We start from the raw sequence: 57,671 nt of genomic DNA, 5'->3' as shown, positions 1-57,671 counted from the left end.
GATTCCCATGGGGCAGACATTCACACATGCCATACAATCAATGCAGTCGCCCTGTCCCGGATCAAGCTGGCCCTTCTTCAGTTTCCCACGCGGTTCGCCGCGCCAGTCACGATACCCGATTGTCAGCGTGTCCTCGTCCATCATCGCGGCCTGAATGCGCGGCCATGGGCACGCATAAATGCAAATCTGTTCCCGGAAAAAACCGCCAAACAGAAAGGTCGTCATCGTCAGGATAAGAACTGTCAGATAGGCAATCATGCTGGCCTGTCCGGTGAACAGATCAACGAACAAGGTGGGCGCATCCGCGAAATAGAACACCCACGCGCCGCCGGTTGCCATGCCGATCAGGAACCACAACACCCATTTCAGGCCATATTTGCGAAGCTTCTCAAAATCCCAGCCCTTGCGGTGCAAGCGCAGGCGGGCGTTGCGGTCCCCTTCTACCCAGCGTTCGACCAGTATGAACAGGTCCGTCCACACAGTTTGCGGGCAGGCATACCCACACCAGACCCGCCCCAAGGCAGACGTAAACAGGAACAACCCGATCCCCGCCATGATCAGCAGGCCCGCCACGAAGTAGAATTCATGCGGCCAGATTTCGATCATGAAGAAAAAGAAGCGCCGGTTGGCAAGGTCCAGCAACACGGCCTGATTGGGCATTTCCGCGCCGCGGTCCCAGCGAATCCACGGAACCAGATAGTAGATTCCCAGCATGACCGCCAGAAGCCACCACTTCATCGTGCGGAAGCTGCCGCTTACGCGGCGCGGGAAAATGGGTTCGCGTTTGGCATACAGGGGCGGCGGGGTCTGGTCTGGGGCACTCATATCCTGCTCCGGCTAATGGCTGATATGGTGATCACATGCGCCACCAGAACAAACCTTGACTTGAATCAAAAAACACTTCCGCAATGCATCTTTTGACAATTTGACGCAGCACCACATTGTTTTTGCGGGGGAATGAGGTAGCGTCGGCCTTCAGTAACACGCGCGAACAGGAACGAAGGCCGACGCAGCCCTGCAGACCAGGGCTTGGGTGAGCTTTGCCATAAATCCGGCGCGCAGCATTGATGCAGATCAAATACTTCCTGGCCCCGAGCAACAGGCGACAGGATGTCGCAAGGTCAGGATTGCCCCTGAAAACGGAACAGGCCCCTGCTTGCGCAAGGGCCTGTTCATTTCCAACCATGCCAGCGTTACTGTCCGCCGCCCAGTTGGTGGACATAAGCCGCAACTGCGCGGATTTCAGCTTCGCGCAGGCGGTTTTCAAACCCGGGCATCACACCGAAGCGCGAATAATAGACCGTTTCGCGAATGGCATCAAACGACCCACCATACAGCCAGACCTGATTGTTCAGCGCGGGCGCACCAAGGAAATAATCCCCCTCGCCGCCATCCCCGTGGCAGGATGCACAGTTTATTTCAAACAACTCTGCGCCCGCTGACGCAAGTTGCGCGTCATGGTCGGACCCCGACAAGGACAGAACGTGATTCACGATCTGGTCAATCTCGGGATCATCCAGCAGACCGTCACGACCAAAAGCGGGCATTTCCGACCAACGCGCATCAGCATGGTCTTCGTTGCGGATACCCCATGTCACCGTTGTCAAGATATCATCATAGGTGCCGCCCCACAGCCAGTCATCATCCAGCAGGTTCGGGTAACCGGCGGCCTGAACACCTGCACCACCACTGCCGTGGCATTGCGAACATTGCGCACGAAACACCGCCGCACCGGCATTCACTGCAAATCGGTGCAAATCGTCATTGTCGCGCAGGTCTTCCAGATCGGTATCAACAAGCTGAACGAAGAACTGCTCGTTGCGGGCCTCGAACTCATCAATCTCGGCGACAACATTGGCGCGGGAGGAATAGCCCAACAAACCCGCCGTCGAGGATTTGATACCCGGCCATGCCGGATAGGCAAGCCAATAGCCGACCGACCAGATAATGGTAATGATGAATATCCAGACCCACCAACGCGGCATGGGGTTGTCGTATTCTTCAATCCCGTCCCAGCTGTGACCCGTGGTCGCAACATCGTCTTTCAGCTTTCTGCCCGGATCAGGATATTGCCGAGAGGCAGGTGTGACCTTGTTTTCGGAATTGTCAGCCATCAGCGGGCCTCTTTCGGTTCGACGTGACGCGCTGCGCGGGGGGCGCTGTCGTCCCCTGCCGGCTTGTCATCATTTCGGAAAATCATGTTCGCGGTTTCATCATGAACCTTCCTTGAACCGGGGCGCAGGATGAACAAAAACACCCCGATGAAGAAGCAAAACATGAACAGCAAATGCCAGCTATCGGCAAACGCACGCAGAAAAGTATATGTTTCCATGTCCCTTCCCCCTTAGCGATTGGCTACTGGAACAAATGTGTCGAAATCGACCAAGGTTCCCAGCATCTGCATGTAGGCAATGATGGCGTCCATTTCGGTGACTTGCGCCTGCCCGTCGAAATTGCGCTGTTGTGCGCCCGGATAGCGGTCCAGAACAGCTGCATCCCCGAAATCTTCGGCTTGCGCGAAGAAGTCACCGACCGCGTTTTCCATCATGTCTTCGGTGTAGGGGTGCCCCAGCGTGCGATAGACCGCCATGATATCGCGCACATGTTCGGCATCCGACCGGTCCAGTGTGCGATCCAGCATGTAGCCATAGGACGGCATGATGGATTCGGGCACGACGTCGCGCGGGTTGATCATGTGCTGAACATGCCAGTCATCCGAATAGCGCCCGCCCAGACGGGCCAGGTCCGGCCCTGTCCGTTTGGACCCCCATTGGAACGGATGGTCATACATCGATTCCGCCGCAAGGCTGTAATGACCGTAACGTTCCACCTCGTCACGCATGGGGCGGATCATCTGGCTGTGGCACACATAGCACCCTTCGCGCAAATAAATCTCGCGGCCCGCGATTTCCAGCGGCGCATAGGGGCGCATGCCTTCAACCTTTTCGATGGTGTTGTCCAGATAGAACAGTGGCACAATCTGAACAATGCCCCCGATGGTCACGACCAGAAACGACAGCACCAGCAAAAGTGTTGCATGCGTTTCGATTTTCTTATGGTGATCAAGAAGTCCCATTCTAGCGCCCTCGGTTATTCAGCGGGCACTGCAGCGGCACGGGCGGGCTGTCTTGCCGCCGTGCTCGTCACAGTTTTCCACAGGTTGTAGCACATGATGATCGCGCCCAGCAGGAACAGCGTTCCGCCCAGACCCCGCACCACATACATCGGGAACTTGGCCGCAACTGTGTCCGCGAAGGAATTGACAAGGAAACCTTGCGCATCGACTTCACGCCACATCAGACCTTCCATGATGCCGGTCACCCACATGGACGCCGCATAAAGAACGATCCCGATGGTCGCCAACCAGAAGTGCCAGCTGACCAGCCGCAGGCTATACAGCCCCTCGCGCTGCCACAGTTTCGGCACCAGATAATACAGCGCGCCGAAGGTGATCATACCGTTCCAGCCCAGCGCGCCGGAATGCACATGGCCAATGGTCCAGTCGGTATAATGCGACAGGCTGTTCACGGCCTTGATGGACATCATCGGCCCCTCAAACGTGGCCATCCCGTAGAAACCCACGGCCACCACCATCATGCGGATAATTGGATCCGTGCGCAGCTTGTCCCACGCGCCCGAAAGCGTCATCAGACCATTGATCATGCCGCCCCAGCTTGGCATCCACAGCATGATCGAAAAGGTCATGCCCAATGTCTGCGCCCAGTCAGGCAGCGCAGTGTAATGTAGATGGTGCGGGCCGGCCCAGATATACAGGAAGATCAGCGCCCAGAAATGCATGATCGATAGTTTGTAGCTGTAAACCGGACGTTCCGCCTGCTTGGGAATGAAGTAATACATCATACCCAGAAAGCCCGCTGTCAGGAAAAATCCCACAGCGTTATGGCCATACCACCACTGGATCATGGCGGACTGAACGCCAGACCACACAGGAACAGATTTCGACCCGAATGCCGAAACGGGAATCGCAGCGTTGTTGACAAGGTGCAGCATTGCAACGGTCACAATGAACGCAATGTAGAACCAGTTGGCGACATAGATATGCGGTTCACGCCGGTTGATGACCGTGCCCATGTAAACCGCAAGGAACGCCACCCAAACAATGGTCAGCCACAAGTCTGTCAACCATTCGGGTTCGGCATATTCATTGCCCTGGCTGGACCCCAGCACATAGCCTGTTGCAGCCATGACGATGAAGATCTGATAGCCCCAGAACACGAACCACGCCAGACCGCCGCCCCACAGCCGCGAGGCCGAGGTGCGCTGAACAACATAGAACGCAGTCGCAATAAGCGCATTGCCCCCGAAGGCAAAAATCACCGCCGAGGTGTGCAGCGGACGCAGACGCCCAAAATTCAAATACCCTTGTGCCCATTGGAAGTTCAGGTCTGGCCATGCCAACTGAAATGCGATGACAACACCGACCAAAAAGCCCACAACGCCCCAAAACGCCGTTGCGACTACGCCAAAACGAACAGGCCCATCCATATATTCGTTAGGATTCGCAACAATGGCCGGTTCCCCGACACGGCGAATTAACCACATGAAGGTGATTGCTGCGGCAAGCATGATCACCAGCATATGGACCAAATAAGGCAAATCGCGTGCCATACTGGCAGCAATCGCAGCGACAACCACGACCACCCCCAATACAACAAGCTTCAAGTAATCCCACATGATCTGCGTCCCTTATTATCATCCTGCTATCTTATTACATATAACACGGACAGTTTTGCATGGTGCGTTTTGTCACGGGCCGGTGGCAAGGACTTTGATTCAGGTCAAATTTCGCAATTGAATTATTTGCGTCAGATCAATGTTTAAGTGCACATCCTCAGGCATGGTGCAACTGGAACGCCCGGATGCTTGGGGGTTCAGACGATGTGCGGCGCGGCACTGCAGCGTCAGGAGTGTGATTTTACGCCTGTATGCGCGAAACATCAAACTGACCTTCACGGCACAGTTCAAGAAAGGAGCTCATGATGTCCTACAAGTCCTTGGTCACGTTCATTGCTGGCGAAACGGGCCTTGCGGCGCTGTTACACTCTGCCGCCGAGCTTGCGCAGCGCTTTGACGCCCATCTGGAAGTGTGCTGCCTTGGCGTTGACACCACGCAAAGCATGGGATTCTACGCTGGTGCGCCTGCAATCATCTATCAGGATTCCATAGATGCCGCCAAGGCAACCGCCGATACGCTGCAAGACAAGGCGCGCGATGTCCTGCGCAGCTGCGACATACGCTGGAGCACTGACAGCGCCGTGTTGTCCTTGGGCGGCATTGCTTCCTATGTCGGGCTGAAGGCGCGGTTCTCTGATCTGGTGGTCCTGCCGCTGCCTTATGGCGCGGGCCGCGGCCCACAAGACGAAGTGATCGTGGAATCCGCATTGTTCGAAGGGGATGCCCCCGTGCTGGTGCTGCCGAAACCGGGGGCCAAGCTGCCGGATTTCAACAAGGTGGTTCTGGCCTGGAACCAAAGTGACGAGGCCCTGCATGCCGCGCGCGCAGCCCTGCCAATCATGACACAGGCCGATCTTGTCAATATGGTTATCATTGACCCGCCGTCCCACGGTGCCGAACGGTCCGATCCGGGCGGCCTGCTGGCCCAGATGTTGGTGCGCCACGGGGTTCAGGCCGATGTGTCGGTTCTGGCACGTGCCCTGCCGCGCACCAGCGATATTCTGCGCAGACACCTGCAGGACCAGTCAGCGGATTTGCTGGTAATGGGGGCATATGGGCGCTCACGCCTGCGCGAAGCTATCCTTGGCGGTGCGACGCGCGACATGCTGGAGGACACACCTTGCGCCGTGTTTTTGGCACATTAAAGCGTGTTGCGCAAAAGTGGGAACCAGTTTTGCGCTTCTCGAATCTGCGAAATCAATAAGTTAGAGTGTGTGGTGTGAATGCGAATGAACGCGACACACTCTAGAATGCGGGGCTTGGATGCGCGGCCATTCCCCGCCGGGCCATTTCGAATTCAATCATGATCATCGCGTCCTGAAAGAACCCTGCAGTGCGTGTGCCTGCGGCATGATCAAGGTCTTGGGCCGTAATACTGGCATAGGCCCGCAAGTCAGCGTTTCCAAGCGCCGCAATACCATTCAGGAAGGTTTGCGTTTCCACGACCGTGTAGGTTTGCAAACCTTCCGGCAGGGGCATGTCATTCCTGTGGGTGCCGGGCGCCGCGAAACTTACCACCTGACCAGACGCGGTTTCTGTATGACTGGGATAGAAGCTGATCACTGCAAGGCAGAAAATGGCGCATAACCGCGCGAAACGGCCCAACCATGCATTATCCTGCGCCAGAACACCATCAGTCGTTGCCGCGACCTGCCCGCCAATGACGACCAGATCATCATAATCCTTATCCCAGTCGAACATTGATCCCCCCGAAACTGCAACACATATACGGGGTTAGAAAACGCTTTGGTGGCTATACAGCGCAAGAAATGTGTTTATTCCATGACCGTCACGACAAGACGGCACCCTGCCCGTCAAACCAGAAAGCCACCATCGGAATCGTCACCTGTTTCTTCCAGAAGACGGTCAAAATCCGGAATGATGATATGGCGCTTGCCTTCGGTCAGAATCAACCCTTCGCGGCGCAGGCTGGACATTTGACGGCTGACGGTTTCCAGCGTCAGACCCAGATATTCTGACATCGCCTCGCGCGTCAGGGGCAGGTCAAAACGCAGCTCCCCTTGTGTCTGGCTAAGTTGCAGCGATGCATCCCGCCGGGCAATGATACACAGCAGGCTGGCAATTTTTTCGCGGGCAGTCTTGCGCCCAAGCAGCAGCATCCATTCGCGCGCTGCGTCCAGTTCGTCCAGCGTCATTTCCAGCAGGCGCTGCCCGATATGCGGCGTGCTGAGCATCAGGCTTTCAAACGGTTTACGGCGAAAACAGCACATCACCAGATCGGTGGCTGCCGTCACATCATAGGCGGACGTTGCCCGTCCGGGCCGACCGGCAAAATCCGATGGCAACAAAAGCCCGACCATCTGGCGGCGCCCGTCTTCCATGGTCTGACTAAGCGTGGCAATGCCGGTCACGACAGACGCGACAAAATCCATTGTATCCCCCGCCCAGACAACGGTTTGACCGGCCTCAAAGCTGCGATAATACTTGATTTGCTCAAGAACCTGCAGTTCGTCAGCCTCGCACCGTGCACAAACGGCGCGGTGTCGAATGGGGCACGCCGCGCAATCATGCCCGGCAGCCTGAATTTTTGGTGTAACGCGCGTCATGCTGGTTGATCTACATCAAAGAGTTTTGCCATGTGCCAAGTATACCTTACACACATGTCTTATATTTCGCAACTTAGTAAGCTTGGCCTGTTTGACGCGCGCGTGCCGCGGTATACAAGCTATCCGACGGCGCCGCAGTTCTCATCTGATCTGCGCGGCAGCACAATAGCCAGCTGGATTCAGCAAATCCCCGCAGGAAGCGAGATTTCGCTTTATCTGCATGTGCCGTTCTGTCGCAGGTTGTGCTGGTTCTGCGCATGCCGCACCCAAGGGACCAGCAGCGATGCACCTGTTCTGGCCTATATTGATTCGTTGCGCTTAGAACTGGAACTGCTGCGCGCAATATTGCCCGACGGGGTGCGCCTGTCACGGTTGCATTGGGGCGGGGGCACACCAACACTTATGCCCGCAGCGCAAATGCGTGACCTTGCCGCACTGGTGTTCGATATTGCGCCAATGGCCGAAGGTGGCGAATTCTCGGTTGAGATTGACCCGAATGAAATCGATGATGCCCGCCTTGACGCCTTGGCCGAAGCAGGGATGAACCGCGCGTCCATCGGGGTGCAGGATTTCGACCCCGAAATCCAGAAAATCATTGGCCGCGACCAAAGCTTCGAGATTACGAAAGCCGCTGTCGACGGGTTGCGCGCGCGCGGCATTGTCAGCCTGAACGCGGATATCCTGTATGGTCTGCCGCACCAAACACCAACGCGGATTGCAGATTCGGTGCAAAAACTTCTGTCGCTGAACCCCGACCGCGTGGCGCTGTATGGCTATGCGCATGTGCCATGGATGGCGCGGCGTCAGCAGATGATCCCGTCAGAAACCCTGCCCCGCCCCGAAGAGCGTCTGGACCTGTTCGACACCGCACGCCGCCTGTTTATGTGGGACGGGTATGATGAAATTGGCATCGACCATTTTGCGCGCCCCCATGACAGCATGGCCAAGGCCGCCGCAGCCGGAACCCTGCGCCGGAATTTCCAAGGCTATACTGATGACACCTCCCCGGTGTTGATCGGGCTGGGCGCATCGTCGATTTCGCGCTTTCCGCAAGGGTTTGCGCAGAATGCCCCTGCAACGGCAGATTGGAAAAAATCCGTGCATGCAGGCCAGTTCGCCACCGCGCGCGGGCATGTCTTCACGCCTGCCGACATATGGCGCGGGCGCGCAATCGAAGCGCTGATGTGCGATTTCGCCATCAACCGCGACGAATTGGTCAAGGGGCTGGGCGCGGACCCTGCAGAACTGAACCAGATTTTTGATCTGGCCGTTCTGAAATACGGCGCATTCGTCAAACGCACGGCAGCGGGGCTGGAAATTCCGACAGAAGGACGCCCCCTGACCCGGATGATTGCCACCATTTTTGACGAATACGCCATGGCAAAGACAGGCCACAGCTCGGCCGTATGATGGCCCTGGAAGGGTGGCTGCGTTTGTGGTCAGTCCCCTTCCACAAACCTGACAAGGCGCGGCAGGCAAACGCGCTTCAGGTCGTAATTTTCAACAATCGTGCGGCGCGCCGCCTCGCGCATGCGGTCATAGCGGTGGGGTGCTTCCAGCGCATCCACCAGCATTTCCGACCAGCGGTCTACATCAAAAAAATCGACCAGACGGCCATTAACGGCATCAGTGATCACTTCCTCAACGGGGCCGGTGCGGGATGCAACAATACAGGCACCCATGCTCATGGCTTCCAGCAGCGACCATGACAGCACGAAGGGCACTGTCAGATAGGCATGCACACGACTTATGCGCATGATCGACATGAAATCGCCATAGGGCACGCGCCCGGTGAAATGCACGCGCGACATGTCCAGCCGGCCTTGCACTTCGCGCAGGAACTGGTCCTTCCAGCTGCCATGCCGGGGGGGTGCCCCGTAACTGGCCCCGTCCCCGCCCACAATCACCACATGCACGCCGGGTCGCGCGGCCATAACATCAGGCAAGCAGCGCAAGAAAATATGCGCGCCCCGATAGGGTTCCAGATTGCGCGCAACGAAGGTCAGAACCTCATCGCCAGCATATAGCAACGGACCGCCAGGCACCTGATAGCGCGCCAAGGGGTCCGGCCTAAGGTAATCTGTGTCGATACCATCATGGGTGATGGTGATCTTGTCCCGAAAGGGGGGCGGAAAACTGTCAGCCTGCCATTCGGTGGGGGACAATGCCGCGTCAGCCTGCACCATGGACAGCGCCAGATGGGCCTGCCGGGCAACAACGGCAAACTGGCCGTTGATGTCATTGCGGCTGAATTCAGGGTCAAACCCCACATCCAGCCCCTTGGGGGCATAGTAGAATTCCGCATAGGTCAAATGGCGGGCGTCAGGCCAGATTTCACGCAGGAACAGCGTTTCCCCCCAACCACCATGCCCGAACACCACATCAGGGCTGAAGCCTATATTGTCGCGCAACTGTACCGCCGCACGCGCGGCGCGGTGCGCACGGTCCGTCATGGCCGTATAGGTGGTGCCCATGCGCGACTGGCGCGGGTCTGGCGCAGGGTCCGGCATGGGGTAGCGATAGGTCCGCAACGGGGTCTGGCGGCTGTTCTGTTCTGCCGTCAGGGCAATGACACTATGCCCGCGCTGCGCAAGGGCCGGGGCAAGATGCCTGAACTGACCGGGGAAGTTCTGATGCACGAAAAGGATTTTCATCAGCGCCCCACCTGTTGCCGCTATCAGGCCGCACCAATGGCCGTAATGTCAAACGCGGCCGCCAGCAATTGGCGCGTATAGTCATGGCGTGGCGCGTCAAACACCTGATCAATCTGACCTGCTTCGACCACATCGCCTTGTTTCATGACCATCACCTTATGGGATAGGGCGCGCACAACGCGCAAATCATGGCTGATGAACAAATAGGCCAACCCATACTTGCGTTGCAGGGCGCGCAGCAAGTCGACAATCTGCACTTGCACGGTCATGTCCAGCGCAGATGTGGGTTCGTCCAGAACCACCAGTTTGGGGCGCAGGATCATGGCGCGCGCAATCGCAATACGCTGGCGCTGGCCGCCCGAAAATTCATGCGGGTAGCGTTCCATTGTGGCGGGATTCAGGCCCACTTCTTCCATGATTTCGGCGACCAGTTCGCGCGATGACCGCCCCGTGGGCACACCATGCACGCCCAACCCTTCGGAAATGATCTGTTCAATGGTCATGCGCGGCGACAGGCTGCCGAACGGGTCCTGAAACACGATCTGCAAATCCCGCCGCAGCGCGCGCAAATCCTTGAACTTGCGCCCCTGAATGTCGGTGCCATTGAACACAATCGGCCCTTCGCTGGAAATCAACCGCAAGATGGCCAGCGCCAGCGTTGTCTTGCCGGACCCGGATTCGCCCACCACGCCAAGGGTTTCGCCCGCGCGCAGCGTCAGACTGGCTTCGTTGACGGCCTTTACATGCCCAATTGTGCGCCGCAAAAAACCGCGCTGGATGGGAAACCAGATGCGCAAACCGTCCGTTCGCAGGATTTCCGGCGCGTTTTCCGGCACGGGGGCAGGCATGCCGGTGGATTCTGCCGCCAACAGCTTGCGCGTATAGGGGTGCTGGGGGTCCGCAAAAAGCTGCGCAGTGGGGCCTTGTTCGACGATCTCGCCACCCTGCATGACGCAGACGCGGTCCGCAAAACGCCGCACGATGTTCAGATCATGGGTGATGAACAACAGACTCATGCCTTCGGCGCGCTTCAGATCCACCAGCAATTCAAGGATCTGGGCCTGAATGGTGACATCCAGCGCGGTGGTGGGTTCATCGGCCACCAGCAATTCCGGCCCATTGGCCAGCGCCATGGCAATCATTACGCGCTGGCGCTGCCCGCCCGACAACTGGTGCGGATAGGCCGACATGCGGCTTTCAGCGTCACGAATGCCCACCTTGTCCAGCAGTTCCAGCACGCGCGCCCGTGCCGCCGCACCTGACAGACCCTGATGCAGTGACAGGCTTTCGGTAATTTGCTTTTCTATGCTGTGCAGCGGGTTCAGCGATGTCATCGGTTCCTGAAAGATGAAGCTGATATCATTACCGCGCACCTGACGCAGCACCTTGTCATCTGCGCCCACCAATTCGCGCCCCTTGAAGGTGACGGACCCCGCGACCTGCGCGGAATCCGGCAACAACCCCACAGTGGACAAGGCAGTAACGGATTTTCCCGAACCGGATTCGCCCACAATGGCAACGGTTTCGCCCTTGTCGACATTAAACGACACCCCACGCACTGCAGGGACGGCGTGGCCCGCCTGCATGAAGGTCACGGACAGGTTTTCAACAACCAGACTTCGCGTCATGAAAAGGTCTTTCGCGGGTCAAAGGCATCGCGCACACCTTCAAATATGAACACCAGCAGCGACAGCATTATGGCGAAGGTAAAGAAGGCACTGAACCCCAGCCACGGCGCTTGCAGGTTGTTTTTCGCCTGAAGCGTCATTTCCCCAAGGCTGGGCGCGGAAGACGGCAGACCAAAACCCAGAAAATCCAGCGCGGCCAGCGACCCGATAACCCCTGTCACGATGAACGGCAGGAATGTCAGCGTGGCCACCATGGCATTGGGCAGGACGTGGCGGAACATGATTGTTGCGTTCGACACACCCAGCGCACGCGCGGCGCGGACATATTCAAAATTCCGCGCGCGCAGGAATTCCGCGCGCACCACGCCCACAAGGCCGGTCCAGCCAAACAGCGTCATCAAGAACACCAATAGCCAGAAATTCATCATGAACATCGAAGATACAATGATGATGATGTAAAGTGATGGCACCGATGTCCACAACTCGATCACGCGCTGGAACAGCAAATCCAGCAAGCCGCCGAAAAACCCCTGCACCGCCCCCGCAGCAATACCAATAACCGATGTCAGCGCCGTGACCACCAACGCAAAGGTAATGGACAGCCGGAACCCGTAGATAATGCGCGCCAGCACATCGCGCGCGGTCCCGTCCGTGCCTAGCCAGTGGCGGCTTTCGGGCGGGGACGGGGCGGCGCGGCCAATGTCATTGACCGTGTTATAGGAATAGGGAATCGGCGGCCACACCATCCAGCCCGCGACAATTTCCTGCCCATCCACAATGCCGGTGGTTTCGGCCTGCTCCATCGCGTCGCGCGGGTCATCAAGGCACAATTCGGCACCGCCTGTGCGGATCAGGCATTGCACTTCGGTGTCGCGGTAGACGGCTTCGGTCCTGAAATCGCCACCAAAGGCGGTTTCAGGATAGAAATTATGGATGGGAAAATAATAACCGCCCCGATAGTTGATGATGATAGGCCGGTCATTGGCAATAAATTCGGCAAATAACGACAGGCCATACAGCACCAGCAAAATCATCAGGGACCAGAACGCGCGGCGGTTGGCCTTGAAATTGGCCCAACGGCGTTGGTTCAGCGGCGACAAAGTAACGCCAAAGCGGCGCCTGCGCTTTGGCAAGGCTTCACCAACCGCGCCCTCATGCGGGGCGGGTGGCGTATGAACCAAACTGTCTGTGCGTTGATCCATTATCTATGTCTCTCGAGACTCGAAATCGATGCGCGGGTCGATCCAGACATACATCAGGTCTGAAATCAGCCCCACAACCAGCCCGATCAGGCTGAAGACAAAAAGCGTGCCGAACATGACAGGATAATCCCGCGCAACCACCGCTTCAAAACCCAGCCGCCCCAGACCATCCAGCGAGAAGATGGTTTCAATTATCAGCGACCCGCCAAAGAACACCCCCACAAACACCGCCGGAAACCCCGCGATGACAATCAGCATCGCATTGCGGAACACATGCCCATACAGGACACGGCTTTCCATCAGCCCCTTGGCGCGGGCGGTTATGACATATTGCTTGCGGATTTCTTCCAGAAAACTGTTCTTGGTCAGCAGCGTCAGCGTGGCAAAGGCCGAGATGGTCGAGGCCAGCACCGGCAGCGTGATGTGCCAGAAATAATCCAGCACCTTGCCCAGCGGGGTTAACTGGTCCCACACTTCCTGCGGCGAGGTCAGCCCGCGTGCGGGAAATATCTGCCAGTATGACCCGCCCGCAAACAACACCAACAACAAGATGGCAAACAGGAACCCCGGTATCGCATAGGCCACGATGATCAGTCCCGATGTGAAACTGTCAAACTGCGACCCGTCGCGCACCGCCTTGCTGATGCCCAGCGGGATGGACACCAGATAGGCAATCAGCGTGGACCATAGCCCAAGGCTGATGGATACAGGTAGCTTTTCAACAACCAGATCCACCACCGAAATGGACCTGAAATAACTTTGTCCAAAATCAAACCGCATATAATTCCACATCATATGCATGAACCGTTCCAGCGGCGGCTTGTCGAACCCGAATTCACGTTCCAGCTGGGCAATGAATTCCGGCGGCAGCCCCCGCGCGCCGGTATAGCGTTCGTTGTCGACTGCGCCGACATTCACATCGGACCCACCGCCGTCAAACGCCCCGAAAACATTACCCTGCCCTTCCATCTGGGCAATCACCTGTTCTATCGGGCCGCCGGGCACGAATTGCACCAGAAAGAAGTTAATGACCATCACCCCGAACAATGTCGGGATGATCAGGGCCAGACGTCGCGCGATATAGGCGCCCATGATTACCTCAGCGCGCCAGCGGCGCGCAATTCGGCGGCGCGGTCGGCGTTAAACCACCAGAAATCCAGCTCTCCGGTGGAAAAGGGCGGTGTTTCGGCATTGGGGCGGGCGAAAATATCCCAATGGGCCACCCATGCCGTGTCATTATACCACGCGGGAATAATAAACAGTTCATGGCGCAAAACACGGTCCAGCGCCATTAACGCCGCATCGCGGTCTTCCGGTGTGGGGGCCATCAAGGAAGCATCGATCACGGCATCCACCAACGGACTGGCCAGACCGGCGGGGTTGAACAGGCTGAATTCAGCCGTTTCAGACCCATAGCGCTGGTGCAGCCCGGTTCCCGTGTCCATAAACGCGCCATACTGATCAAAGATCATGTCATAGTCACGGTTGCGGCGCCGGTCGGTATGCTGTGCCGCATCAATACGCTGGAACCGCGCATCAACGCCCAGTTGCTGCAAATTCTGCGTAAAGGTTTCGATAATCGCGTCCATTGTGGCCGATCCCGCACTGGACACGGGAATTTCGATCACCATACGTTCGCCCGCGTCATTGCGCAGCACGCCGCTGGCGTCAATGTTCCAGCCTGCATCATTCAACAGCCGCGTTGCGCGCCGAATATTGCCACGATCCACCAGCCGTTCCATGCTGGATGTATGCGGCATACGCGCAGGCTGGGTCAGCACGTCTTCGGGCACCAGATCACCCAGCGATTGCAGCAATTCCAGTTCCAGCCCTTCGGGTGGTCCGTCGGCCTGCAGACGGGTTCCTTGGGTAAACGATACGCGTTGCTGGAACAGCCCGAATTGCAGCGTCTGGTTTGTCCATTCGAAATTGAACGCCAGCGAAAGCGCTTCGCGCACGCGCATATCCTGCAGGAATTCACGTCCCAGATTGAACACAAACCCGGTGGGCACGGGCGGCGAGCCGACGGGCAATTCATCACGCACCACATGGCCGCGTGTCAGGGCAGGAAAATCGTAGCCAGTGGCCCATTGGCGCGAGTTATTCTCGGCGCGGAAGGTGTATTCAGCGGTTTTGAACCCCTCGAACGCGGCGGCACCATCAGCAAAATACTCAACGCGGATCAGGTCAAAATTATGCCGCCCGCGGTTTTGCGGCAGGTCACGCCCCCAATAGTCTGGGTTACGCCTGTAGGTGATTCGGCGGTTCACCTCATAGCTGTCCAGCATATAAGGGCCGGACCCCGGCGAAATGGTCATGCGCGATTCATCCAGCCGTGCGCCGGTGTCTTCATACCATTTTTGGGAAAATACCGGCGTGCTGCCCACCTGATCAATCAACGAACGGCGCGAAATTCCTTCGGCAAAGGTGAATTTTACTGTGTGGTCATCCAGCACCTCGGCACCGATGACACGCGCGCCCACCCCTTGGGCATAGGAGGGCAGGCCCTGTTCCAGAAACAGGTTATGCGAAAACACCACGTCATGCGCCGTTACCGGCGTGCCGTCGGAAAACCGCGCTTCGGGGCGCATATGAAAAATGACCCAATCCTTGGTTTCGGGGTATTCGACAGTATGCGCCAGCAACCCGTAGCTTTCGCCATAAACATCAGCAGGCACGGCCCCACCGCCCATAGGTTCGGACGTCTCCAACAGGCTTTCATACATCGACGAAGACAGATAGCCCGCGCGCCCGACACGGGTGAACGGATTCATCGAATCAAACGTCCCTTGCCACGAGATGGAGATTTCGCCCCCTTTGGGCGCGTCGGGGTTAACGTAGTTGAAATGCTCAAAATCTGGCGGGTAGCTTAGGTCGCCATAGAACGAATACCCGTGCGCAGAAATTATCTGCGGTTCGGCAGCATCTGTTTGTGGGCGCACAGGGCTGGCCCACAGCGCCGCCAGCAACAAACCCGCTGCGGAAACTTGCATAATGTGACGGATGGACAGCCCTTGCGCCACCTTGACCGCCTGACCCGTGTTGCCCTTGTGCTGCATCAAAACCCTCCGTGCTGTGCTGGCCGGTTATTGCTTTCTGTCCGCGCCTTGTTGGCATTATTCAGCTTTTCTGCGTCCCTGTCGATAAGCGCAGACGAAATTAGCCCATACCACAAGGTAATTTGATTTTGCTTTAAACAAGGCAAACAGGCCGCCCTTATTCAAGGCGGCCTGCAACACATTCATAGGGAAGGATAAAAATCAGCTTTCGCTTTCGATATAGGCAATCAGGTTTGCGCGGTCCGTCACGCTTGCGATTCCACGAAAGTTCATGGTCGTTCCTGGGGCAACGCCGCCGGGATTCTGGATGAAAGTTGAAAGCACTTCAGGGGTCCAGACATCGCCAACCTGCGCCAGCGCGCCGGAATAGTTGAAGCCATCCACCTCACCTATGTTCCGGTTGACAATACCGTGCAGATAGGGGCCAACACCGTTGCGCCCCTGCTCCAGCGCATGACAAGCGCGGCACTGTGACCACAGGCGCGCCCCGGCAGCGGCATCAGCCACTTCAAACGCTTCCTCAAATGTCAGTTCGGCAACAGCTTCCACGGGTTCATCTGCGCCGGTGTCAATCGCATAGGCTTGCGGTGCATTGGCGTTGCGCGGCACATAAAGTTCCATCGCAGCCCAGTTGCCGAGCAGGAAAACAAGTAAGGCACCGCAAAATGCGGCAACGGCTTTGGTCATGACCATTGTGTCGAACATATCGCAATCCTGTTCTGCGCAAGTTTGAGCCTATCTATCCGCTTCCCCTTGGGTCTTTCAAGCGGTAGTTACCGCGACTAAATGCCCTTTTGGGCGAAATCTTGGAACTATGGGCGCAAACATGGCTGGTAAGATCGCATTTCAGGGGGAATTGGGGGCCTATGGGCATCAGGCATGTGCAGACGCACGGCCGGACTATGAGCCGCTGCCCTGCACCACATTTCATGACACAATGGCCGCTGTCCGCGAAGGACGTGCCGATCTGGGGATGGTCGCGGTCGAAAATTCCATCTATGGGCGTGTGGCCGATGTGCATTCCCTGCTGCCCGAAAGCGGCCTGCACATCGTGGATGAAGCGTTTGTGCGCGTGCATGTCAATTTGCTGGGCGTGCGCGGCGCGACGCTGGATCAGGTGCGCGAAGCGCATGGCCATGTCGTCATCCTGCCACAATGCGGGCAATTCTTGCGCAAACATGACATCAAAGGTGTTGTCAGCAGCGACAATGCCCGCGCGGCCCGCGAAATTGCAGAACATAACGACCCCGCGCGCGCAGCGCTGGCCAGTGAAATGGCCGCGCAGATTTACGGGCTGGACGTGCTGGCCCGCCATATCGAAGACCATCCCAACAACACCACACGTTTTCTGATCATGGCACGCGATGCCGATTTCACCCGCCGCGGTGCGCATGGCATGATGACCGCATTCCTGTTTCGGGTGCGCAACATTCCAGCCGCGCTATATAAGGCGATGGGCGGGTTTGCGACCAATGGCGTCAATATGGTGAAGCTGGAAAGCTACATGGTGAACGGGTCATTCACCGCGACCCAGTTTTTCGCCGAAATTGAAGGCCATCCCGAGGATGAAAATGTGAAACGCGCGTTGGAGGAGTTGCGTTACTTCACATCCTACCTGAACATCCTTGGCACTTATCCGGCAGATTCGGCGCGCCACTGAAATATGACCTTTGCCGCATGTCGCACCCATTGCCCTGCACATGACACAGGTTAACCCATCCTGGACAGAACCTTTGCCAAGGCGGGGCGCGCTGTCATGCGCTGCAGATAAGCTGACAAACGCGCCTCTTTGACCGGAAATTTGGCGACCCGCGCCCAAATGCCACAATGCGTCAGGATAATATCGGGCACTGTCATTTGCCCGCCCATCAGAAACGGACCGTCGCCCATGCGATGCACCAATGTTTTCTGACTGTTGGTGAATTCCCAGATCAGCGAGTCCTTGATCGCGGATTGGCGCATTTGTTCAGGCAGGACGAAACTGTGGCGCGCCGCCATCCACAGCGCCGCATCAAATTCGTCCAGCAAGAACTGGGTCAGGCTGTCTTGTCTTGCGCGGTCCAGCGTTCCCGCAGGATAGGTCAGCGCACCGTGCTTGTCGGCCAGATACTGGATGATCGCGGTTGAATCAGTGATTGGTGTCCCATCTTCTATCAGGACAGGCACTTTGCCCGCAGGGTTGAAGCTGACGACCCCTTCCGATTGGGGGGCGGCGGGCACATGTTCGTAGCTTTGGCCCAGTTCCTCCAGCATCCATAACACGCGGGTGGCGCGGCTGTTGGCTTTTCCAATGACTGTATACATCGCACCCCCCTGATCAGCGCCGCACCAGCATCGCCAGCCGGATCAGCGTGCGCTCCATAACCGCCATGCTGGGCGCGTTTGACGCTGAACGCAAGGTCAGATCGGCGTCAATAATATCGCCCAATGCACGTTCCAGACGCGCCAGCCCCCATTTGCTTGCCTGCCCCAGAAACCTGTCTCGGCGCGGGCCAAACAGGGGCGGGCGCATGCGCTGAATTCCCGCCGAGGGGCCGCCGGGGTCACTGCACAACACATGCAAGGTGCGGAAATGCCGCAGCGCCATGATGGCCAATGTCACGGGCGCAACGCCCTGCCCCTGCAAGCGCACCATCAAGGGGCCAATCTGCATGGCCTGCCCTTCGGCCACGGCATCCAGCAGGTCATCAACGGCGGCTTCGGTGCTGCGCGGCGCAACTTCGGCAATGTCGGCCGGGGTCAGGGGCGTGGCGTCGCCATACTTATACAAGGCAATCTTTTCAACGGTCTGTCGAAAATCGCCGGGGTCCAGCATGCGCGCCAGCGCCAGCAGATCGCGCATGGCGTCTGCATCCACCTGTTGCAGGCCCGCGCTTTTCAGGGCCGCTTCAATGTCTTCGCGCGTTGGCGGGTCATCATAGATGGCCACGGCCCCTGCCATGCGCGCCCCTTCGAACAGTTTGCGCAGCTTGGACGATGCTTTCAACCCCCCCGCCGTGACGATGATTTGCGCATCGCCCGCGCGCCAATCCGCCAGCGCCGATGCAATGGCATCGGTTGCAAGGTCGGTCGCATCCTCGACAAACGCAACCCGCGCACCGGGAAAGAAGCCTTGCGCCTTGACCGCATCCAGCAACTGCGCGCCATCGCGGCGCAATTCCGCGCCCTGCATGCGTTCCAGCCGCATTTCTGATTCTCCTTGCGGGCCAATGATGGCGGCAATCAGGTCCTGGCGCTTCATGGCCACGCGCATGGCGTCCTGACCAAATATCAGCACCCCCGCAAGGGCCGGGTCAGGCTTGGCAATCAGTCTGGCCAAATCACGGGGGGAAAGCTTCATTCCGCCTGCGCAGCAATCAACCGCGTCGCAACCTGATCGGCCAGAATACGCATCAGGCGGCGTTCCGCATCTTCGCGCGCGCGCAAACTGGCCAATTGCGTGGATGTGGTGGAATAATTGGTGAAATTGCGAATGCTACCGGATGACACCGTTTCCCCACTGGCACGGTCTGTCAGCGCATAGCGGACAGTTCCGATAACCGAAATCCGCGTTTCGCCCACCCCGGCCACACGCGCTGACCCGCGTTCTGATAGGGAAATGTCATAATCCAGGTCGTATCTGGGGCTGGCGGGTCGGCCAAGGCGTTCTTCAAGTGCCGCGACAAAGTCAAAACCGCGCGAATCAGTTGGATCGGCGGCGCGCACCTGGCCACGCAGCGCCAGACCTGCCCCACCGGGGGCATATGCGGGCGTGAAGCCGCATGCAGCCAGCGGCAGAACCGCCAGCATCCCCAGAACCTGCCTGCGTTCAAACAACGACATTCACAATTCGCCCCGGCACCACGATCAGCTTCTTGGGCGCGCTGCCTGCCAAAGCCTTGATGACAGCATCATCTGCCAGCGCAAGTTTTTCAACCTCTTCCTTGGTGGCATCGGCGGAAACCGCAATTTCGCTGCGGCGTTTGCCATTGATCTGGATGGGCAGGATCACTGTGTCGCGCACCAGCATGGCGGGGTCGGCCTGTGGCCATGGCGCTTGCGCGACCAATCCCGTGCCGCCCTGATGCGCCCAGATTTCTTCGGCCAGATGCGGCACCATGGGGGCCATCAATTGCGCCAATGTGCGCATAGCGGTTTTTTGTGCCGCCCCGCTGGCCTGCGATTTCGTCAGCGTGTTGGTGAAGGCATAAAGTTCGGCAATCGCCTTGTTGAAAGTGAATCCTTCGATGGATTTGGTGATATCGGCAATGGCGCGGTGCATGGCGCGCATCAGGTCAGTGTCGGCATCCGTGGGCGTGCCGTCGGGCATGGCGGCAATCCGGTCGCACAGCATCCAGACGCGGTTCAGGTGCTTGAACGCCGCTTCCGCGCCTGCGCTTGTCCATTCCACATCGCGTTCGGGCGGGCTGTCGGACATGACGAACCAGCGGGCAGTGTCCGCTCCATACGCGTCGACAATCGCCACGGGATCGACCACATTCTTCTTGGATTTCGACATCTTGGCGGAGGGGATGAGACTTATCCCAATCCCTTTCCAGAAATCTTCCCGCCACTGCATTTCAAGGTTCTCGATGGAGTCTTCGGAGCGCCCCGCCGCTTCCAAGCGTTTTCTAACAACAGCCTTTTCTTCTCCATTTTCACGACTCGTGAATGTTACGATCTCAGAAGGGTAATAGTATACGGAGCGAACGAGATTTGGACGTTTGCCGGGAACCAGACGCTCGAGTTTTATCGAGGCATCTCTTTCGTCTGTTCCGATGGCGGCAAGTTCTCTGTCGTTTTTCTCAGGGTTTTCTTCGTAGATTTGGTGCGTCACCATCCCTTGGGTGAACAGCGCGTTGAACGGTTCGGACGCGGATTCGGGCAGGTGGCCGGTTTTCACCATCGCGCGGGCAAAAAAGCGCGAATACAGCAGGTGCAAAATCGCATGTTCAATGCCGCCGATATACTGGTCCACATTCATCCAATAGGCCGCATCCTCGGCATTGGTCGGCGTGTCGGCCTGCGGGCTGGTGAAACGCGCGTAATACCAGCTTGAGTCGACAAACGTGTCCATCGTGTCGGTTTCGCGCTTGGCGGGTTTGCCACAGGACGGGCAGGCGCAATCGCGCCATGTCGGGTGCCGGTCCAGCGGGTTGCCGGGGATGGAAAAATCAATAGGTGTGCCATCTTCATCATAGGGCAGCGCGATGGGCAGGTTTTCTTTCTTTTCGGGCACCACACCGCAATCGGGGCAATGGACCACCGGAATGGGGCAACCCCAATAGCGCTGACGCGACAGGCCCCAGTCGCGCAGGCGGTATTTGGTGACACCGTGGCCCACACCTTGGGATTCGCAAAACGCGATGGCTGCGTCCACGGCCTGTTCGCCTGTCTGCACCTCTTCGCCCGCGAACCCGCGGATATAGCGCACCTTGTCGGTCCTGGGGGGAACAAAGGCTACTGTATCAACCGGCGTGTCATCGTCCAGCGCGGCAAACACATCAGGATGCGGCAGCCCGTATTTATTGGCAAAATCAAGGTCGCGCTGGTCATGGGCGGGGCAGCCGAAAATTGCGCCGGTGCCGTAATCCATCAAGATGAAATTGGCAATATAGACGGGCAGTTCCCAGTCATTGTCAAACGGGTGGCGCACACGAATTCCCGTATCGAACCCGCGTTTTTCCGCCTTTTCCAGCGCTTCTTCGGTCGTGCCCAGCTTGCGACACTCCGCCACGAAAGCGGCCACGTCCGGATTATGGCGTTCCAGATGTTTGGCCAGCGGGTGGTCCGGCGACACGCCCACAAAAGATGCGCCCATCAGCGTGTCGGGGCGGGTGGTATACACCTCGATCCGGTCAAACCCGTCAGGCGCATCTACAGTGGAAAACGCGAATTGCAGCCCGCGCGACTGGCCAATCCAGTTGCGCTGCATCAGGCGCACTTTTTCCGGCCAGTTTTCCAGCCCGTCCAGCGCGGACAGCAATTCTTCGGAATAGTCGGAAATCTTGAAAAACCACTGCGTCAGTTCGCGGCGTTCCACCTCGGCGCCTGACCGCCAGCCCTTGCCGTCGATCACCTGTTCATTGGCCAGAACCGTCATGTCGACCGGGTCCCAGTTCACCACGGCGTTCTTGCGATAAACCAGCCCTTCGTGCAGCATGTCGAGGAACATTGCCTGTTGCTGGCCGTAATACTCTGGCCGGCAGGTGGCAATTTCGCGCGACCAGTCAATCGACAGGCCAAGGGGTTTCATCTGCCCCTTCATGACCTCGATATTGGCCTCGGTCCAGTCATTGGGGTGGCCGCCCTGTTCCATTGCGGCGTTTTCCGCGGGCATGCCGAAGGCGTCCCACCCCATCGGGTGCAGCACCGAAAACCCTTGCGCGGATTTGTAACGCGCCACCACATCGCCCATCGTGTAGTTGCGCACATGACCCATATGAATGCGCCCCGACGGGTAGGGGAACATTTCCAGCACATAATATTTCGGGCGCGCGGGGTCGCGGCGGGCCTTGAACACGTCGGCATCGTGCCATGCGTGTTGCCATTTGGCTTCAAGGGTCTGGGGCTGATACCGCGCGTCTGGCTGGCTGGACATGTTGGTTCTTTCCTGATGGCAGTCGGGCAATGAAAACGCCGGGCGCGACCGGCCCGGCGTTTCTAGCGCTGTGGTCGCACAAGGTCCAGCGGGTGTTAAAGCCCGCGATCCTGAATGCGAAGCTGGCGGGCGCGTGTCAAAATGGCATCTTCGACAGCGCGGATGGTTTCGCGGCTGGCCGGGCCACTGCGCGTCATGATGGCAACATTCAGCGACCGGGCGTCAAGCGCGGGGTCATTGACCAGAATCGCCGCGCGATAGGCCTGCCCACCGCCGGGCGGTGTGCCGAAACCTGTCACAATCACACCGGAAAACGGGTCGACGGACTGGATAGGCAGGAAGTCCAGCACCTCTAGGGAGGCATTCCACAAATAGCGGTTCACCTCAACCGAGACATTCAGATCCTGACCGCCGGAAAACAGGTCCCAAATCGTGGATTCGCGCGTTGTGCCACCTGACAAGCGGTTTTCAGAGTGGATTTCTGCTGCGGCCTGCCGCGAGCGTTCGCCACCCTGAAACATGTTCCCGAACCCGCCACCGCAGCCTGAAACCGCAAGCGCCAGGGTCAGAACCGCAGTGCCGCGCAAAATACCTTTGAATACCATCGCAACTATTCCCTGTCCGGTTTGGTGTATCTGTAGCCCGTAAGATCGCATCGAACAAGGCCCCAGACAGCACTGCGACGCCCGAGAAAAGCAGGAATATCCGGGTTTGCGGCGTCGAACAGGTTTTTCGGGGCGGGCGGCGGGGTTGTCGGGGCATGGTTGCCCTTGCCCTTCGGGTAAAAAACCCTATGACCAAGGCAGCGGTCAACAGGTGGGGCATGACGGCAAAAGTTCATCTTATAAAGCTTTGCGTCGGCGCGGATGATGTCGACGATCTGGTGCAGTGGCAACGCAGCCCGCAGGCCAAAGGACAGGATGGCTTGCCGCGTCATATTACCCGTATGTGGCCCAAGCGCAGCGAAGAATTGCTTGCGGGCGGGTCGCTGTACTGGGTGTTCAAAGGGTCCGTGCTTGCGCGACAAACCATCTTGCGGCTTGATGAAGTGGTGGGTGGCGATGGAATCACGCGCTGCGCCATCGTGCTGGACCCGCAGATCATACGCACTGCTGCCGCGCCCAAACGCCCGTTTCAGGGCTGGCGCTACCTGAAACCTGCTGATGCACCACCGGACCTGCCACAGGCGCGCAAGGGCGATGATACGCTTCCGCCCGAACTGGACGCCGCGCTGGCCGAACTTGGGTTGCGCTAACCCAGTCCGGACCTAACCCAGTCTGGACATGGCCGGGAAGGTTTCCAGCAACCACCAGGAAAATGCGGAAAACGCGCCCGTGACCAGCGCAAGGCCCACTGCCAGCAGCAAAAGCCCCATGACTTTTTCGATGACGCCCATGTGGCGCTTTAGCCGCGTCATAAGGGTGATGGACCGCTGGACAAACACAGCCGCCAACAAGAAGGGCAGCCCCAGCCCCAGCGCATAGACGCCTAACATGGCCGTGCCGCGTGCAACGGTTGTTTCGGTCGCCGCCAAGGACAGAATCGCCCCCAGAACCGGGCCTATGCATGGTGTCCACCCGAACGCAAAAGCCAGCCCCAGAACATAGGCCCCGAATGCCGAACCGCCACGATCACCGGCATCAAACCGCAGGTCGCGCGACAGGAAAGAGACCGTCAAAAAGGCGGGCGGTTCCACATTGACCCGCTGCAATGCCGATGCAACACCGCGCCCAAGCAGCCGGTATGCCCCCAGAAAATGCAGCCCGAAAGCAATGACCACAATGCCCGCAATCTGGCCGAACATTTCGGCATTGCGCAAGAACAGGTGCCCCATGGTGGACGCCGTGAACCCCAGCAACAGGAACACTGTCGACAGCCCCATGACAAAAAACAATGCAGGCACAATCGCGCGGCGGCTGGCGCGACCGTCACTGGTCATGTCTTGCATCGTGATTCCGCCCATATAGGCCAGATATGGCGGCACAATGGGCAAAACGCAGGGCGACAGGAACGACAGCACCCCCGCCCCCAACGCAATCAACAGCGCTGGCATCATGGCGGCGTCGAATACGTCTATTCCAAACATGTGGTTGCTTGCCCCTTGGTTAATGCATGTTGCTCAAAATTGGGAACCGGTTTTGAGCTTCTGGCACATGCGCAATCACTAAGTCAGAACATGTCTTATCACAGCGAATGAACGTGACATGTTCCAAGTTCCCAACAAACATGTTTTTCGTAGCTACACCCAATAAGGTTGAACAGCACGTCACATTCATGTGGCCTGCGTCAACATGGCGCAACCTTCCAACAAAGAAGGGGCACCCCGGCGGATGCCCCTTTTGTATTCAGATTTTCAGCGACCACCAACCCCGGCGTTTGGGTTCCGGTTTGGCGGGCGGGTCGGCCTTTGGTGTTTCGTCAACCGCGACGGGATCCCCCTCGGACTGGCCCACTGGCGCTGCGGGGGTCTGCACATCCAGACCCGCTGCCACCCCGTCAGCGGGGGCTTCAGGCGCATCATCCTGACCCCCAGGTGCGGGTTCCACGACCAACGACTCCACCACCTGGGGCACTTCAGCACTGACCACAGGTTCCGGGCTGTCAGTGCCCGCTGGCGCCACAGTCTCGGTGCTGTCCGCACCGGCTGGCGCCGCAGCGTCAGGGGTGCCATCAACCGCCGGAGCCGCAGAATCCGGGATGCCATCAACGCTTGCGGGCGCAGGATCTGCAGCTTTCGCAGCGGGTTTACGCCGCGCGCGGGGCTTTCTGGCCGGCTTTTCCTGTGGCGTTTCCTTTTCCGGGGCAGCAGCCTGTTGCGGCGCTTCGTCAGTGGCAGGCACTTCTACCACGGGTTCAGGCAGCTTTTTCGCGCGGGGTTTGCGCGTGCGCTTGGGTTTGACGGCTACTTCCTCTGCCTCCGCGATTGGCGGCACATCCGCAGCAGCAACAGGCGCGTCTTCTTGTGGGGCCTTCACGGCCTCTTCTACCGCATCGGTTTCTGCCTGATCGTCATCCTGCGCGTCGAAACCTTCTGCACCATTCTCCTTGCCGCCGCGCTTGCGCCTGCGACGACGACGTTTCTTGCGGGGCTGGTCGGCCGCCTCCTCGGGGTCATCGGGCTGGGTCACCGCTTCCGCCACGATGGCTTCAACCTCGTCCTCCTCCTCCGGCTCGGTGGGGTCGGACATATGGCTGGCATTGAGTGACACAACCGCAGCGCTTGGTTGCACGGAAACACGCGTTGCTGTCTTGAACTTTTCAAGGCTGAAATCCGGGCTGACCATCATGGGGTCGGCCTCCAGACGAACGGCCATGCCATAGCGCGCTTCAATCTGGGCGATATGTTCGCGCTTGAAGTTGAACAGGAAGTTCACGGCCCCCGCAGGCGCGCGCACCAGAACCTCGCGCGATTTGCCGCGCGTGCCTTCTTCCTCGATCTGGCGCAGGATGGTCAGACCCATACTGTCATCCGACCGGATAAGGCCCGTGCCGTGGCAATGCGGGCAAGGCTGGGTGGTCGCTTCCAGCATGCCGGGGCGCAAACGCTGGCGCGACATTTCCAACAACCCGAAACCCGAAATGCGGCCCACCTGAATGCGCGCACGGTCCGATTTCAGCTTGTCTTTCAACATCTTCTCAACGGCGGCGTTGTTCTTGCGTTCCTCCATGTCGATGAAGTCAATGACAATCAGGCCCGCAAGGTCGCGCAAGCGAAGCTGGCGCGCTATTTCTGCGGCGGCTTCAAGGTTGGTTTTCAGCGCAGTGTCTTCGATGGACCCTTCGCGCGTTGCCCGACCAGAGTTGATGTCGATCGCCACCAGCGCTTCGGTCACACCAATAACGATATACCCGCCCGATGGCAGCTGCACCGTAGGGTTGAACATCCCGCCAAGATAACTTTCGACCTGATACCGCGCAAAAAGCGGCATTGTATCATTATAGGGTTTCACGTTCTTGGCGTGGGACGGCATGATCATTTTCATGAAGTCCTTGGCGACGCGATACCCTGCATCCCCTTCGACCAGAACTTCGTCAATCTCGCGGTTATACAAGTCGCGGATGGACCGCTTGATCAGATTGCCTTCTTCATAGATCGGGGTTGGCGCGATGGATTTCAGCGTCAACTCGCGGATCTGTTCCCACAGGCGGAACAGGTATTCATAATCGCGCTTGATCTCGGCCTTGGTGCGGTTCGCGCCAGCGGTCCGGATAATCAGGCCCGCGCCTTCGGGCATTTCAATTTCGTTGGCGATGGCCTTCAGCTTCTGGCGGTCAGCCGCATTGGTAATTTTGCGACTGATCCCACCCCCGCGCGCGGTGTTGGGCATCAGGACGCAATAGCGCCCTGCAAGTGAAAGATATGTCGTAAGTGCCGCACCCTTGTTGCCGCGTTCTTCCTTGACGACCTGCACCAGCATAATCTGGCGCACACGGACAACTTCCTGAATCTTGTAGCGGCGCGCCCGTGGCTTGCGGCGCACCTGCACTTCTTCCGCAGGGTCGCCGCCTTCGGAAACCGCTTCTATCCGGTCATCGTTTTCGGCAGCATGATCCGCAGCGCGATACGGGCCCTCGGTGGTGTCGTCAGTGGGTTCGGGCGTCACAGCGTCATCTGGTGCGGACAGGTCATTTTCCGCAATGGCCGCGTCATCACCTGCGGCCTGACTTTCCTCTGGTGTTTCAGCAGTGTCCAGAACGCCAGAATCTGCCGCTGGCGCAACGCCGAAGCCGTCATCAATAAGCGTGTCACCGTCGCGGTCATCGCCGCTGTCCAGAATGTCCATGCCGGACACATCACGGGTTTCCACCGTGTCGGAACTGCTGACAGTTTCAGCTTTCGCCGCAGGCTTGCGCCGGTTCGACGAACGACGCGGCTTTTTAGCAGGTTTTTCAGCTTTTTCAGCGCTTGGTGCACGCTCATCATCATCTTGCTCACGCACGCTAGCGCGTTCTTCCGCAAGCAGGGCGGCGCGGTCTTCTGCCGGAATTTGGTAATAATCCGGATGAATTTCGTTGAATGCAAGAAAGCCGTGCCTGTTGCCACCATAATCAACAAAGGCCGCCTGAAGCGAAGGTTCGACGCGCGTTACTTTTGCAAGATAGATATTTCCTGCCAACTGACGCCGACTTGCGGTTTCAAAATCGAATTCCTCGACCTTGTTGCCGTCCACCACCACAACGCGGGTTTCTTCCGCGTGGGTGGCATCGATAAGCATTTTCTGTGCCATATAAATCCATTGCACGCAGCACCTGGCGGGCTGTGCCTGACCTGGCTTCGCATGGAAGCGTCAGAACCACGCACGCCATCTGGCGCGTGACTTGTCTGAGGGGGTGGCAGACACGAAGAAACCACCGCCGCTGCGGTCAAGGAAATTTCCCTTTCGCGGCGGCATGGTGGTTTGGTTTCGACGCCTGTCATCATGTTTCCTGAACACCGCAGTAGCGCGATGCGTTTTAAGTGTGCCTGACCTGCTGTCATGCAGAACCGGCAATTCAAGCCTTGCGGCCTATCCATCTGCGGAGGGTAAAGAGGGGGCCAAAAAGGCGCGCCATTCGTCCAACGCAGCGAAATTCGTTCGGGCAACCGCGGTTTGCGGCGCATCCTTACATGTTCAACATAAGGGCGAACGTGACGAAAATACAATGGCGTTTTTTACATTGCGCATATCAGCGGCGCTTGTTGGGCAAAAAATACTCCAGAATCGGGGGGGACCGGCCAAGTTGGCATAGCCCCCCCGTCCTTAGCCCTGCACATATTCAGACCGCACCAACCCGTATTTCGCCATCTTTTCATTCAGCGTCCGGCGCGGCAGGCGCAATTCTTCCATCACCGCTGTAATTGACCCTTTATGGCGGCGCATGGTGTTGTCAATCAGCATCCGCTCGAACGCTTCGACATGTTCCTTCAGGGGCTTGCCTTCGGTTGTCATGACTTCGCTGGAGGCTTCGTTATCGGCCATGATCAGCGACATCAGCGCGCCATCTTCGCGCCTGCTTTGCAATACGGCACGTTCGGCAATGTTGACAAGCTGGCGCACATTCCCGGGCCATGGGGCTTGCAGCAATTGCGCGGCTTCCGGCATGCTGACCACAGGGGCCGCGCAGCCGTATTCATCTGCAAATTGCGCAAGATAGGTTTCGAACAGCGCCAGAATATCCTCGCCCCTCATGCGCAGGGGAGGCAAGAGCAGCTTATGCGCGGCCAGACGGAAATACAGGTCCGGGCGCAAGCCATCTTCGATTGTCTGACCGGCAGTGTGGCTGTTGCACACAGCAATGATGCGGGTGTCGGGCGGGGTGCCCTGATCATTCAGAAAACCGACCAGCCGCGCCTGTGTGTCGGGCGACATGGCCTCAATATCTTCCAGAACCAGCGTTCCGCCGCGCGCTTCTTCAACAATGGGCTTTCCGGCACCATCATCCAGCGGGCCGAACAGGCGGGCAACAAGATCTGCCTCGGCATGGCCCGCACAACTGACCGATACCAGCTTGCGCCCCGCGCGCGCGCCCACAGCATGCAGCGCATGCGCCACCAATGTTTTGCCGGTGCCGGTTTCGCCATCAATCAGGACATGCCCATCCGCCTGTCCGACATCAAGAATATCTTCGCGCAACCGCTGCATCACGTCAGACGCGCCCACCAACCGGCGCATAATGGTTGTCCCGTCGGACAATTCATGTCGCAAGGCGCGGCTTTCCAGTGCCATGGTCCGCGCCTTGACGGCCTTTTCGGCCAAGGCCATCATCTTTTCAGGGTCGAAGGGTTTTTCCAGAAAATCGAACGCACCCAGTCGCATGGCTTCCACTGCGATGGGCACATCGCCATGTCCGGTAATCATGATGACCGGGATGGTGCTGTCCTGTGCGACCAGCTTTTTCAACAGGGTCATGCCATCCATGCCAGGCATGCGTATGTCAGTGATCACAACGCCGGGAAAATCCGCGCCAATGGCGGCAAACGCTTCCTGACCATCGCAATAGGTTTCGGTTTCAAAACCCGAAAGCGCCATCCATTGGCTGATGGACTGGCGCATATCCTGTTCGTCATCTACGATAGCAACACGCATGTGGCGGGTCATGTTCTTGTTTCCTCTCGGGCCTGCGCCCTTTTTCCTGAAATCCTGATACCGGCAGTGACACTCTGCTGCCAGCATTGGCGCGGCGCTTGTTTCAACGAAACCTCACTATTCAGCCGCATCTTTTTTCACATTGTTGTGGTATCTGGGCAATTCCACTTCGAACACGGCGCCACCTTCGGGGGCATTCATGGCCGTCAAACGGCCGCCATGGTCACTTACAATTCCCGACGAAATTGCCAACCCAAGGCCGACGCCCTGCCCGGCCACTTTCGTGGTGTAAAACGGCTCGAACAAGCTGTCGATATCGGCAATACCGTGGCCATTATCACGAACAGTCAAATTTGCGGCTTCGCCCTGACTGATGATAATGTCGATCTGGGGCGCGTTCACGCCGCGCGTGGCGTCAACCGCATTGCGCACAAGGTTCAGGATCACTTGTTCCACGCGCACCGAATCGCCCATGATCATGACGGGTTCGGGGGGCACAGTGCGCACGACCAACACGCGGCAATCACGCAGCATGGGTTCCATCATGGTCAGGGCATCGCCCAGACAGGTGCGCAAATCAATGGGGGCAAATGCCTCTCCGCCCTTGCGGGCAAAGGATTTCAGCGTGCGGGCAATGGCGCCCATGCGGTCAATCAACCCGTCAATGCGCTGGAACGACGCCAGCGCTTCTTCTGTGCGCTTGCGCTTCAGCAACAGGCGCGCCCCCGCAAGATAGGTTTTCATCGCCGCCAGCGGCTGGTTCAACTCATGACTGACGGACGCCGACATTTCGCCCAGCGTGGCCAGCTTGGCCGATTGCGCAAGTGTCTGTTCAGCCACGGCAAGATCCTTTTGCACGCGCAATCGGGTTGCGATTTCGCGCTGCAAACGGGCGTTCAAGGCGCGCAGATCCTGCGATTCGCGCTGGAACAGCGCGGATTGGGACCACGCACTGCGACTGACCAGATAGAAGGTCAACGCCAGCAGCAAGGCAAAGCCCGTCAACACCAGCGCCAGCGCCGCGTTGACCCGTTCGCGCACCGAATCATAGCGCGTGAAACTGACCAACCGCCAGCCACGGAAGGGCACGCGCACTTCGGAACGCAACACGGCCTCGCCGCGCACGAACGTATCAGGCGGGGGTTGCGCCCAATCCGCTGTGGCCCGCAAGGCGCGGGCAATCGCTGAAGGTGCGTCCCGTAGCGCCAGTGCGTCCTCCAGTGACCGGCCCCGCCAGCGCGGTTCCGTTGCCAGAATGATACGCCCGCCGGAATCCAGCAGCGCCACAGCATCAGCGAACCCCGCCCAGCTGCGTTCAAATTTCGACAGGTCGGCGTCAACGACAACAACGCCCAGCACATCATTTGCAACCCTGATACTGCGCGCAAAGGAAAACCCGAACCCCCCGCTGTCCAGTTCCTTGACCATGAACACCGTATCAGATGTGCGCCGCGAATCGACGAAAGCCTGATCGGCGCTGCGGTTCTTGCCCAGATGAACACGATCCGTCGCGCCGACCACACGCCCGTTATTGTCCAGAAGTTCAATCGAAGCCGCGCCGATTTCGCCCTGCAAATCAATCAACCGCTGCGATGTGGTTGCAAAATTGCCTTCGCGCAAGGCGACAATCAGTTCAGGGTCGCGCGCCAGCAACAGCGGCACCACTGAATTTCGTTGTAGTTCCGACTGGATATTGCCGGAATACAGCACAAGCCGCAATTCAGCGCGGTTGCGTGTCGAATCCGTGAACCGTTCGGACAGCCACGAATTCATGAACCAGATCAGGCCAATGCCAACGACAATCAAAAACAGTATGACAACCCGCCCCCATAGCGGAATGCCCAGAATACTGGCGCGTCGGTTGTCAAGGTCAGGTGTCATGGCCATGCCGCGCAGAATATGACGAATGCGGCGCGCCCTCAAGCGTGGTGCCGGACACCCGCACCTAAGCTGGCGCGAAAGCGCTTATCAGCCCGTCAAACATGGCGCGACCATCTGTCCCGCCATGCACCGCGCTGAACGCGCGTTCAGGATGGGGCATCATGCCCAGCACGCGCCGGTTTTCAGACAGGACGCCCGCAATATCCGCCGCCGACCCGTTGGGATTATCCACATAGGTGAACGCCACCCGCCCGTCACCTTGCAGCCGCGCAATGGTTTGCGCGTCAGCGGTATAATTCCCGTCATGATGCGCAATTGGAACTGTAATCTGCGCACCAGTCGTGTAACCGGCAGTAAATGCGGTATTTTCGGCCACAACCCGCAGTGCGACAGGTTTGCAGATATATTTCAGGTTGGTGTTGCGCAGCAATGCGCCGGGCAACAGCCCCATTTCCACAAGCACCTGAAACCCGTTGCAAATGCCAATCACATGCCCGCCCCGCGCGGCAAATTCGGTGACAGCGCGTGCAATGGGCGACCGCGCGGCAATGGCCCCGCAGCGCAGATAATCCCCAAAGCTGAAACCACCGGGAATGCCCACGATATCGGTTCCTGCGGGCAGTTCAGTGTCCTTGTGCCAAACGCGCGTAACCTGCGCGCCCGCCCCCTCAAAGGCCACAGCAAGGTCGCGGTCGCAATTCGATCCGGGGAAAGTGATGACAGCAGCTTTCATTGCGCGGCTCCGTCCATATCAGGGTTTGTGCGCGCTTTAGCGCGAATATCCGCCCTGCGCAAAGGGAAAGCGGCCTGTTCAGGCGGCAAAATCGGAAATCACGGCAACACCAGGCGCCATGGGGCCATCAAACAGCGCCAGTTCCGCGCCTGCCTGCGACAAGGGCACCTGCCGCGCAATCATCGGCATGAAATCCACCAATCCCGCATCTATCATACCCAGAAGCGACGGGTATTTATGCGCTGGCATGCCGCGCGTGCCAAAAACTGCAAGGTTCTTCTGGTAAACCGCGCTCATGTCGATTTCCATGCGCGCGGTATGCCCCACGGGCATGCCCACCTGCACATGCCGCCCCAAGGGCCGCAAGCACTGCAGCGATGCGTTGGTGGTCTGGGCAATGCCCAGCGCCTCAACCGAGACATGCGCGCCGCCGCCGGTAATATCACGAATGGCCTGCGCCACATCGCCCGTGCGCGCGTCAATGGCGGCATCCGCGCCCAGCGCGCGGGCATGGTCCAGCTTTTCAGGGACAATATCAACCACCACCACACGCGCGCCCAGCGCGCGGCCCAATATCAGCGTGGCCAGCCCAATACCGCCCGTGCCATGCACGGCCAGCCATTCACCGGGGCGCAGGGCGGCGCGGTCGGTCAGCGCATGAAACGCCGTTGTCACACGGCACCCCAGCCCGGCGGCCAGAACAGGCGACATGCCATCTGGCAGGCGCGCAAGGTTATGGGCATGGGGCACGCCTACATATTCCGCGAAGGCACCGGGTTCGGTAAATCCGGGCAAACGCTGGTCAGGGCAGGTGTTGGACACCCCAGACCGGCAGGCAGGGCATGTTCCGCAAGCAAGGATAAAGGGCGCGATCACCTTGTCGCCAATGGCCCAGCCACTGCGCGGGCCAGCCGCCACCACCTGCCCGCAATATTCGTGGCCCGGTATCTGGCCGGGTTTGACGCGCGGATGTTCGCCCACCCAACCATGCCAGTCAGACCGGCAAATCCCGCAAGCCAGCGTTTGCAGCACCACCCCGTCATCCTCGCATACCGGGTCGGCTACGGTTTCGATGCTAAGGTCCTGACGATATTGCCGTAAAACCGCTGCGCGCATAATGCCCCCCGCCACATATTTAGCGGCAATGCTGCCCACAAAGAGGGGGGGGCGTCAATAACCCTTAGAGTAGGTTGCTCAAAAGCGGGAACCGGTTTTGAGCTTCTCGAACCTACGAAATCAATAAGTTAGAGTATGTGGCGTGAATGCGAGTGAACGCTACATACTCTAGGCGTGTTCGATCTGGAAGCTTTCGATCACAGGATTGGCCAACAGCTTTTCACACATGGCCTGTGCCTGCGCGCGGGCCTTGTCGGCATCGGTTTCGGCCAGATCAAGTTCAATCATCTTGCCTTGGCGCACGCCATTGACCCCTTCGAACCCCAGCGCGCCCAGCGCATGGCGCACCGCTTCGCCTTGGGGGTCCAGAACGCCAGCTTTCAGGGTTACGAATACACGCAGTTTCATGGGCGTCCGGGCCTTTCAGTTCATCAGTTTGGGTTTGTTGAAGGGCGTGGGCGATTTGGGCATAACACCCAACCGGCGCGCAACTTCGGAATAAGCATCCGTCAGGCTGCCCAGATCGCGGCGGAACACGTCCTTGTCCAGTTTCTGGCCGGTTTTCATGTCCCACAAGCGGCAACTGTCAGGGCTGATTTCATCTGCGACAATCAGGCGCTGCATTTCACCGTCGAACTGGCGGCCAATTTCAATTTTGAAATCCACCAGCTTGATTCCCACCGCCAGCATAATGCCTGACATGAAATCATTGACCCGCACGGCCAATGACACCATGTCATCAAGGTCCTGATGGCTGGCCCAGTTGAAGGCCAGAATCTGGTCTTCCGTAACCAGCGGATCGCCCAGCGCATCATCCTTGAAATAGAATTCAATAATGGGGCGCGGCAGCGGTGTGCCTTCTTCAATGCCCAATCGCTTGGAAATAGACCCGGCTGCAACATTGCGCACCACCACTTCCAGCGGAATGATTTCCACGGCGCGGATAAGCTGTTCGCGCATGTTGATGCGTTTGATGAAATGGGTTGGAACACCGATCTGGTTCAGCCCCGACATGAAGAATTCCGAAAGCATGTTGTTCAGCACGCCCTTGCCTTCGATCACGTCGCGTTTTTCAGCGTTGAACGCGGTTGCATCATCCTTGAAGTATTGAACCAGCGTGCCCGGCTCCGGCCCTTCATACAAAACCTTGGCTTTGCCTTCATAAACTTTGGTGCGGCGGGCCATGGTATTCTCCGATCATGGGACAAGTGGAAGGGCAGCGGCGTCTGGTTGCCTATATCCCAGCGCCGCTGGCGCTGCAAGCGGCGGTGTTTGCGCCCTCGGGCAGTGATTTCGTCTTGCAGTGCTGGCCCCCAACCGCCATATGTTTTCCAACATCGCACGTCCACGCAACGCAATACGAGGCCCGCAATGACATCTTTGAACGACCGCGAACGCGCATTTGAAAACAAGTTTGCCCATGATCAGGAAATGGTTTTCAAGGCCGTGGCCCGCCGCAACAAGAAACTGGGCCTGTGGGCTGCGGGCTTACTGGGCAGAACGGGTGACGATGCGGAAGCCTATGCAATGGAGGTCATCCGCGCCGATTTCGAAGAAGCCGGTCATGATGACGTTGTGCGCAAAGTTGCCGCGGACCTTGCGGGCAAAGCAGATGAGGCCACGATTCGCGGCATGATGGCCACAATGCTGAGCGAAGCGAAGGCCGAACTGGCCGAGGGCTGACGCGCCCCCAATATGAATATCGCGCATGTTCTTCATGCGGAATATGAAATTGCCGCATCCTGCCGGATGTGGCACATGCCTACGAAAGCGGGAGTGCGGAAACGCCTCCCGCTATTCGCAATCCGGAGATGCGCTTGATGACCGATGCCTTAACGAAAATGCTGGCCGAACGGGACTGGATCCTGACGGACGGCGCGACAGGCACAAACCTGTTCAACATGGGGCTGGCGTCCGGGGATGCGCCGGAATTGTGGAATGCAGACGAACAAGACAAGATTCGCACGCTGTATCGCAACGCGGTCAATGCCGGGTCCGACCTGTTCCTGACCAACACATTCGGCGGCAATGCCAGCCGCCTGAAATTGCATAATGCGCAAAACCGGGTGCGCGAACTGAACCGGCTGGGGGCTGCACTGGGCCGCGATGTGGCCGATGCTGCGGGCCGTCCCGTTGTTGTGGCAGGGTCTGTCGGCCCCACCGGCGACATCATGGCACCCATCGGCGCGCTGACCCACGAACTGGCCGTGGAAATGTTCCATGAACAGGCCGAGGGCCTTAAGGAAGGCGGCGCAGATGTGCTGTGGGTGGAAACCATTTCCGCCCCCGAAGAATACAAGGCCGCCGCAGAAGCCGCCGCCCTTGCCGGCATGCCATGGTGCGGCACCATGAGTTTTGACACCGCTGGCCGCACCATGATGGGCGTCACATCAGCGGCAATGGTGCAGATGGTTGGCAAGCTGAAATCACCCCCGCTGGCCTTTGGGGCGAATTGCGGCGTGGGCGCATCGGACCTGCTGCGGACGGTTCTGGGTTTTGCGGAAGCAAACGCGACCTTGCCCCTGATCGCCAAGGGCAATGCAGGCATACCAAAATACCATGACGGGCACATCCATTATGACGGCACGCCTGCCCTGATGGCAGATTACGCCGTGCTGGCGCGTGACTGCGGGGCGACAATCATTGGCGGGTGCTGCGGCACCATGCCCGAACACCTGCGCGCCATGCGCCATGCGCTGGAAACCCGCGACCGCGGCCCCCGCCCCACGCTGGAGCAGATCACTGCAGCCCTTGGCGGGTTTTCATCGGCGCTGGACGGCACCGAAGCCGCAGGCGAAGCGGCCGAACCGCGCCGCGGGCGCGGCGGCGGGCGCGGCGGCGGGCGCAGGCGGCGCGACACATGACAAAACCGCCGGGAATCGCGCGAATGCGCGCCCGCTGGTCGCCACAAACAGGGCGCATGTCGCAAATGGAATAGTGCACTGCGGCAATCTGTCCGAAAGCAAACACATCAGTGGTCCAACACGCCAGAAACTGCGTGTCCTAAGGGGTAAAGCCTATGTCTGAAGAAGACGATATCATCCTTGCCGATCTGTCTGACGACGAACTTGTCGAGCAGATGATGGATGACCTTTACGATGGCCTGAAAGAGGAAATCGAAGAAAGCGTCAACATCCTGCTGGAACGCGGCTGGACCCCCTATGACATCCTGACCAAGGCGCTTGTCGCTGGCATGACAATCGTGGGCCATGATTTCCGCGATGGCATCTTGTTCGTGCCCGAAGTGCTGCTGGCCGCGAATGCGATGAAAGCGGGCATGTTCATCCTGAAACCGCTGCTGGTGGAAACAGGCGCGCCGCGCATGGGCAAAATGGTGATTGGCACCGTCAAGGGCGACATTCACGACATCGGCAAGAACCTTGTGGCCATGATGATGGAAGGCGCCGGGTTCGAGGTCATTGATCTGGGCATCAACAACGCGGTCGAAAGCTACATGGAGGCGCTGGAGAAGGAACAGCCCGACATTCTGGGCATGTCGGCGCTGCTGACGACAACCATGCCCTATATGAAGGTGGTGATTGACACGCTGGTCGCCCAAGGCAAACGCGACGACTACATCGTGCTGGTGGGCGGCGCCCCGCTGAACGAAGAATTCGGCCGCGCCATCGGGGCCGATGCCTATTGCCGCGATGCGGCCGTCGCGGTGGAAACAGCCAAGGAATTTGTCGCCCGCAAGCACAACCAGATGGCGGCACATTAGAACATGTCGCGCAAAAGTGGGACCCGGTTTTGCGCAAAACGACATGCGACACCATAAGGTTAGAGTGGGTCGCGTGAATGCGAAACGCGCTAACGTGCCCATCTGCGCCCCCAGACAGCCACCAAGGCCGGACGGAACATCCCGTCCGGCCTTTGCGTTTGCAGAATATACCAAAACACGACCTGCCCTGCCTTGAGTTCGGCCACCGGAACACTACGCTTCACGCATGACACATGTGCGGCCCGTTCCTTGCCCGTGCCACCCTGCCCGCTTGCCAGAAAGACAGACATGCCCCCTGCACTGACGATAGAAAACCTGTGCAAAAGCTTCGGCCCCGCACCAGAGGCGGTGCAGGTTCTGGACAATGCCTGCCTTGATCTGCCGCAAGGCCAGTCACTTGCGCTGACCGGCGATTCCGGCAGCGGCAAATCCACCTTGCTACATATCTGCGCCGGTCTTGAACCGTTCGACAGCGGCAAGGTGGTGGTGGGCGGCCAAAATATCGCGCAAGCCGATGAGATGACGCGCGCTGCCTTGCGGCGCGACACAATCGGGCTGGTGTTCCAGCAATTCAACCTGATCCCGTCGCTGACCGTTGCGGCCAATCTGGCATTTCAGGCACGGCTGGCAGGGCGCCATGACCCCGATTTTGTGGCCGAACTGACGCAGCGCCTTGGCTTGGCCGCGTTGCTGGCACGCTACCCGGAACAATTGTCGGGCGGGCAACAACAGCGCGTGGCGATTGGCCGGTGTCTGGCGGCGCGGCCCCGGCTGGTGCTGGCAGATGAACCCACCGGCAACCTGGATGAAGCCACCGGCGATGCGGTGCTGGACCTGATGCTGGAACTGGCCGCGCAGGCTGGCACGGCGCTGTTGCTGGTCACCCATTCTGCGCGACTGGCCGCGCGGTGCGGTGCGCGCGCCCATCTGCGTGCCGGCAAGTTGCAGCAGGCACCTGCATGACGCGCGCTGCGTTGCAGGCGCTGCTGTCGCACTGGATGCGCAGCCCGTTTCAACTGGCCATGCTGTTGGCCGGGCTGGCCTTGGCAACCGCGCTGTGGTCCGGTGTTCAGGCCCTGAACGCCGAGGCGCGCGCGGCCTATGCCACCGCTGAAAACCTGTTGGGCGAAGGCACATCCGCGCAGCTCAACGCCCCCTCTGGCCAGATACCCGAAGCGGAATTCGCCCGCCTGCGCCGTGCTGGCTGGGACGTGTCCCCTGTGGTGGAGGGGCGCATGCGCATGGGCGCGGCGCGCATCACCGTTCTGGGGCTGGAGCCACTGACCGCGCCATCAGGTGGCACGGCCACCGAACTGGCCACGGCGGATATAACAGACTTCTTGGCAGGGCGGGGATTGGCCCATCCCCAGACGCTGGCGGAAATCGGCACATCCCCCATGGACCTGCGCGCAAATCAGGCCATCCCCGTGGGCACTGTGCTGATGGACATCGCGCAGGCCCAGTCCCTGCTGGATATGGGCGGGTTTGTCACCCGCCTTAGCGTTGCCAGCAACCAACGCGACGGGCTGGCACCGCTGCGCGACCTGGCCCCCGAGCTGCGCCTTTCGGTGCCCGATGATGGCGCTGACCTGGCGGGGCTGACCGACAGTTTTCACCTGAACCTGACGGCGTTCGGGTTGCTGGCCTTTGCTGTTGGGCTGTTCATCGTGCATTCAGCAATCGGGCTGGCCTTCGAGCAACGCCGCGCCATGTTCCGCACCTTGCGCGCGCTGGGGGTTCCGCTGCCGCGTCTGGGGCTGTTGCTGGGCGCTGAACTGGCCCTGTTTGCGATGCTGGCAGGGTTGGGGGGGCTGGCGCTTGGATATGTATTGGCGGCCAGCCTGCTGCCCGATGTGGCGGCCACGTTGCGCGGGCTGTATGGTGCCCCTGTGCCCGGCACCTTGCGTTTTGACCCCGCATGGGCGGTGGCGGGGCTGGGCATGACACTGGCGGGCACCACGCTGGCGGGCGGTCAAGCCCTGTGGCGGCTGTGGCGGCTGCCGGTTCTGGCCCCGGCACAGCCCCGCGCATGGGCCCATGCGGGCGGCCGTGCCCTTCGGGTGCAGGGCGGGGTTGCGGTGGCGCTGGCGCTTTTGGCGCTGGTGCTGGCGCAAACCGGCGGCGGGCTGGTCGCAGGGTTTACCCTGCTGGCAGCGGCCCTGCTGGCGGCGGCGCTGGCCATGCCGCTGGTGCTGGCGGGCGTGCTGGCGCTGGGGCAGCGGTTCGCGCGCGGGCCGGTCGCGCAATGGTTCTGGGCTGACAGCCGCCAGAACCTGCCGCGCCTGTCGCTGGCGCTGATGGCGCTGCTGCTGGCATTGGCGGCCAATATTGGCGTGGGCACCATGGTGTCGTCCTTCCGCGCCACGTTCATTGGCTGGCTGGACCTACGCCTTGTGGCCGAGGTCAACGTAACCCCCCGCAGCCAGCAAGAAGCCCTTGCGCTGCAAGACTTTCTGCAAAACCGCGCTGATGCCGTTTTGCCCATGCAGCGCATCGACGCCACACTGGCCGGTCACCCCGCGCAGGTCTACGCCATGACCGACCACCCCACATTCCGCGACAACTGGCCACTTCTGGACGCGGTGCCGCAGGTATGGGACCGGCTGGCGGCAGGTGATGGCGTGCTTGTCAACGAACAGCTTGCCCGGCGCGCCGACCTGCGCCCTGGCAGTGCAACACTGGACCTGCCTGACATCGGCGCCATGCCTGTTCTGGGCGTATATCCCGACTATGGGAACCCCCTTGCACAAGCAATCCTGACACAGGCCCGTTTCAACGCGACATGGCCAGACACCCCCATCATACAATTTGCCCTGCGCAACGAGGATCCGCAGGCCCTGATTGCCGCGCTGCAAGATGATTTTGGCCTGCCAAGCGGGCAAATTACCGATCAGGCGCAGGCCAAGGCGCTGTCACTGGAGATATTTGAACGCACCTTCCTGATTACCGGCGCGCTGAATATTCTGACACTTTCGGTCGCGGCAATCGCGCTGTTTGCCGCCCTTGTTACGCTGTCGGGCATGCGTCTGGTGCAACTTGCGCCGCTTTGGGCGCTGGGGCTGACCACACGCAAACTGGCCGCGCTGGAACTGGCGCGCGCATTGGTTCTGGCGGGGCTGACTCTTGTGTTTGCCCTGCCTGTGGGGGTGATGCTGGCGCAAATCTTGCTTGCGGTCATCAATGTGCAGGCATTCGGGTGGCGCTTGCCACTGCAGCTGTTCCCTGCCGACTGGGCGCGCCTTGGGGTTTGGGCCGCGCTGGCGGTGCTGGCCGCTGCAGTGCTGCCCGCCTACCGGCTGTGGCGCAATGGTCCCAACCAGTTGCTGAAAGTGTTTTCCCATGAAAAATAGCTGCCCCGCCAAAAAAAGAACTATCCGCCGACTTGCTGCAACGGCACTTGTGCTGATGCTGTCACCTGCCGATGGCGTTGCGCAGGGCTTCGCCGGGCTTGGCACCGAGGCGGAGGGTTTTGCCATGCCCGAACGCGGGCGGGCGCTTGCCTTTCCCCAAGATCATGGCGCGCACCCTGATTACCGCATTGAATGGTGGTATCTGACCGCCACCCTGACCGGCGATGACGGGCACGATTACGGCGTGCAATGGACCTTGTTCCGATCGGCCTTGCAACCGGGCGACGGGCCGGGCTTTGCCTCGCCCCAGGTCTGGATGGGGCATGCGGGCCTGACCACCGCTGACAGCCATTTCGCCGCCGAAACATTCGCGCGCGGCAGCACCGGGCAGGCCGGTGTCACGCTGGACCCGTTCGCGGCCTTTATTGATGACTGGCACATGACCAGCACCGCCGCCCCCGAAAACGACCCCTATGATGCGCTGCATATTCGCGCCACAGGCCGTAATTTCAGCTATGATCTGACAGCGCTGGCAATGGGACCATTGGTGCTTCATGGTGATCAGGGCTATTCGGTCAAATCCTTTGACGGGCAGGCAAGCTATTATTATTCGCAGCCCTTCTATGACATCAGCGGCACGCTGAACCTGCCGGACGGGCCGGTTTCCGTGGCCGGTCAGGGCTGGCTGGACCGTGAATGGTCCAGCCAGCCGCTGGCCGAAGATCAGGCCGGGTGGGACTGGTTTTCATTTGCCTTCGATGACGGGCACCGGATGATGGGGTTTCAGTTGCGCGGCACACAGGTTTTCACTGCTGGCACATGGATCGCGCCGGACGGGACCGCAACGCCCTTGCCGCCGGATGCGCTGCGCTTCACAGCGCTTGGCACTGAACGGGTTGCAAGCCGCGATGTGCCGGTGCGCTGGCGCGTTGACTGGCCCGAAGGCGGCGTGTCCATCACCACCACCCCCCTGAACCCGCACTCATGGATGGACCTGTCGGTGGGATACTGGGAAGGGCCGCTGCGCTTCAGCGGCAGCCATACGGGGCGGGGCTATCTGGAAATGACCGGCTATTGACGTGGCGTTCCGGGTGACAGCGCGCCGCTTGCGCGGTTAACATTTGCGCCACCCCCAGAGGAGGTTTCCATGTCGCACTACCCCCATATGTTTGCGCCCCTTGATCTGGGCTTCACCACCTTGAAGAACCGCGTTCTGATGGGGTCCATGCATACGGGGCTTGAAGAACGCGGCGATTGGAACCGCGTTGCGGAATATTACGCCATCCGCGCGCGCGGTGGTGTGGCACTGATGGTCACGGGCGGCATGGCGCCCAACCCCGAAGGCGGGGTTTTTCCCGGCGCGGCGGGGCTGTATAGCGCGCAAGATATCGCCAATCACCGTCTGGTCACGGACCGGGTGCATGATGCGGGCGGCAAGATTGCCATGCAGATATTGCATGCGGGGCGCTATGCCTACGGGCCGGACTGCGTGGCCCCGTCTGCCATCAAATCCCCGATTTCACCGTTCAAGCCAGCGGAGTTGGATGAGGACGGCATCGAAAAGCAGATTGCCGATATGGTGACCGCCGCCATGCGCGCGCGCGAAGCAGGCTATGACGGGGTCGAGGTGATGGGATCGGAAGGGTATTTCATCAACCAGTTCTTATGCGCGGCCACCAACCACCGCACTGACCGCTGGGGCGGCAGCTATGACAACCGCATGCGGCTGGCGGTTGAGATTGTGCGCCGTGTGCGCGACGCAGTTGGGCCGGATTTTATACTGATTTACCGCATATCGCTGATTGATCTGGTGCCAAACGGGCAGACATTTGACCAAGTGACGCGCCTTGCACAGGCCATCGAAGCCGCCGGTGCCACGATCCTGAACACGGGCATCGGCTGGCACGAAGCGCGCGTGCCCACGATTGCGACATCCGTGCCGCGCGCGGGCTGGGCGTGGGTGACACGCAAGTTGATGGGCAAGGTGGGCATTCCGCTGGTCACATCAAACCGGATCAACACCCCCGCTGTGGCCGAGGAATTGCTGGCAGGCGGCGCAGCCAACATGGTGTCCATGGCACGCCCGTTTCTGGCCGACCCCGATTTCGTGGCCAAGGCAGCCGCCGGGCGCGCAGACCAGATCGCGCCATGCATCGCGTGCAATCAGGCCTGTCTGGACCACACGTTTCAGGGCAAAGTGTCCACCTGTCTGGTCAATCCGCGCGCCTGCCATGAAACCGAACTGACCTATGACCGGACCGCCAACGGCAGAACCGTGGCCGTTGTGGGTGCAGGGCCTGCGGGGTTGATGGCAGCACTGGTGGCGGCAGAACGCGGGCATAATGTGACCCTGTTCGAGGCCGAGGGCCAGATCGGCGGACAATTGAACATGGCCCGCCAGATTCCCGGTAAGGAAGAATTCCACGGGTTGGTGGACTGGTTCACCACACGTGTAGCAAAAGCGCAAATCACGCTGCGCCTGAACACCCGCGCCACGCCTGAAGCGCTGGACGGGTTCGACGATGTGGTGGTGGCAACAGGCGTCATCCCGCGTGACCCCCAGATTGATGGACAGGACGCGCCCCATGTGCTGCGCTATACCGATGTGCTGCGCGACGCCGCACAGGTGGGTGCGCGCGTCGTTGTGGTGGGCGCGGGCGGGGTGGGGTTCGATGTCGCGGAATATGTCTGTCATGAGGGCAGTAGCGCAACGGAAGATCTGGCATTGTGGCAGCGCGAATGGGGGGTGGGCGACCCGTCCGATGCGCCCGGCGGGCTGGCCCCCGGCGGCCCCGAACCGCTGCGCGCCGCACGGTCCGTCACACTGGTGCAGCGCAAATCTGGAAAGCCCGGCAAGGGACTGGGCAAGACCACAGGCTGGATTCACCGCGCCAGCCTGGCTGCAAAAGGGGTGCAGATGCTAGGCGGGCTGGATTACCGGCGCATCACCGCACAGGGGCTGGTGGTTGCACGCGACGGGGTGGAGGAGACGCTGCCTGCCGATACCGTGATCCTGTGCACAGGGCAGGAACCCTTGCGCGAGTTGGCCGATGCGATGATTGCACGGGGAAAGGCAGTGCATGTCATCGGGGGCGCAGATGTAGCGGCGGAATTGGATGCGAAACGCGCCATCGATCAGGGGGCGCGACTGGCCGCAACGCTGTAACCCGCGCCCATATGGCCCACCCGCCCGCCCCCGCCGCGCGTGCCGCGCGGCTTGCCATATGGGCGCGGTAGCGCTTTACCCGCCACCGTGGCGTGGTTCACCACCTGCGCCCCTTGCGCCAAGCCGTGCGGCACGCACGGCGTGGGTCGGGCGGGTGGGGCGCAAGGGGCGCAGGTTCTGCACATCCGCAGGGCCAGATTGTCGGCAAGGTGAATGGACAAATCCGCAACTTTTGCTACTCTTGCCCAAACTGTTCGGGAGATACGCCGTGGCATTGCCCCTTGCCCCCATCGCTGCTGTCGCTGTCAAATACGGTGCATTGGCCCTTGCCGGCTATGTTGTTGCCCGTCAGGTGCGCCCCGGCCATATTGCCCAGCCCGTCGAGGATGCCTTGGACAAGATGCCCGAAGGCATATCCATTACGCAACCGCGCGATGCCGACCAGATCAACAGCACCGCGCGCCTGCGCAGAATCATAAGGCTGGGCCATGGCAGCCGCGGTGTGGAACTGGATGCCGCGTTTCTGGCCCGCATCAGGCTGCGGTGGGTCTGATGGCGCTGACCCTGTATTACAGCCCGACATCACCCTATGCCCGCAAGGTTATGGTGCTGGCACATGAAGCGGGCATAGCATCCGATCTGGCCATCATCACGGGATCAGGCACACCGCTGGACAGCGGCCAAGCCCCCCTTGCCCATAACCCGTTGGGCAAAGTTCCGACACTGACGCGCGACGACGGCCCTGCAATTTATGACAGCCGTGTGATTTGCGCCTATCTGGACAGCATCGCGCAAGCAGGGCTGTATCCGGACGGCGCGCGGCGCTGGGACGCCCTGACGCTGGAGGCAATGGCCGATGGCATTCTGGATGCCGCGCTGGCCATAGTCTATGAATCCCGCCTGCGCCCCGAGGAAATGCGCTTCGCCCCCTTCGTCGAGGGGCAGTGGCAGAAGGTCGCGCGCAGCCTTGATGTGCTGGAAACCCGCTGGCTGGGGTATCTGTCCGGTCCGGTCTGCATAGGCCAGATCGCCACCGCCTGCGCGCTGTCCTATCTGGACCTGCGCCATGGGCCCCGCGACTGGCGCGCAGGACATCCCGAACTGGCGGATTGGCACCAGAAATTCGCCCAACGCGGCAGCATGCTGGCCACAGCACCCCCTGCCTAGCCGCGCCCGGGATGTGCGGTCTGCGGCCGCGGCAAGACCGAACGCAACACGCTTGCGGGGTTTGTGGTTGCGCTCACAATGTGGCTTCTGAATCAAAATGCCCTGAAAAACCACTCACCTGCGACACCATTGCCCGCTTTCGCGGCTGGACGGGCTATGGATTCCCCGCTAAATACCCAAACCATGGGGCTGCGGCAATGTTGTGGCCCGATCCTATTCTGCAGCCCTCGTACCCATTGAAAAGGGAGAATGCTTGTGTCCCATGCTGACGACAACGAAAGCACCCGTAGGGATTTCATCTATTACGCCACAGCAGGTGCGGGCGTTGTAACAGTTGGCGCAGCTGTCTGGCCACTGGTGAATCAGATGAACCCTTCGGCTGATGTTCAGGCACTTTCATCGATTTTTGTTGATGTCGGCGGTCTGGAACCCGGCGGCCAGATCACCGTCAACTTTCTGGGCAAACCCGTCTTCATTCGTCGCCGCACCGAGACGGAGATCGAAGAAGGCCGCGCCGTCACACTGGACCAGTTGTCCATCGATCGCGCATCGCAAAACCCCAACAAGCCCGGAACCGATGCGCTGGACGAAAACCGCACCATGGATGAAGCGGGCGAATGGTTGGTAATGACCGGCGTTTGCACCCATCTGGGCTGTGTGCCGCTGGGCAACGGCGCTGGCGATTTTAACGGCTGGTTCTGCCCGTGCCACGGGTCGCATTATGACACCGCAGGGCGTATCCGCCGCGGTCCGGCACCGGAAAACCTGCATATTCCGGTGGCGACTTTCGTTGACGACACCACAATCCAGCTCGGCTAAGGGAGGAAACACCCATGTCTGGTATCCCACACGATCATTACGAGCCGACGACGAACGCTGAAAAGTGGGTTCATCGCAGGCTTCCGATTGTCGGACTGATCTATGACACAATCATGATCCCGACCCCCAAGAACCTGAACTGGATGTGGATCTGGGGCATTGTTTTGATGTTCTGTCTGATCCTGCAAATTGTGACCGGCATTGTTCTGGTCATGCATTACACGCCGCATGCGGACATGGCCTTTGCCAGTGTCGAGCATATCATGCGCAATGTGAATGGCGGCTTCATGCTGCGGTATTTGCACCAGAACGGCGCCATGCTGTTCTTCGCGGCAGTGTATATCCACATTTTCCGGGGCCTGTATTACGGCAGCTATAAAACCCCGCGCGAAATCACGTGGATTATCGGCATGCTGATTTACCTGCTGATGATGGCCACCGCGTTTATGGGCTATGTTCTGCCATGGGGCCAGATGTCCTTCTGGGGTGCCACCGTTATTACGGGCCTGTTCGGCGCGATTCCCGGCATTGGCGAGCCGCTGCAAATGTGGCTGCTGGGCGGGCCAGCCGTGGGCAATGCCACGCTGAACCGTTTCTTCAGCCTGCATTATCTGCTGCCCTTCGTCATTCTGGGCCTGTCGATCCTGCATATCTGGGCCTTCCACACCACGGGCAACAACAACCCCACAGGTGTTGACGTGCGCCGCGCATCCAAAGAAGAAGCTGCGAAAGACACGCTGCCCTTCTGGCCCTATTTCGTCATCAAGGACCTGTTCGCGCTGGTGCTTATTCTGGCGGGCTTCTGGGCGCTGGTTGGTTTCATGCCCGGCTTCCTGGGCCATGCCGACAACTACATCGAGGCGAACCCGCTGGTAACGCCGTCGCATATTGTGCCGGAATGGTATTTCTTGCCCTTCTACGCCATTTTGCGCGCCTTTACCTCTGATGTTTGGGTGGTGATGGCGGTAAACTGGCTGTCCTTCGGGATTATCGATGCGGCTTTCTTCGGGGTTCTGGCAATGTTTGCGTCCATTTTCGTCATGGCGCTGGTGCCATGGCTGGACACATCGTCAGTGCGTTCGGGCCGGTATCGTCCCATGTTCAAATGGTGGTTTTGGTTGCTGGTGGTCGATTTCTTTGTGCTGATGTGGGCAGGTGCCATGCCGGCGGAAGGGATCTATACCAACATCGCGCTGATCGGCACGGCCTATTGGTTCGCATATTTCCTGGTCATCCTGCCTATCCTTGGCGTGATCGAGAAACCCTTGCCGCAGCCCGAAACCATCGAAGCTGACTTCAAGGCCAGTCTGAAAAAGAAATCCGGTGGTTCCGGCCCCTCGCCCGAACAAATCCCGGCCGAGTGAGATCAGGAAACAGGAGAGATATGATGTTCAAGAAACTCGCTGCTTCCGCCCTCATGGCAGCAACTTTGGCAGCAACCCCGGCCTTCTCGGCCGGGGGGCTGGGCGAGATAACCGATTTCAGCTTTTCGTTCGAAGGGCCATTCGGGGTCTATGATCGCAACCAGTTGCAACGCGGCCTTCAGGTCTATACCGAGGTATGCTCCAGCTGCCACGGCTTGGAATTCGTCGCATTCCGCACGCTAAGTGACCGCAACGGGCCAGAATTGCCCGACGACCAGATGCGCGCCTATGCGGAAATGTATGAAATCTGGGACGCAGAGTTGCGCGACTGGCGCACAGCGGCAGGGCCGGACCATTTCCCCGAATCGCAGTTCGAAGGGGCACCTGATCTTAGCTTGATGGCTAAAGCGCGTGTCGGCTTCGCCGGGCCATATGGTTTGGGCCTGAACCAGCTTTTCCGCGGTTTGGGCGGGCCGGAATATATTGCATCCTTCCTGACCGGATACACCGGCGAAGAGGACTTTCAGGCGGGTACACTGTTTTACTACAACGCGGCCTATGATGGCTGGGTGTCAATGAACCCGGTGTTGTTCGATGATATGATCGAATATGCCGACGGCACCCCCGCCACCGAGGAACAAATGGCGCAGGACGTTGCTGCATTCCTGATGTGGACCGCTGAACCCAAACTGGTTGAACGCAAGCGCGCTGGTTTTGTGGGCGTCATCTTCCTGTCGGTTCTGGCGGCATTGCTGTATCTGACCAACAAGCAATTGTGGGCACCAATCAAGCGCGCAGCAAAGCAAGACTAGGCAATAGATCCTATCATAACCCATTGAAAAGCGCGCCCGGATCGGCGCGCTTTTTGCTTTTCCTCTTTCAAATTCAGGGCGCAGCTTGTAGCCCTTGATCAAGTTCACATGTGAAAGACCCTACCCCATGACCGACAATCTGCGCGGCGCTGTTCTTATGTCCCTTGCGATGGCGGGCTTTGCGTTGGAAGACATGTTTATCAAGCTGTTGGCAGATACCCTGCCGGTCGGCCAGATCCTTGTGTTACTGGGCGCAGGCGGTGCTGTCGCATTTGGCGCAATCGCCCACCGCAAGGGGCAACAAGTGCTTTCGCCCGCGCTGCTGACGCCGGCGCTGTTGTTGCGCAATGCTGCGGAAATTGTGGGGACCGTCGGCTTTGTTCTTGCGTTTGTGTTGGCAAGTCTGGCCACCGCTTCTGCCATTTTGCAGGCCGCGCCCTTGGTTGTCACCCTTGGCGCAGTGCTGTTTCTGGGCGAAAAGGTGGGCTGGCGCCGCTGGAGTGCGATTGCCCTTGGCTTCTTCGGTGTGATGCTGATTGTCCGGCCCGGCATGTCCGGGTTTGAACCCGCATCCCTTTTTGCGATCATCGGGGTTATCGGTCTGGCCGGGCGTGACCTGGCAACACGTGTGATTCCGCGTGCCGTGTCCAGCTACCAGATTTCATCATGGGCCTTCGCCATGTTGGTTCCCGCAGGATTTTTCCTGATGGCGGCAATGGGCCATTCTGTGATCATCCCGTCACTGGCCCAGCTTGCAACACTGGGTGCCGCGCTTTCGGTCGGGGTGCTGGCCTATTACGCGCTTGTAGCGTCCATGCGGGTGGGCGAATTGTCCTTCGTGACACCGTTCAGATATACACGCATGCTATTTGCATTGGTGGTCGCGGTGCTGGTGTTCGGGGAACGCCCTGACGGGATAACCTTGTTGGGGGCTGCAATTATTGTCGCGGCCGGGCTGTTCACGCTGTGGCGGGAAACGAAAGTGGCCTAGAACTTGTCATGTTCTGCCGCTATAGGAAGCTGAAACCGTTTCCAGCGAACAGGGGCACCGCATGAGCACGATCATTGATATTATTGGCCGCGAGATATTGGACAGCCGGGGCAACCCGACCGTTGAGGTGGACGTCATTCTTGAAGATGGCACCATGGGCCGCGCCGCAGTGCCGTCCGGTGCGTCCACAGGCGCGCACGAGGCCGTGGAGCGCCGCGATGGCGACAAATCGCGTTACATGGGCAAGGGCGTGTTGGAAGCCGTTGCCGCAGTGAATGGCGAATTGGCCGAAGCGCTGGTGGGTTTTGACGCCACTGAACAGGTCGCTATTGACGCGGCCATGCTGGAACTGGACGGCACCCCCAACAAGGCGCGCCTGGGTGCGAATGCCATTCTGGGCGTCTCGTTGGCTGTGGCCAAGGCGGCTGCGGACTATACAGGCCAGCCGCTGTTTCGTTATGTGGGCGGCACATCAGCGCGCACCCTGCCCGTTCCCATGATGAATATCATCAATGGCGGCGAACATGCCGACAACCCGATCGATATTCAGGAATTCATGATCATGCCGGTTTCCGCAACCAGCATCCGCGAAGCCGTTCGCATGGGCGCAGAAGTGTTCCACACCCTGAAAAAAGAACTTTCCGCTGCTGGCCTGTCCACTGGCATCGGGGATGAGGGCGGATTTGCCCCGAACCTGTCATCCACGCGCGATGCGTTGGATTTCATTCTGAAATCCATTGAAAAAGCAGGCTACACCCCCGGCGAGGATATCTGCCTTGCGCTGGATTGCGCCGCGACCGAGTATTTCAAGAACGGCAAGTATGAGATGGTGGGCGAAGGCAAATCCCTGACACCGGCGGAAAATGTCGACTATCTGGCAGCACTTGTTGCCGATTACCCCATCATCAGCATCGAAGACGGCTGCGCCGAGGACGACTGGGACGGCTGGAAACTGCTGACAGACCGACTGGGCGCGTCGGTCCAGTTGGTGGGCGATGACCTGTTCGTCACCAACCCCGTGCGTCTGGCCGAAGGCATTGAAAAAGGCTGCGGTAATTCACTGTTGGTCAAGGTCAACCAGATCGGCACATTGACCGAAACCCTGGCCGCTGTGGACATGGCCCACCGCGCACGCATGACATGCGTTATGTCCCATCGGTCCGGCGAAACCGAAGATGCAACAATCGCCGATCTGGCCGTAGCCACCAATTGCGGGCAAATCAAGACCGGCTCGCTTGCACGGTCAGACCGGCTGGCAAAATACAACCAGTTGATCCGGATTGAGGAAATGCTGGGCGAAACAGCGGTTTTCGCGGGCCGCAGCATTTTGCGCTGAAACGCTTTGGAACAGATTGCGCAAAAGTGGGAACCGGTTTTGCGCAATCTGCAGTAAGCAACATGTCAAGGGGGCAGCCAGAACGCTGTCCCCTTTTTTGGTGCAAATGCGCCGGCACCCACTTGTTAACCATAAGTAAAGAAATTCGCTTTTTTAACAGAATATTAAATCCCTCCTGTTAACCTGTTGACCTGAATTATATCCATCAATCAATTGGAGGGGGATATGCCGATTCTTCCAACGACACCTGCAAATGGTCCAATCGCGCCCAGTCACCGCGAACCTTTGGCACAATTGATGCAACCGCACGCGTCGCGCGGGGGGGCACCGACTGCAAAAAGCCTTATCTCAACAGCCGTCCAACAAGGGCAAGCCCTGACCAAGGCAGATCTTTCGTCATCGCGGCCAATGGCTTCACCGCAGGACAAGCGCAACCGCCTTGTTGGCCCACCGCCTTCATTTGAAGTGAATGTCATACAACACCTGCGCGAATCTCTTGCTGAACCCGCAAACGTCGCAATAGAAGAAGACAACGCGCAGGCCGAACCTAGTCAGGCCAAGGTACCGCATGACGGTTACCATATTCTTTCGCAATTGACACCAAACGCAGTGGACGACACCACGGCGCATGTGGATGTCACCCTTTAGGCAGGACACCAGCCAGTTTGAACGCACCGCTGCTATGCGGCATCTGGTCATGCGCCAGACGCAGCGGAACGATTACCTGCAACGTGTCTGCACGTCGCAGCCTGTGCGTTTCCGGCGTGGGCGGTTTGGAATATGTTGTGCAGAAGCCTATTTTGGCATGCTGAAACGAGGAAGCCATTGCGGCACAGGGTGGCGCGTGAATGCCCATGAACGCAGCAGGGCCTGAATGAAAGTCATCTGTGTGTTTATTGCTTTCGAAATGCATTCGCTTCGGGTTGCAGCATTCTCAAATCGCAAAAGTCTGTAAAAATTTTCTCGAAAATGCTATAATATCGCAGCGTTTGCGGCTGTGCCAACCTGTGCATGTGGCTTTGCAACTTGCAAAACCGCCCTCAGAAACGTAGGGTTTTTTTGCTGTTTTATGCGGAATTTCCTATGCTCACTTTCCATTGCTTGGCGCGTCAATCAAGGCACTGGACGGCTTTGTAATGCAGTGCGTGTTATCCGCATCATTCGACACGGCAACTGCCGCAATCCTTGTTCTTTGGGCCGGGCTGGCTGTGCTGACGGTCAGCATTGCGAAACAGGCGCCTTTTTCGGGCAAAGGGTTCTGCGTGACAGCGCATCTTGTCATGCTGGGATGGCTGGCAGCCGCCATTCTGGAAATGTCCACGACGCTTGAACACTGCAAGGTGACCTTCGCGCTGATGGCGTGGCCGATGATTGTGCTTCTGCCAACCGTCTGGGCCTTCTTCTTGCACGCCTATGCATTCGGGCGGCGTCAGGGTTTGGCGCGATGGGAACAGACCGCCCTGGTGGGCGGTCCCCTGATCATAACCTTGATGGCCTTCACCAATCCGTGGCATGGCCTGTTCTATGGGCCTGAAACAGCCATGTTGGAAATTGACGGCCGATTGTCAGTGCAATATCAGCATGGGCCACTATTTTACGGCGCTGCAGCATATCTGTATGTGTTCTTGCTGGCCGCGGTTGGCATTGGGCTTTCGGGCATGTGGCTGGCCAATCCCGCCTATCGCGCGCATTTCGGCATGTTGCTGGCGATCACCCTGTTTCCTGTTGCGGGAAATCTGGCCTATATTCTGGGCGGGGTGACACTATTTGGGTTTGACCCGACACCGTTCATGTTTGCGTTAGTGTTGTTTTTATTCACTTGGATGATGGTCATAACCCGCCCGTTCGACCTGTCGACGATTGGCCGCGATCTGTTGTTCTTCACCACGCGCGACCCTACCATTATGGTGGACACAACCGGGCGCGTCATGACAACGAACACCGCCGCCCAAAAGGTGTTTGGCAATGCTGGCATTCTGCTGGACCGCGGGGCACCCTTGCCATCAGACGCGCCCGCTGCACTGCTGCTGGACACCATGCAAGACGACGCCCAGCCGCCCCAGACCACACGACTGTCAATCGCAGGGCGCATATACGCCACACAAGTCGTTGCGGTAAACCGCCCCCTTAGGCACAAGACAGCGCGCATGGGTTGGTTAATATCGTTGATCGACATTACCGATGTCCTGACACTGCAGGACGAACTGCGCGGAGAGCGCGATTTTCTTGCGCGCGTTCTGGAAACCGACATCGCCGGAATGCTGGCATTCGGGCGCAACGGGCGAATTGTCTTTGCGAATGCAGAAGTCGAACGCTTGCTGGGTGTCGGCCCCGGCGGCTGTATTGGCAAGCACTATGCGGACCCCGGCTGGGGCATTACCGAACTGGACGGCAGTCCCATATCCGCCAGCGAAGAATTGGTGTCGCACGCCCTGAGCAATAACGAATCGCTACGCGATATACGCATTTCGGTGCAACGGCCTGATGGGACACGGCGCGCCGTATCACTGAACGCCACCCCCTTGCAGGTAAACGGCAATGCCGCGCGCGTTGTGTGTTCCTTGGTGGACATTACCGACCATCTGTCCACACAGGCGGCATTGCGCGACGCCGCAGCCCGCGCCAAAGCGGCAAACGCCGCCAAATCCGCATTTCTGGCAAATATGAGCCATGAAATCCGCACCCCGCTGACCGGCATTCTGGGCATGGCCGATGTGTTGGCCGATAGCGAATTGTCGCCAGAGCAGCACGGCATGATCACCACAATCCGCGATTCGGGCTGGAATTTGCTGTCCCTTCTGAACGACATCCTTGATTTGGCACAGGTGGAGGCGGGCAAACTGACGCTTGACCCCAAACCGTTCAACCTGAACACCCTTCTGACCCAGCTACGGGCGCTTCATCATGGCGCTGCCCGCGCGAAGGGGCTGGAATTCCACGTTGACTACCGGGGGGATCGCGCGGAACAGCGCATCGGGGATTCAACCCGAATTACACAGATCATGCAAAACCTGATCGGCAATGCCATAAAGTTTACGCCAGCGGGCCAGATCACAGTGCAGGTTGATGCAACCAGTCCCGATTGCGTGGAATTCACGGTCATCGACACCGGCATCGGGATGACGCAGGAACAGTCGCTTCGCGTATTCGAGGAATTCGAACAAGCCGAATCCGGCATCGCCCGGCGTTACGGGGGAACCGGCCTTGGGCTGGCAATTGTGCGGCGACTGGTTGACATGATGAACGGGGAAATCATCGTCAAATCCGTGCAGGGAAGAGGCACAGAAATAGCTGTCAGGTTAAACTTGCCAGTGCAGAAGGCCCCGTCCAACACGCAGCCCGCCCGTCAGGACAACAAAACGCGACCAGATGCTGAAAACCTGATCGGGCGCAAAGTTCTGGTGGCCGACGACACGGCCACCAACCGCATGATCATGCAAATCATGCTGGGACAACTTGGCATCGATGCGTCCTTTGCGGAAAACGGCGCCGAAGCCTGCGCTTTATGGCGCGAACAGGATTTCGATTTGGTTATTCTGGACATCTCCATGCCGGTCATGGACGGCATAGAAGCCTTCACCACGATCCTGCAAGAGGCCAAGGAAACAGGCCGCCCCCGCCCGCGCGCTATCGCGGCAACCGCGAATGTGATGAAAGACCAGATTGCAACCTATCTTGCCGTAGGTTTCACCGACATATTGCCAAAACCCATCAACAGGCAGGAACTGGCGCGTGTTGTGTCAAACGCCCTGAAATAGCCTGCCCCGCCGCCTGTTGAATACTAGGCCGCGTCACACCAGACGCGACACATCAACCGCGGCGCGCACGAAATCAGCAAACAGGGGATGGGGTTCAAATGGCTTGGATTTCAGTTCGGGGTGGAACTGCACACCAATAAACCACGGATGGCCTTCATGTTCGACAATCTCGGGCAATTTTCCATCGGGTGACAGGCCAGAGAATGTCAGACCCACCCCTTCAAGGGCGGCGCGAAACTGGGTGTCCACCTCATAGCGGTGACGATGGCGTTCCTCGATGCGGGTTGCGCCATAAATGCGGGCCACATTCGACCCCTCTTTCAGATGGGCGGTATAGGCCCCAAGGCGCATGGTGCCGCCCTTGTCATCGCCCACTTTGCGTTCCACCTTGTGGTTGCCCTGCACCCATTCCTTCAGGTGATAGACAACAGGGGTAAACCGCTTCTTGCCAGCCTCGAAATCGAATTCTTCCGATCCCGCATCAGGGATACCGGCCAGGTTGCGGGCCGCTTCGATACAGGCCATCTGCATGCCCAGACAAATGCCGAAATAGGGAATTTTCTTTTCGCGGGCATAGGTTGCCGCGCGAATTTTCCCTTCGGTTCCGCGTTCGCCAAACCCGCCGGGCACCAGAATTGCGTGGAAACGTTCCAGCGCCGGGCCCGGATCCTCGCGGTCGAACACTTCCGCATCGATCCATTCAACATGCACTTTCACGCGGTTGGCAATGCCGCCGTGGATCAGCGCTTCCTTGATGGATTTATACGCATCTTCCAGCTGGACATACTTGCCGACAATGGCAATGCGCACTTCACCTTCTGGGTTTTGCAGGCGGTCCAGCACATCTTCCCAGCGGTCCAGGTTCGGGCGCGGCGCAGGGGTTATGCCAAACACATCCAGAACCGCCTGATCCAGCCCCGCACGATGATAGGCCAGCGGCGCTTCATAAATGGATTTCAGGTCATAGGCGGGAATGACGGCTTCGGGGCGCACATTGCAAAACAGCGCAATTTTCTGGCGTTCCTTTTCGGGGATGGGCTGTTCAGACCGGCACACCAGCACGTCAGGCGCAATCCCGATGGATTGCAGTTCCTTGACGGAATGCTGCGTGGGTTTGGTTTTCAATTCCCCGCTGGCGGTCAGATAGGGCAGCAAGGTCAGATGCATGAAAATGCACTGCCCGCGCGGGCGTTCATGGCTGAACTGGCGGATAGCCTCAAAAAATGGCAGCCCTTCAATGTCGCCCACTGTGCCGCCAATCTCGCACAGCATGAAATCAACCTCATCCTCGCCCACGGCAAGAAAGTCCTTAATCTCATTCGTGACATGGGGAATGACCTGAATGGTCTTGCCCAGATAATCGCCGCGGCGTTCCTTTTCCAGCACGTTGGAATAAATGCGCCCTGACGACACCGAATCAGTGCGGCGCGCGGCCACGCCCGTGAAGCGTTCATAATGCCCAAGGTCCAGATCGGTTTCCGCACCGTCATCGGTGACAAACACTTCGCCATGTTCAAACGGCGACATGGTGCCGGGGTCGACATTCAGGTAGGGGTCCAGCTTGCGCAACCGCACCGTGAAGCCGCGCGCTTGCAACAAGGCACCCAATGCAGCAGATGCAAGCCCCTTGCCAAGGCTGGAAACAACGCCACCAGTTACGAAAATATAACGTGCCATGGTCGAAACGACCCCCCGTGATCATGTATTTCGGCGGAAGCGGGGCGCGTGCAAAACCCCAAGTATCACGGGGTTCAAGCCATAGCCTAAAATGCCCGCAACCGCAAGCCAGCCGCTAGATAGGGGCACACAAAAAATGCACCCCGCAAGAAATTGTGGTTTGCCTTAATCTGCGGCCGGTGGGGCCAGCGTGTCGTCAGCAGCAGGCGGCGGCAGCAAGCTGTCGGTTGTGGGCAGGGCTGGCACACTGGAACTGGACGGTGTGGGAACACCCAGACGGTCCAGCACAGACACGCTGGCCGATTGTTGCGCGGCAATCACTGTCAGTGCCAGCGACGTGGCGATAAACGCGATTGCCAGACCCCATGTCAGTTTTGCCATTGCTGTCAACGGCGGGCGGCCTGCCTGCGGGCTGCCATCGCCACCACCAATACCCAAACCACCCCCCTCGGAGCGCTGCACCAGCACGACGCCAATCAGCGTCAGCGCCAGGAGAAGATGGACAATCAGCACGACATTTTGCATCAGGAACAACCCGCTTTTTCTGTTCCCGCTTACTTAGGCGCTTGGGCCATTGCCCGCAACCCCTGTTTCCCGCACAGCAGGGGCGGGCCGATACGTTATTTCGGGTTTTACAGCGCGCAGCGAAGCGCTATGACAGGCGGCGGTTTGCAAGTCAAAGGGGACCATTCATGGCCAATGTCGTGGTAGTCGGCGCCCAATGGGGTGACGAAGGTAAAGGCAAGATTGTAGACTGGCTGTCAGAACGTGCCGATGTGGTGGCGCGGTTTCAGGGCGGCCATAATGCCGGGCACACACTGGTTGTTGATGGCAAGGTCTACAAGTTGCATGCGCTGCCGTCAGGCGTGGTGCGTGGCGGCAAATTGTCGGTCATCGGCAATGGCGTCGTTCTGGACCCGTGGCACCTGCTGCAAGAGATTGAGACGATCCGCGCCCAAGGCGTGGACATTACCCCAGAAACCCTGATGATTGCTGAAAACACGCCACTGATTCTGCCCTTCCATGGCGAACTTGACCGCGCGCGCGAAAGCCAGAACGCAGTGGCCAAAATTGGCACCACCGGGCGCGGCATTGGCCCATGCTATGAAGACAAGGTTGGCCGCCGCGTCATCCGCGTGGCGGATCTGGCCGATGATGCGACTTTGCAAATGCGGGTGGATCGCGCGTTGGTGCACCATAACGCCTTGCGCGCGGGGCTGGGCCTGGGCGAAGTTGACCGCAACGCCCTACTAGCGCAATTGCGTGACATCGCGCCCGAAATCCTGAAATATGCAGCACCTGTCTGGAAAGTGCTGAACGACAAGCGCAAGGCAGGGAAGCGTATTCTGTTCGAAGGCGCGCAAGGTGCCCTTCTGGATGTGGATTTCGGCACCTATCCTTATGTCACCTCGTCCAACGTGATCGCGGGGCAGGCTGCGACGGGTGTGGGGGTGGGGCCGGGCGCGATTGATTTTGTGCTGGGCATTGTGAAGGCTTACACGACCCGCGTGGGCGAAGGTCCCTTCCCGACGGAATTGCATGACGCAGATGGCCAGCGGCTGGGCGAGCGCGGGCATGAATTCGGCACCACAACAGGCCGCAAGCGGCGCTGCGGCTGGTTTGACGCCTGCCTGTTGCGCCAGACCTGCGCGACAAGCGGCGTGAATGGCATTGCGCTGACGAAGCTGGATGTTCTGGACGGGTTCGATGTGCTGAAAATCTGTGTGGGCTATGAACTGGACGGCAAGCAGCTGGACTACCTGCCCACAGCGGCAGATCAGCAGGCGCGCTGCGTGCCAATTTATGAGGAACTGCCGGGCTGGAGTGAGTCGACCGAAGGCGCGCGGCGCTGGGCAGACCTGCCCGCGAACGCCATCAAATACGTTCGCCGCGTCGAGGAGTTGATTGATTGCCCTGTCGCGCTACTTTCAACATCACCGGAACGCGACGACACCATCCTTGTAACAGACCCGTTTGAAGACTGATGACCTTATCATGGAAAGCCAGACGACGTTGGGCGCTTTTTGCGCTGGTGGTGGCACTGCCGCTATATATCGTTGTAACTGTGAATGTGATTGACCTGTTTGACAGGCCGCCATTTCTGGTGGAACTGGCAATTTACATAGCGCTGGGAATTGTCTGGACATTCCCGTTAAAGCGGTTGTTCAAAGGGGTCGGCCAACCTGACCCTGACGCGCCCAAGGAATAAGCCAGCCCTGCTCAATATGCAAAAGGCCCCGAACATGGTTCGGGGCCTCAGACTGCTGACAAACCCGGTCATTTTGGCCGGGTTTGTTTTTGGTGGAGGGTGATTTGAGGGTGTTGCCC

The 57,671-nt window shown here is 59.1% G+C and carries 52 protein-coding genes (1 of these 52 running past the window's edge); 22 read left to right on the top strand and 30 right to left on the bottom strand.

Features of this window, described 5'->3' with window-relative positions:
• The 6 genes in view from ccoG to ccoN are tightly spaced (at most 31 nt apart) and all read right to left on the bottom strand, a layout consistent with a single transcriptional unit that may run on beyond the window.
• Positions 1–825, bottom strand: the 5' portion of a protein-coding gene (gene ccoG / locus ACTZWY_RS11640; RefSeq protein ID WP_444790881.1) for a cytochrome c oxidase accessory protein CcoG. The gene continues 606 nt to the left of window position 1, outside the view; only the first 825 of its 1,431 coding nucleotides appear in the window; its start codon is at positions 823–825; its stop codon lies off the left edge, out of view.
• A gap of 31 nt (positions 826–856) precedes the next feature.
• Positions 857–1,186, bottom strand: a complete 330-nt coding sequence (locus ACTZWY_RS11635) for a hypothetical protein (protein ID WP_444790880.1) — start codon at positions 1,184–1,186, stop codon at positions 857–859.
• Positions 1,187–1,193: 7 nt separating this feature from the next.
• Positions 1,194–2,114, bottom strand: a complete 921-nt coding sequence (ccoP, locus tag ACTZWY_RS11630; protein WP_444790879.1) for a cytochrome-c oxidase, cbb3-type subunit III — start codon at positions 2,112–2,114, stop codon at positions 1,194–1,196.
• Positions 2,114–2,332 (bottom strand): cbb3-type cytochrome c oxidase subunit 3, encoded by a 219-nt coding sequence (locus tag ACTZWY_RS11625; RefSeq protein WP_444790878.1) that lies wholly within the window; start codon positions 2,330–2,332, stop codon positions 2,114–2,116. Before ACTZWY_RS11625 ends, ccoP begins: the two co-directional genes overlap by 1 nt.
• A 12-nt stretch (positions 2,333–2,344) precedes the next feature.
• Positions 2,345–3,076 (bottom strand): cytochrome-c oxidase, cbb3-type subunit II, encoded by a 732-nt coding sequence (ccoO, locus tag ACTZWY_RS11620; protein WP_444790877.1) that lies wholly within the window; start codon positions 3,074–3,076, stop codon positions 2,345–2,347.
• Positions 3,077–3,090: 14 nt separating this feature from the next.
• Positions 3,091–4,695, bottom strand: coding sequence for a cytochrome-c oxidase, cbb3-type subunit I (ccoN, locus tag ACTZWY_RS11615; protein WP_444790876.1), 1,605 nt, complete (start codon positions 4,693–4,695; stop codon positions 3,091–3,093).
• Positions 4,696–4,997: 302 nt separating this feature from the next.
• Here ccoN and ACTZWY_RS11610 point away from each other — a divergent pair, with 302 nt between their 5' ends.
• Positions 4,998–5,840 (top strand): universal stress protein, encoded by an 843-nt coding sequence (locus ACTZWY_RS11610; protein WP_444790875.1) that lies wholly within the window; start codon positions 4,998–5,000, stop codon positions 5,838–5,840.
• Between the two features lie 100 nt (positions 5,841–5,940).
• Here the strand turns inward: ACTZWY_RS11610 and ACTZWY_RS11605 are convergent, their stop codons facing one another.
• Both ACTZWY_RS11605 and fnrL read right to left on the bottom strand, forming a co-directional pair.
• Positions 5,941–6,396: a hypothetical protein gene (locus ACTZWY_RS11605; RefSeq protein WP_444790874.1), complete on the bottom strand. Its 456-nt coding sequence runs from the start codon at positions 6,394–6,396 to the stop codon at positions 5,941–5,943.
• Positions 6,397–6,509: 113 nt separating this feature from the next.
• Positions 6,510–7,262, bottom strand: a complete 753-nt coding sequence (gene fnrL / locus ACTZWY_RS11600) for a transcriptional regulator FnrL (protein WP_444790873.1) — start codon at positions 7,260–7,262, stop codon at positions 6,510–6,512.
• Positions 7,263–7,316: 54 nt separating this feature from the next.
• On the opposite strand from fnrL, the gene hemN reads away from it, so the two are divergent.
• Entirely contained in the window at positions 7,317–8,672 is a 1,356-nt protein-coding gene (gene hemN, locus ACTZWY_RS11595) for an oxygen-independent coproporphyrinogen III oxidase (protein ID WP_444790872.1), read from the top strand.
• A gap of 29 nt (positions 8,673–8,701) precedes the next feature.
• On the opposite strand, the gene ACTZWY_RS11590 is transcribed toward hemN, so the two are convergent.
• From ACTZWY_RS11590 to ACTZWY_RS11565, 6 genes are all read right to left on the bottom strand, one after another.
• Complete coding sequence (locus ACTZWY_RS11590; RefSeq protein ID WP_444790871.1) at positions 8,702–9,916, bottom strand: glycosyltransferase; 1,215 nt, start codon at positions 9,914–9,916, stop codon at positions 8,702–8,704.
• Positions 9,917–9,939: 23 nt separating this feature from the next.
• Positions 9,940–11,544 carry an ABC transporter ATP-binding protein gene (locus tag ACTZWY_RS11585; protein WP_444790870.1) on the bottom strand — a complete coding sequence of 535 codons (1,605 nt, stop codon included), beginning with the start codon at positions 11,542–11,544 and terminating at the stop codon, positions 9,940–9,942.
• Complete coding sequence (locus ACTZWY_RS11580) at positions 11,541–12,746, bottom strand: ABC transporter permease (protein ID WP_444790869.1); 1,206 nt, start codon at positions 12,744–12,746, stop codon at positions 11,541–11,543. Before ACTZWY_RS11580 ends, ACTZWY_RS11585 begins: the two co-directional genes overlap by 4 nt.
• Positions 12,747–12,749: 3 nt before the next feature.
• Complete coding sequence (locus tag ACTZWY_RS11575) at positions 12,750–13,838, bottom strand: microcin C ABC transporter permease YejB (protein WP_444790868.1); 1,089 nt, start codon at positions 13,836–13,838, stop codon at positions 12,750–12,752.
• Between the two features lie 2 nt (positions 13,839–13,840).
• Positions 13,841–15,739: an extracellular solute-binding protein gene (locus ACTZWY_RS11570; protein WP_444790900.1), complete on the bottom strand. Its 1,899-nt coding sequence runs from the start codon at positions 15,737–15,739 to the stop codon at positions 13,841–13,843.
• Between the two features lie 267 nt (positions 15,740–16,006).
• Positions 16,007–16,510 carry a c-type cytochrome gene (locus ACTZWY_RS11565; protein ID WP_444790867.1) on the bottom strand — a complete coding sequence of 168 codons (504 nt, stop codon included), beginning with the start codon at positions 16,508–16,510 and terminating at the stop codon, positions 16,007–16,009.
• 121 nt (positions 16,511–16,631) lie between these two features.
• Between ACTZWY_RS11565 and ACTZWY_RS11560 the strand changes: the two genes are divergently transcribed.
• Positions 16,632–17,465 (top strand): prephenate dehydratase, encoded by an 834-nt coding sequence (locus ACTZWY_RS11560; RefSeq protein ID WP_444790866.1) that lies wholly within the window; start codon positions 16,632–16,634, stop codon positions 17,463–17,465.
• A 50-nt stretch (positions 17,466–17,515) separates the two neighbouring features.
• Here ACTZWY_RS11560 and ACTZWY_RS11555 read toward each other — a convergent pair whose 3' ends face one another.
• From ACTZWY_RS11555 to ACTZWY_RS11535, 5 genes are all read right to left on the bottom strand, one after another.
• Entirely contained in the window at positions 17,516–18,109 is a 594-nt protein-coding gene (locus ACTZWY_RS11555; RefSeq protein ID WP_444790865.1) for a glutathione S-transferase family protein, read from the bottom strand.
• 13 nt (positions 18,110–18,122) lie between these two features.
• Positions 18,123–19,145 carry a DNA polymerase III subunit delta gene (gene holA, locus ACTZWY_RS11550; RefSeq protein ID WP_444790864.1) on the bottom strand — a complete coding sequence of 341 codons (1,023 nt, stop codon included), beginning with the start codon at positions 19,143–19,145 and terminating at the stop codon, positions 18,123–18,125.
• Positions 19,142–19,627 carry an LPS assembly lipoprotein LptE gene (gene lptE, locus ACTZWY_RS11545; RefSeq protein ID WP_444790863.1) on the bottom strand — a complete coding sequence of 162 codons (486 nt, stop codon included), beginning with the start codon at positions 19,625–19,627 and terminating at the stop codon, positions 19,142–19,144. The genes holA and lptE overlap by 4 nt, the downstream gene beginning before the upstream one ends.
• On the bottom strand, positions 19,614–22,385 hold the full coding sequence (leuS, locus tag ACTZWY_RS11540; protein ID WP_444790862.1) for a leucine--tRNA ligase: 2,772 nt from the start codon (positions 22,383–22,385) through the stop codon (positions 19,614–19,616). Before leuS ends, lptE begins: the two co-directional genes overlap by 14 nt.
• A gap of 95 nt (positions 22,386–22,480) precedes the next feature.
• A complete protein-coding gene (locus ACTZWY_RS11535; RefSeq protein WP_444790861.1) occupies positions 22,481–22,990 on the bottom strand; it encodes a DUF3576 domain-containing protein in 510 nt (169 codons plus the stop codon).
• A gap of 218 nt (positions 22,991–23,208) precedes the next feature.
• On the opposite strand from ACTZWY_RS11535, the gene ACTZWY_RS11530 reads away from it, so the two are divergent.
• A complete protein-coding gene (locus tag ACTZWY_RS11530) occupies positions 23,209–23,640 on the top strand; it encodes a DUF1489 family protein (RefSeq protein ID WP_444790860.1) in 432 nt (143 codons plus the stop codon).
• A 12-nt stretch (positions 23,641–23,652) separates the two neighbouring features.
• On the opposite strand, the gene ACTZWY_RS11525 is transcribed toward ACTZWY_RS11530, so the two are convergent.
• The 8 genes from ACTZWY_RS11525 to purC form a co-directional block, all read right to left on the bottom strand.
• A complete protein-coding gene (locus ACTZWY_RS11525) occupies positions 23,653–24,471 on the bottom strand; it encodes a cytochrome c biogenesis CcdA family protein (protein ID WP_444790859.1) in 819 nt (272 codons plus the stop codon).
• 259 nt (positions 24,472–24,730) lie between these two features.
• Positions 24,731–27,613 carry an Rne/Rng family ribonuclease gene (locus ACTZWY_RS11520; RefSeq protein WP_444790858.1) on the bottom strand — a complete coding sequence of 961 codons (2,883 nt, stop codon included), beginning with the start codon at positions 27,611–27,613 and terminating at the stop codon, positions 24,731–24,733.
• 513 nt (positions 27,614–28,126) lie between these two features.
• Positions 28,127–29,464 (bottom strand): sigma-54-dependent transcriptional regulator, encoded by a 1,338-nt coding sequence (locus ACTZWY_RS11515; RefSeq protein ID WP_444790857.1) that lies wholly within the window; start codon positions 29,462–29,464, stop codon positions 28,127–28,129.
• Positions 29,465–29,569: 105 nt separating this feature from the next.
• The gene (locus tag ACTZWY_RS11510) at positions 29,570–31,333 is read right to left on the bottom strand and encodes a sensor histidine kinase (protein WP_444790856.1); all 1,764 of its coding nucleotides are present in this window, start codon (positions 31,331–31,333) and stop codon (positions 29,570–29,572) included.
• A 64-nt stretch (positions 31,334–31,397) separates the two neighbouring features.
• On the bottom strand, positions 31,398–32,066 hold the full coding sequence (gene purQ, locus ACTZWY_RS11505; RefSeq protein ID WP_444790855.1) for a phosphoribosylformylglycinamidine synthase subunit PurQ: 669 nt from the start codon (positions 32,064–32,066) through the stop codon (positions 31,398–31,400).
• Between the two features lie 78 nt (positions 32,067–32,144).
• Entirely contained in the window at positions 32,145–33,182 is a 1,038-nt protein-coding gene (locus ACTZWY_RS11500) for a zinc-binding dehydrogenase (RefSeq protein WP_444790854.1), read from the bottom strand.
• A gap of 168 nt (positions 33,183–33,350) precedes the next feature.
• Entirely contained in the window at positions 33,351–33,590 is a 240-nt protein-coding gene (gene purS, locus ACTZWY_RS11495; protein WP_444790853.1) for a phosphoribosylformylglycinamidine synthase subunit PurS, read from the bottom strand.
• 15 nt (positions 33,591–33,605) lie between these two features.
• Complete coding sequence (gene purC / locus ACTZWY_RS11490) at positions 33,606–34,367, bottom strand: phosphoribosylaminoimidazolesuccinocarboxamide synthase (protein ID WP_439561317.1); 762 nt, start codon at positions 34,365–34,367, stop codon at positions 33,606–33,608.
• Between the two features lie 186 nt (positions 34,368–34,553).
• On the opposite strand from purC, the gene ACTZWY_RS11485 reads away from it, so the two are divergent.
• The 3 genes from ACTZWY_RS11485 to ACTZWY_RS11475 all read left to right on the top strand — a co-directional run bounded on the left by ACTZWY_RS11485 (position 34,554) and on the right by ACTZWY_RS11475 (position 36,903).
• Positions 34,554–34,865 (top strand): DUF1476 domain-containing protein, encoded by a 312-nt coding sequence (locus ACTZWY_RS11485; RefSeq protein WP_444790852.1) that lies wholly within the window; start codon positions 34,554–34,556, stop codon positions 34,863–34,865.
• 137 nt (positions 34,866–35,002) lie between these two features.
• Positions 35,003–36,046, top strand: a complete 1,044-nt coding sequence (gene bmt, locus ACTZWY_RS11480) for a betaine--homocysteine S-methyltransferase (protein WP_444790851.1) — start codon at positions 35,003–35,005, stop codon at positions 36,044–36,046.
• A gap of 155 nt (positions 36,047–36,201) precedes the next feature.
• Positions 36,202–36,903 carry a corrinoid protein gene (locus ACTZWY_RS11475; protein WP_444790850.1) on the top strand — a complete coding sequence of 234 codons (702 nt, stop codon included), beginning with the start codon at positions 36,202–36,204 and terminating at the stop codon, positions 36,901–36,903.
• Positions 36,904–36,992: 89 nt separating this feature from the next.
• Here the strand turns inward: ACTZWY_RS11475 and ACTZWY_RS11470 are convergent, their stop codons facing one another.
• The gene (locus ACTZWY_RS11470; RefSeq protein ID WP_444790849.1) at positions 36,993–37,193 is read right to left on the bottom strand and encodes a hypothetical protein; all 201 of its coding nucleotides are present in this window, start codon (positions 37,191–37,193) and stop codon (positions 36,993–36,995) included.
• Between ACTZWY_RS11470 and ACTZWY_RS11465 the strand changes: the two genes are divergently transcribed.
• The 13 genes from ACTZWY_RS11465 (at position 37,192) to ACTZWY_RS11405 (ending at position 53,666) form a co-directional block, all read left to right on the top strand.
• On the top strand, positions 37,192–37,866 hold the full coding sequence (locus tag ACTZWY_RS11465; RefSeq protein ID WP_444790848.1) for an ABC transporter ATP-binding protein: 675 nt from the start codon (positions 37,192–37,194) through the stop codon (positions 37,864–37,866). The genes ACTZWY_RS11470 and ACTZWY_RS11465 overlap by 2 nt on opposite strands.
• Positions 37,863–40,253 (top strand): FtsX-like permease family protein, encoded by a 2,391-nt coding sequence (locus ACTZWY_RS11460; RefSeq protein WP_444790847.1) that lies wholly within the window; start codon positions 37,863–37,865, stop codon positions 40,251–40,253. The genes ACTZWY_RS11465 and ACTZWY_RS11460 overlap by 4 nt, the downstream gene beginning before the upstream one ends.
• A 55-nt stretch (positions 40,254–40,308) precedes the next feature.
• Positions 40,309–41,331: a lipocalin-like domain-containing protein gene (locus ACTZWY_RS11455; protein ID WP_444790846.1), complete on the top strand. Its 1,023-nt coding sequence runs from the start codon at positions 40,309–40,311 to the stop codon at positions 41,329–41,331.
• A gap of 69 nt (positions 41,332–41,400) precedes the next feature.
• Positions 41,401–43,419 carry an FAD-dependent oxidoreductase gene (locus ACTZWY_RS11450; protein WP_444790845.1) on the top strand — a complete coding sequence of 673 codons (2,019 nt, stop codon included), beginning with the start codon at positions 41,401–41,403 and terminating at the stop codon, positions 43,417–43,419.
• 268 nt (positions 43,420–43,687) lie between these two features.
• Positions 43,688–43,972 (top strand): hypothetical protein, encoded by a 285-nt coding sequence (locus ACTZWY_RS11445; protein WP_444790844.1) that lies wholly within the window; start codon positions 43,688–43,690, stop codon positions 43,970–43,972.
• A gap of 5 nt (positions 43,973–43,977) precedes the next feature.
• Positions 43,978–44,586 (top strand): glutathione S-transferase, encoded by a 609-nt coding sequence (locus ACTZWY_RS11440; protein WP_444790899.1) that lies wholly within the window; start codon positions 43,978–43,980, stop codon positions 44,584–44,586.
• Between the two features lie 255 nt (positions 44,587–44,841).
• A complete protein-coding gene (gene petA / locus ACTZWY_RS11435; RefSeq protein ID WP_444790843.1) occupies positions 44,842–45,405 on the top strand; it encodes a ubiquinol-cytochrome c reductase iron-sulfur subunit in 564 nt (187 codons plus the stop codon).
• A 14-nt stretch (positions 45,406–45,419) separates the two neighbouring features.
• Positions 45,420–46,769, top strand: a complete 1,350-nt coding sequence (locus tag ACTZWY_RS11430; protein WP_444790842.1) for a cytochrome b — start codon at positions 45,420–45,422, stop codon at positions 46,767–46,769.
• A 23-nt stretch (positions 46,770–46,792) separates the two neighbouring features.
• On the top strand, positions 46,793–47,581 hold the full coding sequence (locus ACTZWY_RS11425; protein ID WP_444790841.1) for a cytochrome c1: 789 nt from the start codon (positions 46,793–46,795) through the stop codon (positions 47,579–47,581).
• A gap of 127 nt (positions 47,582–47,708) precedes the next feature.
• Positions 47,709–48,572: a DMT family transporter gene (locus ACTZWY_RS11420; RefSeq protein ID WP_444790840.1), complete on the top strand. Its 864-nt coding sequence runs from the start codon at positions 47,709–47,711 to the stop codon at positions 48,570–48,572.
• Positions 48,573–48,633: 61 nt separating this feature from the next.
• Positions 48,634–49,908, top strand: a complete 1,275-nt coding sequence (gene eno, locus ACTZWY_RS11415; protein WP_444790839.1) for a phosphopyruvate hydratase — start codon at positions 48,634–48,636, stop codon at positions 49,906–49,908.
• A 408-nt stretch (positions 49,909–50,316) separates the two neighbouring features.
• A complete protein-coding gene (locus tag ACTZWY_RS11410; protein ID WP_444790838.1) occupies positions 50,317–50,556 on the top strand; it encodes a hypothetical protein in 240 nt (79 codons plus the stop codon).
• 488 nt (positions 50,557–51,044) lie between these two features.
• The gene (locus ACTZWY_RS11405) at positions 51,045–53,666 is read left to right on the top strand and encodes a histidine kinase N-terminal 7TM domain-containing protein (protein WP_444790837.1); all 2,622 of its coding nucleotides are present in this window, start codon (positions 51,045–51,047) and stop codon (positions 53,664–53,666) included.
• Positions 53,667–53,699: 33 nt separating this feature from the next.
• Here ACTZWY_RS11405 and ACTZWY_RS11400 read toward each other — a convergent pair whose 3' ends face one another.
• Positions 53,700–55,343, bottom strand: coding sequence for a CTP synthase (locus ACTZWY_RS11400; protein WP_444790836.1), 1,644 nt, complete (start codon positions 55,341–55,343; stop codon positions 53,700–53,702).
• A gap of 165 nt (positions 55,344–55,508) precedes the next feature.
• Complete coding sequence (gene secG, locus ACTZWY_RS11395) at positions 55,509–55,868, bottom strand: preprotein translocase subunit SecG (RefSeq protein WP_444790835.1); 360 nt, start codon at positions 55,866–55,868, stop codon at positions 55,509–55,511.
• Between the two features lie 167 nt (positions 55,869–56,035).
• Here secG and ACTZWY_RS11390 point away from each other — a divergent pair, with 167 nt between their 5' ends.
• A complete protein-coding gene (locus ACTZWY_RS11390) occupies positions 56,036–57,328 on the top strand; it encodes an adenylosuccinate synthase (RefSeq protein WP_444790834.1) in 1,293 nt (430 codons plus the stop codon).
• Positions 57,328–57,552, top strand: a complete 225-nt coding sequence (locus ACTZWY_RS11385) for a DUF2842 domain-containing protein (protein WP_444790833.1) — start codon at positions 57,328–57,330, stop codon at positions 57,550–57,552. Before ACTZWY_RS11390 ends, ACTZWY_RS11385 begins: the two co-directional genes overlap by 1 nt.
• The last annotated feature ends 119 nt before the right edge of the window (positions 57,553–57,671 follow it).

The sequence above is a fragment of the Roseinatronobacter sp. NSM genome, from assembly GCF_052379845.1.
Classification (GTDB): domain Bacteria; phylum Pseudomonadota; class Alphaproteobacteria; order Rhodobacterales; family Rhodobacteraceae; genus Roseinatronobacter.
Note: the sequence above shows the minus strand (reverse complement) of the source record. Positions and strands in the feature narration are given on the sequence as shown.

Excerpts from the sequence above, each read along its gene's own strand:
- ACTZWY_RS11635 (WP_444790880.1), bottom strand. The coding sequence starts at position 1,186 with ATGGTTGGAAATGAACAGGCCCTTGCGCAAGCAGGGGCCTGTTCCGTT.
- ccoP (WP_444790879.1), bottom strand. The coding sequence starts at position 2,114 with ATGGCTGACAATTCCGAAAACAAGGTCACACCTGCCTCTCGGCAATAT.
- ACTZWY_RS11625 (WP_444790878.1), bottom strand. The coding sequence starts at position 2,332 with ATGGAAACATATACTTTTCTGCGTGCGTTTGCCGATAGCTGGCATTTG.
- ccoO (WP_444790877.1), bottom strand. The coding sequence starts at position 3,076 with ATGGGACTTCTTGATCACCATAAGAAAATCGAAACGCATGCAACACTT.
- ccoN (WP_444790876.1), bottom strand. The coding sequence starts at position 4,695 with ATGTGGGATTACTTGAAGCTTGTTGTATTGGGGGTGGTCGTGGTTGTC.
- ACTZWY_RS11610 (WP_444790875.1), top strand. The coding sequence starts at position 4,998 with ATGATGTCCTACAAGTCCTTGGTCACGTTCATTGCTGGCGAAACGGGC.
- ACTZWY_RS11605 (WP_444790874.1), bottom strand. The coding sequence starts at position 6,396 with ATGTTCGACTGGGATAAGGATTATGATGATCTGGTCGTCATTGGCGGG.
- fnrL (WP_444790873.1), bottom strand. The coding sequence starts at position 7,262 with ATGACGCGCGTTACACCAAAAATTCAGGCTGCCGGGCATGATTGCGCG.
- hemN (WP_444790872.1), top strand. The coding sequence starts at position 7,317 with ATGTCTTATATTTCGCAACTTAGTAAGCTTGGCCTGTTTGACGCGCGC.
- ACTZWY_RS11590 (WP_444790871.1), bottom strand. The coding sequence starts at position 9,916 with ATGAAAATCCTTTTCGTGCATCAGAACTTCCCCGGTCAGTTCAGGCAT.
- ACTZWY_RS11585 (WP_444790870.1), bottom strand. The coding sequence starts at position 11,544 with ATGACGCGAAGTCTGGTTGTTGAAAACCTGTCCGTGACCTTCATGCAG.
- ACTZWY_RS11580 (WP_444790869.1), bottom strand. The coding sequence starts at position 12,746 with ATGGATCAACGCACAGACAGTTTGGTTCATACGCCACCCGCCCCGCAT.
- ACTZWY_RS11575 (WP_444790868.1), bottom strand. The coding sequence starts at position 13,838 with ATGGGCGCCTATATCGCGCGACGTCTGGCCCTGATCATCCCGACATTG.
- ACTZWY_RS11570 (WP_444790900.1), bottom strand. The coding sequence starts at position 15,739 with ATGCAAGTTTCCGCAGCGGGTTTGTTGCTGGCGGCGCTGTGGGCCAGC.
- ACTZWY_RS11565 (WP_444790867.1), bottom strand. The coding sequence starts at position 16,510 with ATGTTCGACACAATGGTCATGACCAAAGCCGTTGCCGCATTTTGCGGT.
- ACTZWY_RS11560 (WP_444790866.1), top strand. The coding sequence starts at position 16,632 with ATGGCTGGTAAGATCGCATTTCAGGGGGAATTGGGGGCCTATGGGCAT.
- ACTZWY_RS11555 (WP_444790865.1), bottom strand. The coding sequence starts at position 18,109 with ATGTATACAGTCATTGGAAAAGCCAACAGCCGCGCCACCCGCGTGTTA.
- holA (WP_444790864.1), bottom strand. The coding sequence starts at position 19,145 with ATGAAGCTTTCCCCCCGTGATTTGGCCAGACTGATTGCCAAGCCTGAC.
- lptE (WP_444790863.1), bottom strand. The coding sequence starts at position 19,627 with ATGTCGTTGTTTGAACGCAGGCAGGTTCTGGGGATGCTGGCGGTTCTG.
- leuS (WP_444790862.1), bottom strand. The coding sequence starts at position 22,385 with ATGTCCAGCCAGCCAGACGCGCGGTATCAGCCCCAGACCCTTGAAGCC.
- ACTZWY_RS11535 (WP_444790861.1), bottom strand. The coding sequence starts at position 22,990 with ATGGTATTCAAAGGTATTTTGCGCGGCACTGCGGTTCTGACCCTGGCG.
- ACTZWY_RS11530 (WP_444790860.1), top strand. The coding sequence starts at position 23,209 with ATGACGGCAAAAGTTCATCTTATAAAGCTTTGCGTCGGCGCGGATGAT.
- ACTZWY_RS11525 (WP_444790859.1), bottom strand. The coding sequence starts at position 24,471 with ATGTTTGGAATAGACGTATTCGACGCCGCCATGATGCCAGCGCTGTTG.
- ACTZWY_RS11520 (WP_444790858.1), bottom strand. The coding sequence starts at position 27,613 with ATGGCACAGAAAATGCTTATCGATGCCACCCACGCGGAAGAAACCCGC.
- ACTZWY_RS11515 (WP_444790857.1), bottom strand. The coding sequence starts at position 29,464 with ATGACCCGCCACATGCGTGTTGCTATCGTAGATGACGAACAGGATATG.
- ACTZWY_RS11510 (WP_444790856.1), bottom strand. The coding sequence starts at position 31,333 with ATGACACCTGACCTTGACAACCGACGCGCCAGTATTCTGGGCATTCCG.
- purQ (WP_444790855.1), bottom strand. The coding sequence starts at position 32,066 with ATGAAAGCTGCTGTCATCACTTTCCCCGGATCGAATTGCGACCGCGAC.
- ACTZWY_RS11500 (WP_444790854.1), bottom strand. The coding sequence starts at position 33,182 with ATGCGCGCAGCGGTTTTACGGCAATATCGTCAGGACCTTAGCATCGAA.
- purS (WP_444790853.1), bottom strand. The coding sequence starts at position 33,590 with ATGAAACTGCGTGTATTCGTAACCCTGAAAGCTGGCGTTCTGGACCCC.
- purC (WP_439561317.1), bottom strand. The coding sequence starts at position 34,367 with ATGGCCCGCCGCACCAAAGTTTATGAAGGCAAAGCCAAGGTTTTGTAT.
- ACTZWY_RS11485 (WP_444790852.1), top strand. The coding sequence starts at position 34,554 with ATGACATCTTTGAACGACCGCGAACGCGCATTTGAAAACAAGTTTGCC.
- bmt (WP_444790851.1), top strand. The coding sequence starts at position 35,003 with ATGACCGATGCCTTAACGAAAATGCTGGCCGAACGGGACTGGATCCTG.
- ACTZWY_RS11475 (WP_444790850.1), top strand. The coding sequence starts at position 36,202 with ATGTCTGAAGAAGACGATATCATCCTTGCCGATCTGTCTGACGACGAA.
- ACTZWY_RS11465 (WP_444790848.1), top strand. The coding sequence starts at position 37,192 with ATGCCCCCTGCACTGACGATAGAAAACCTGTGCAAAAGCTTCGGCCCC.
- ACTZWY_RS11470 (WP_444790849.1), bottom strand. The coding sequence starts at position 37,193 with ATGTCTGTCTTTCTGGCAAGCGGGCAGGGTGGCACGGGCAAGGAACGG.
- ACTZWY_RS11460 (WP_444790847.1), top strand. The coding sequence starts at position 37,863 with ATGACGCGCGCTGCGTTGCAGGCGCTGCTGTCGCACTGGATGCGCAGC.
- ACTZWY_RS11455 (WP_444790846.1), top strand. The coding sequence starts at position 40,309 with ATGCTGTCACCTGCCGATGGCGTTGCGCAGGGCTTCGCCGGGCTTGGC.
- ACTZWY_RS11450 (WP_444790845.1), top strand. The coding sequence starts at position 41,401 with ATGTCGCACTACCCCCATATGTTTGCGCCCCTTGATCTGGGCTTCACC.
- ACTZWY_RS11430 (WP_444790842.1), top strand. The coding sequence starts at position 45,420 with ATGTCTGGTATCCCACACGATCATTACGAGCCGACGACGAACGCTGAA.
- ACTZWY_RS11425 (WP_444790841.1), top strand. The coding sequence starts at position 46,793 with ATGTTCAAGAAACTCGCTGCTTCCGCCCTCATGGCAGCAACTTTGGCA.
- ACTZWY_RS11420 (WP_444790840.1), top strand. The coding sequence starts at position 47,709 with ATGACCGACAATCTGCGCGGCGCTGTTCTTATGTCCCTTGCGATGGCG.
- eno (WP_444790839.1), top strand. The coding sequence starts at position 48,634 with ATGAGCACGATCATTGATATTATTGGCCGCGAGATATTGGACAGCCGG.
- ACTZWY_RS11410 (WP_444790838.1), top strand. The coding sequence starts at position 50,317 with ATGGCTTCACCGCAGGACAAGCGCAACCGCCTTGTTGGCCCACCGCCT.
- ACTZWY_RS11405 (WP_444790837.1), top strand. The coding sequence starts at position 51,045 with ATGCAGTGCGTGTTATCCGCATCATTCGACACGGCAACTGCCGCAATC.
- ACTZWY_RS11400 (WP_444790836.1), bottom strand. The coding sequence starts at position 55,343 with ATGGCACGTTATATTTTCGTAACTGGTGGCGTTGTTTCCAGCCTTGGC.
- secG (WP_444790835.1), bottom strand. The coding sequence starts at position 55,868 with ATGCAAAATGTCGTGCTGATTGTCCATCTTCTCCTGGCGCTGACGCTG.
- ACTZWY_RS11390 (WP_444790834.1), top strand. The coding sequence starts at position 56,036 with ATGGCCAATGTCGTGGTAGTCGGCGCCCAATGGGGTGACGAAGGTAAA.
- ACTZWY_RS11385 (WP_444790833.1), top strand. The coding sequence starts at position 57,328 with ATGACCTTATCATGGAAAGCCAGACGACGTTGGGCGCTTTTTGCGCTG.